Source organism: Streptomyces sp. NPDC048415 (genome assembly GCF_040651675.1).
Classification (GTDB): Bacteria; Actinomycetota; Actinomycetes; order Streptomycetales; family Streptomycetaceae; genus Streptomyces.
The window spans coordinates 1-54,253 of the sequence record NZ_JBEZKJ010000045.1; the positions used below are offsets into that span (position 1 = coordinate 1).

Annotated in this window: 57 protein-coding genes, 3 pseudogenes and 2 riboswitches (1 of these 62 cut by a window edge); of the genes and pseudogenes, 21 read left to right on the forward strand and 39 right to left on the reverse strand. The window is 69.8% G+C overall.

Going from position 1 to position 54,253, the window contains the following annotated elements; translation table 11 throughout:
- Positions 1-373: pseudogene (locus AB0D27_RS26245) on the forward strand (hypothetical protein); the annotation flags it as partial.
- Between the two features lie 89 nt (positions 374-462).
- On the opposite strand, the gene AB0D27_RS26250 reads toward AB0D27_RS26245, so the two are convergent.
- The 10 genes from AB0D27_RS26250 to AB0D27_RS26295 all read right to left on the reverse strand — a co-directional run bounded on the left by AB0D27_RS26250 (position 463) and on the right by AB0D27_RS26295 (position 9,749).
- Positions 463-681, reverse strand: a complete 219-nt coding sequence (locus tag AB0D27_RS26250) for a hypothetical protein (RefSeq protein ID WP_362513380.1) — start codon at positions 679-681, stop codon at positions 463-465.
- A 44-nt stretch (positions 682-725) separates the two neighbouring features.
- Positions 726-1,853, reverse strand: coding sequence for an LLM class flavin-dependent oxidoreductase (locus tag AB0D27_RS26255; RefSeq protein ID WP_362513382.1), 1,128 nt, complete (start codon positions 1,851-1,853; stop codon positions 726-728).
- A gap of 14 nt (positions 1,854-1,867) precedes the next feature.
- Positions 1,868-2,959 carry an LLM class flavin-dependent oxidoreductase gene (locus tag AB0D27_RS26260; protein ID WP_362513385.1) on the reverse strand — a complete coding sequence of 364 codons (1,092 nt, stop codon included), beginning with the start codon at positions 2,957-2,959 and terminating at the stop codon, positions 1,868-1,870.
- Complete coding sequence (locus tag AB0D27_RS26265; protein ID WP_362513388.1) at positions 2,956-4,368, reverse strand: NtaA/DmoA family FMN-dependent monooxygenase; 1,413 nt, start codon at positions 4,366-4,368, stop codon at positions 2,956-2,958. Before AB0D27_RS26265 ends, AB0D27_RS26260 begins: the two co-directional genes overlap by 4 nt.
- A 19-nt stretch (positions 4,369-4,387) precedes the next feature.
- Positions 4,388-5,620 (reverse strand): LLM class flavin-dependent oxidoreductase, encoded by a 1,233-nt coding sequence (locus AB0D27_RS26270; protein ID WP_362513391.1) that lies wholly within the window; start codon positions 5,618-5,620, stop codon positions 4,388-4,390.
- Positions 5,621-5,698: 78 nt separating this feature from the next.
- The gene (locus AB0D27_RS26275) at positions 5,699-5,815 is read right to left on the reverse strand and encodes a putative leader peptide (RefSeq protein ID WP_362513393.1); all 117 of its coding nucleotides are present in this window, start codon (positions 5,813-5,815) and stop codon (positions 5,699-5,701) included.
- Positions 5,816-5,924: 109 nt separating this feature from the next.
- Entirely contained in the window at positions 5,925-6,704 is a 780-nt protein-coding gene (locus AB0D27_RS26280) for a GNAT family N-acetyltransferase (protein ID WP_362513396.1), read from the reverse strand.
- Positions 6,705-6,829: 125 nt separating this feature from the next.
- On the reverse strand, positions 6,830-7,855 hold the full coding sequence (locus AB0D27_RS26285) for an ABC transporter substrate-binding protein (protein ID WP_362513398.1): 1,026 nt from the start codon (positions 7,853-7,855) through the stop codon (positions 6,830-6,832).
- A 107-nt stretch (positions 7,856-7,962) separates the two neighbouring features.
- The gene (locus AB0D27_RS26290) at positions 7,963-8,748 is read right to left on the reverse strand and encodes an amino acid ABC transporter ATP-binding protein (protein WP_362513401.1); all 786 of its coding nucleotides are present in this window, start codon (positions 8,746-8,748) and stop codon (positions 7,963-7,965) included.
- Positions 8,745-9,749 (reverse strand): amino acid ABC transporter permease, encoded by a 1,005-nt coding sequence (locus tag AB0D27_RS26295; RefSeq protein ID WP_362513404.1) that lies wholly within the window; start codon positions 9,747-9,749, stop codon positions 8,745-8,747. The genes AB0D27_RS26290 and AB0D27_RS26295 overlap by 4 nt, the downstream gene beginning before the upstream one ends.
- Positions 9,750-10,082: 333 nt before the next feature.
- A riboswitch (SAM riboswitch) is annotated at positions 10,083-10,191 on the reverse strand.
- Between the two features lie 127 nt (positions 10,192-10,318).
- A riboswitch (SAM riboswitch) is annotated at positions 10,319-10,464 on the forward strand.
- Positions 10,465-10,661: 197 nt separating this feature from the next.
- Here AB0D27_RS26295 and AB0D27_RS26300 point away from each other — a divergent pair.
- From AB0D27_RS26300 to AB0D27_RS26315, 4 genes and pseudogenes are all read left to right on the forward strand, one after another.
- The gene (locus AB0D27_RS26300; protein ID WP_362513406.1) at positions 10,662-11,441 is read left to right on the forward strand and encodes a glutathione S-transferase C-terminal domain-containing protein; all 780 of its coding nucleotides are present in this window, start codon (positions 10,662-10,664) and stop codon (positions 11,439-11,441) included.
- 57 nt (positions 11,442-11,498) lie between these two features.
- Positions 11,499-11,651 (forward strand): hypothetical protein, encoded by a 153-nt coding sequence (locus tag AB0D27_RS26305; RefSeq protein ID WP_362513409.1) that lies wholly within the window; start codon positions 11,499-11,501, stop codon positions 11,649-11,651.
- 57 nt (positions 11,652-11,708) lie between these two features.
- Positions 11,709-12,008 carry a hypothetical protein gene (locus AB0D27_RS26310; RefSeq protein ID WP_362513412.1) on the forward strand — a complete coding sequence of 100 codons (300 nt, stop codon included), beginning with the start codon at positions 11,709-11,711 and terminating at the stop codon, positions 12,006-12,008.
- 59 nt (positions 12,009-12,067) lie between these two features.
- Positions 12,068-12,283 (forward strand): annotated as a pseudogene (locus tag AB0D27_RS26315) (alpha/beta fold hydrolase); the annotation flags it as partial.
- Between the two features lie 39 nt (positions 12,284-12,322).
- Here the strand turns inward: AB0D27_RS26315 and AB0D27_RS26320 are convergent.
- The gene (locus AB0D27_RS26320) at positions 12,323-13,018 is read right to left on the reverse strand and encodes a peptidoglycan-binding domain-containing protein (protein WP_362513415.1); all 696 of its coding nucleotides are present in this window, start codon (positions 13,016-13,018) and stop codon (positions 12,323-12,325) included.
- A gap of 165 nt (positions 13,019-13,183) precedes the next feature.
- Here AB0D27_RS26320 and AB0D27_RS26325 point away from each other — a divergent pair, with 165 nt between their 5' ends.
- Entirely contained in the window at positions 13,184-15,658 is a 2,475-nt protein-coding gene (locus AB0D27_RS26325) for a polysaccharide lyase 8 family protein (protein WP_362513418.1), read from the forward strand.
- 198 nt (positions 15,659-15,856) lie between these two features.
- Here AB0D27_RS26325 and AB0D27_RS26330 read toward each other — a convergent pair.
- The 6 genes and pseudogenes from AB0D27_RS26330 to AB0D27_RS26355 all read right to left on the reverse strand — a co-directional run.
- Positions 15,857-16,504: pseudogene (locus AB0D27_RS26330) on the reverse strand (alkaline phosphatase family protein); the annotation flags it as partial.
- A gap of 57 nt (positions 16,505-16,561) precedes the next feature.
- Positions 16,562-17,617 carry a hydroxyacid dehydrogenase gene (locus AB0D27_RS26335; protein ID WP_362513421.1) on the reverse strand — a complete coding sequence of 352 codons (1,056 nt, stop codon included), beginning with the start codon at positions 17,615-17,617 and terminating at the stop codon, positions 16,562-16,564.
- 2 nt (positions 17,618-17,619) lie between these two features.
- The gene (locus AB0D27_RS26340; protein ID WP_362513424.1) at positions 17,620-18,540 is read right to left on the reverse strand and encodes a carbohydrate ABC transporter permease; all 921 of its coding nucleotides are present in this window, start codon (positions 18,538-18,540) and stop codon (positions 17,620-17,622) included.
- Complete coding sequence (locus AB0D27_RS26345) at positions 18,537-19,499, reverse strand: sugar ABC transporter permease (RefSeq protein ID WP_362513426.1); 963 nt, start codon at positions 19,497-19,499, stop codon at positions 18,537-18,539. The genes AB0D27_RS26340 and AB0D27_RS26345 overlap by 4 nt, the downstream gene beginning before the upstream one ends.
- A gap of 114 nt (positions 19,500-19,613) precedes the next feature.
- Positions 19,614-20,921, reverse strand: a complete 1,308-nt coding sequence (locus AB0D27_RS26350; RefSeq protein WP_362513429.1) for a sugar ABC transporter substrate-binding protein — start codon at positions 20,919-20,921, stop codon at positions 19,614-19,616.
- 115 nt (positions 20,922-21,036) lie between these two features.
- Entirely contained in the window at positions 21,037-22,125 is a 1,089-nt protein-coding gene (locus AB0D27_RS26355) for a substrate-binding domain-containing protein (protein WP_362513432.1), read from the reverse strand.
- Positions 22,126-22,328: 203 nt separating this feature from the next.
- Between AB0D27_RS26355 and AB0D27_RS26360 the strand changes: the two genes are divergently transcribed.
- Complete coding sequence (locus AB0D27_RS26360) at positions 22,329-24,791, forward strand: SpoIIE family protein phosphatase (protein ID WP_362513435.1); 2,463 nt, start codon at positions 22,329-22,331, stop codon at positions 24,789-24,791.
- A gap of 30 nt (positions 24,792-24,821) precedes the next feature.
- Here AB0D27_RS26360 and rpmF read toward each other — a convergent pair whose 3' ends face one another.
- Complete coding sequence (rpmF, locus tag AB0D27_RS26365) at positions 24,822-24,995, reverse strand: 50S ribosomal protein L32 (RefSeq protein ID WP_362513437.1); 174 nt, start codon at positions 24,993-24,995, stop codon at positions 24,822-24,824.
- 194 nt (positions 24,996-25,189) lie between these two features.
- Between rpmF and AB0D27_RS26370 the strand changes: the two genes are divergently transcribed.
- Together AB0D27_RS26370 and AB0D27_RS26375 are read left to right on the forward strand one after the other, a co-directional pair.
- Positions 25,190-25,870, forward strand: coding sequence for a DUF6445 family protein (locus AB0D27_RS26370; protein WP_362513440.1), 681 nt, complete (start codon positions 25,190-25,192; stop codon positions 25,868-25,870).
- 92 nt (positions 25,871-25,962) lie between these two features.
- Positions 25,963-26,319, forward strand: a complete 357-nt coding sequence (locus AB0D27_RS26375; protein WP_362513443.1) for a luciferase family protein — start codon at positions 25,963-25,965, stop codon at positions 26,317-26,319.
- 113 nt (positions 26,320-26,432) lie between these two features.
- Here the strand turns inward: AB0D27_RS26375 and AB0D27_RS26380 are convergent, their stop codons facing one another.
- Entirely contained in the window at positions 26,433-26,651 is a 219-nt protein-coding gene (locus AB0D27_RS26380) for a hypothetical protein (protein ID WP_362513446.1), read from the reverse strand.
- 258 nt (positions 26,652-26,909) lie between these two features.
- Between AB0D27_RS26380 and AB0D27_RS26385 the strand changes: the two genes are divergently transcribed.
- Both AB0D27_RS26385 and AB0D27_RS26390 read left to right on the forward strand, forming a co-directional pair.
- Complete coding sequence (locus AB0D27_RS26385) at positions 26,910-27,578, forward strand: TetR family transcriptional regulator (RefSeq protein WP_362513546.1); 669 nt, start codon at positions 26,910-26,912, stop codon at positions 27,576-27,578.
- Between the two features lie 176 nt (positions 27,579-27,754).
- Positions 27,755-28,141 carry a zinc ribbon domain-containing protein gene (locus AB0D27_RS26390; protein WP_362513548.1) on the forward strand — a complete coding sequence of 129 codons (387 nt, stop codon included), beginning with the start codon at positions 27,755-27,757 and terminating at the stop codon, positions 28,139-28,141.
- A gap of 79 nt (positions 28,142-28,220) precedes the next feature.
- On the opposite strand, the gene AB0D27_RS26395 is transcribed toward AB0D27_RS26390, so the two are convergent.
- The 5 genes from AB0D27_RS26395 to AB0D27_RS26415 form a co-directional block, all read right to left on the reverse strand.
- Positions 28,221-29,027, reverse strand: coding sequence for a pectate lyase (locus AB0D27_RS26395; protein ID WP_362513448.1), 807 nt, complete (start codon positions 29,025-29,027; stop codon positions 28,221-28,223).
- Between the two features lie 31 nt (positions 29,028-29,058).
- A complete protein-coding gene (locus AB0D27_RS26400; protein ID WP_362513450.1) occupies positions 29,059-30,039 on the reverse strand; it encodes a polysaccharide lyase family 1 protein in 981 nt (326 codons plus the stop codon).
- Between the two features lie 312 nt (positions 30,040-30,351).
- The gene (locus AB0D27_RS26405) at positions 30,352-30,876 is read right to left on the reverse strand and encodes a hypothetical protein (RefSeq protein ID WP_362513452.1); all 525 of its coding nucleotides are present in this window, start codon (positions 30,874-30,876) and stop codon (positions 30,352-30,354) included.
- Between the two features lie 552 nt (positions 30,877-31,428).
- Entirely contained in the window at positions 31,429-31,815 is a 387-nt protein-coding gene (locus AB0D27_RS26410) for a PPOX class F420-dependent oxidoreductase (protein ID WP_362513455.1), read from the reverse strand.
- A 79-nt stretch (positions 31,816-31,894) separates the two neighbouring features.
- Positions 31,895-32,533: an HAD family acid phosphatase gene (locus tag AB0D27_RS26415; protein WP_362513456.1), complete on the reverse strand. Its 639-nt coding sequence runs from the start codon at positions 32,531-32,533 to the stop codon at positions 31,895-31,897.
- Positions 32,534-32,753: 220 nt separating this feature from the next.
- Between AB0D27_RS26415 and AB0D27_RS26420 the strand changes: the two genes are divergently transcribed.
- Positions 32,754-34,106: an NAD(P)/FAD-dependent oxidoreductase gene (locus AB0D27_RS26420; RefSeq protein WP_362513459.1), complete on the forward strand. Its 1,353-nt coding sequence runs from the start codon at positions 32,754-32,756 to the stop codon at positions 34,104-34,106.
- On the opposite strand, the gene AB0D27_RS26425 is transcribed toward AB0D27_RS26420, so the two are convergent.
- Positions 34,103-34,855: a type 1 glutamine amidotransferase domain-containing protein gene (locus tag AB0D27_RS26425; protein ID WP_362513460.1), complete on the reverse strand. Its 753-nt coding sequence runs from the start codon at positions 34,853-34,855 to the stop codon at positions 34,103-34,105. The genes AB0D27_RS26420 and AB0D27_RS26425 overlap by 4 nt on opposite strands.
- 147 nt (positions 34,856-35,002) lie before the next feature.
- Here AB0D27_RS26425 and AB0D27_RS26430 point away from each other — a divergent pair, with 147 nt between their 5' ends.
- The gene (locus tag AB0D27_RS26430; RefSeq protein ID WP_362513463.1) at positions 35,003-36,403 is read left to right on the forward strand and encodes a S1 family peptidase; all 1,401 of its coding nucleotides are present in this window, start codon (positions 35,003-35,005) and stop codon (positions 36,401-36,403) included.
- A 55-nt stretch (positions 36,404-36,458) separates the two neighbouring features.
- Here the strand turns inward: AB0D27_RS26430 and AB0D27_RS26435 are convergent, their stop codons facing one another.
- The 4 genes from AB0D27_RS26435 to AB0D27_RS26450 form a co-directional block, all read right to left on the reverse strand.
- On the reverse strand, positions 36,459-36,647 hold the full coding sequence (locus AB0D27_RS26435) for a hypothetical protein (protein WP_362513466.1): 189 nt from the start codon (positions 36,645-36,647) through the stop codon (positions 36,459-36,461).
- A 183-nt stretch (positions 36,648-36,830) separates the two neighbouring features.
- Positions 36,831-37,526: a L,D-transpeptidase gene (locus AB0D27_RS26440; protein WP_362513468.1), complete on the reverse strand. Its 696-nt coding sequence runs from the start codon at positions 37,524-37,526 to the stop codon at positions 36,831-36,833.
- Positions 37,527-37,940: 414 nt separating this feature from the next.
- Entirely contained in the window at positions 37,941-38,102 is a 162-nt protein-coding gene (locus AB0D27_RS26445; RefSeq protein WP_362513471.1) for a hypothetical protein, read from the reverse strand.
- A complete protein-coding gene (locus AB0D27_RS26450) occupies positions 38,092-38,889 on the reverse strand; it encodes an SDR family NAD(P)-dependent oxidoreductase (RefSeq protein WP_362513474.1) in 798 nt (265 codons plus the stop codon). Before AB0D27_RS26450 ends, AB0D27_RS26445 begins: the two co-directional genes overlap by 11 nt.
- A 50-nt stretch (positions 38,890-38,939) precedes the next feature.
- Between AB0D27_RS26450 and AB0D27_RS26455 the strand changes: the two genes are divergently transcribed.
- Positions 38,940-39,479, forward strand: a complete 540-nt coding sequence (locus tag AB0D27_RS26455) for a hypothetical protein (protein WP_362513477.1) — start codon at positions 38,940-38,942, stop codon at positions 39,477-39,479.
- A gap of 10 nt (positions 39,480-39,489) precedes the next feature.
- On the opposite strand, the gene AB0D27_RS26460 is transcribed toward AB0D27_RS26455, so the two are convergent.
- From AB0D27_RS26460 to AB0D27_RS26475, 4 genes are all read right to left on the reverse strand, one after another.
- Positions 39,490-40,404, reverse strand: a complete 915-nt coding sequence (locus AB0D27_RS26460; RefSeq protein WP_362513480.1) for an SDR family oxidoreductase — start codon at positions 40,402-40,404, stop codon at positions 39,490-39,492.
- Positions 40,405-40,537: 133 nt separating this feature from the next.
- On the reverse strand, positions 40,538-41,167 hold the full coding sequence (locus tag AB0D27_RS26465; protein WP_362513483.1) for an MBL fold metallo-hydrolase: 630 nt from the start codon (positions 41,165-41,167) through the stop codon (positions 40,538-40,540).
- Entirely contained in the window at positions 41,167-42,252 is a 1,086-nt protein-coding gene (locus tag AB0D27_RS26470) for an S-(hydroxymethyl)mycothiol dehydrogenase (protein ID WP_362513485.1), read from the reverse strand. The genes AB0D27_RS26465 and AB0D27_RS26470 overlap by 1 nt, the downstream gene beginning before the upstream one ends.
- Before the next feature lie 32 nt (positions 42,253-42,284).
- On the reverse strand, positions 42,285-42,635 hold the full coding sequence (locus AB0D27_RS26475) for a hypothetical protein (RefSeq protein ID WP_362513487.1): 351 nt from the start codon (positions 42,633-42,635) through the stop codon (positions 42,285-42,287).
- 172 nt (positions 42,636-42,807) lie between these two features.
- On the opposite strand from AB0D27_RS26475, the gene AB0D27_RS26480 reads away from it, so the two are divergent.
- Positions 42,808-42,954 carry a hypothetical protein gene (locus AB0D27_RS26480; protein WP_362513490.1) on the forward strand — a complete coding sequence of 49 codons (147 nt, stop codon included), beginning with the start codon at positions 42,808-42,810 and terminating at the stop codon, positions 42,952-42,954.
- Positions 42,955-43,022: 68 nt separating this feature from the next.
- Complete coding sequence (locus AB0D27_RS26485; protein WP_362513492.1) at positions 43,023-44,777, forward strand: ABC transporter ATP-binding protein; 1,755 nt, start codon at positions 43,023-43,025, stop codon at positions 44,775-44,777.
- Positions 44,778-44,781: 4 nt separating this feature from the next.
- Here the strand turns inward: AB0D27_RS26485 and AB0D27_RS26490 are convergent, their stop codons facing one another.
- The gene (locus tag AB0D27_RS26490) at positions 44,782-45,654 is read right to left on the reverse strand and encodes an alpha/beta hydrolase (protein WP_362513495.1); all 873 of its coding nucleotides are present in this window, start codon (positions 45,652-45,654) and stop codon (positions 44,782-44,784) included.
- Between the two features lie 120 nt (positions 45,655-45,774).
- On the opposite strand from AB0D27_RS26490, the gene AB0D27_RS26495 reads away from it, so the two are divergent.
- Positions 45,775-46,683, forward strand: coding sequence for a helix-turn-helix transcriptional regulator (locus tag AB0D27_RS26495; RefSeq protein ID WP_362513497.1), 909 nt, complete (start codon positions 45,775-45,777; stop codon positions 46,681-46,683).
- Between the two features lie 97 nt (positions 46,684-46,780).
- Here the strand turns inward: AB0D27_RS26495 and AB0D27_RS26500 are convergent, their stop codons facing one another.
- The gene (locus AB0D27_RS26500) at positions 46,781-47,068 is read right to left on the reverse strand and encodes a hypothetical protein (protein ID WP_362513500.1); all 288 of its coding nucleotides are present in this window, start codon (positions 47,066-47,068) and stop codon (positions 46,781-46,783) included.
- Between the two features lie 171 nt (positions 47,069-47,239).
- On the opposite strand from AB0D27_RS26500, the gene AB0D27_RS26505 reads away from it, so the two are divergent.
- Positions 47,240-47,605 (forward strand): nuclear transport factor 2 family protein, encoded by a 366-nt coding sequence (locus AB0D27_RS26505; RefSeq protein ID WP_362513503.1) that lies wholly within the window; start codon positions 47,240-47,242, stop codon positions 47,603-47,605.
- A 24-nt stretch (positions 47,606-47,629) separates the two neighbouring features.
- Here the strand turns inward: AB0D27_RS26505 and AB0D27_RS26510 are convergent, their stop codons facing one another.
- The 3 genes from AB0D27_RS26510 to AB0D27_RS26520 all read right to left on the reverse strand — a co-directional run bounded on the left by AB0D27_RS26510 (position 47,630) and on the right by AB0D27_RS26520 (position 50,224).
- Positions 47,630-48,193 carry a MarR family transcriptional regulator gene (locus AB0D27_RS26510; protein WP_362513506.1) on the reverse strand — a complete coding sequence of 188 codons (564 nt, stop codon included), beginning with the start codon at positions 48,191-48,193 and terminating at the stop codon, positions 47,630-47,632.
- 503 nt (positions 48,194-48,696) lie between these two features.
- Positions 48,697-49,668 (reverse strand): CU044_5270 family protein, encoded by a 972-nt coding sequence (locus tag AB0D27_RS26515; protein ID WP_362513508.1) that lies wholly within the window; start codon positions 49,666-49,668, stop codon positions 48,697-48,699.
- Positions 49,661-50,224: an RNA polymerase sigma factor gene (locus AB0D27_RS26520; protein WP_362513511.1), complete on the reverse strand. Its 564-nt coding sequence runs from the start codon at positions 50,222-50,224 to the stop codon at positions 49,661-49,663. Before AB0D27_RS26520 ends, AB0D27_RS26515 begins: the two co-directional genes overlap by 8 nt.
- A gap of 105 nt (positions 50,225-50,329) precedes the next feature.
- Between AB0D27_RS26520 and ctaD the strand changes: the two genes are divergently transcribed.
- Positions 50,330-52,015, forward strand: a complete 1,686-nt coding sequence (gene ctaD / locus AB0D27_RS26525; protein WP_362513551.1) for a cytochrome c oxidase subunit I — start codon at positions 50,330-50,332, stop codon at positions 52,013-52,015.
- On the forward strand, positions 52,012-52,365 hold the full coding sequence (locus AB0D27_RS26530; RefSeq protein ID WP_362513514.1) for a hypothetical protein: 354 nt from the start codon (positions 52,012-52,014) through the stop codon (positions 52,363-52,365). Before ctaD ends, AB0D27_RS26530 begins: the two co-directional genes overlap by 4 nt.
- Before the next feature lie 33 nt (positions 52,366-52,398).
- Here AB0D27_RS26530 and AB0D27_RS26535 read toward each other — a convergent pair whose 3' ends face one another.
- Positions 52,399-53,277, reverse strand: coding sequence for a polyprenyl synthetase family protein (locus tag AB0D27_RS26535; RefSeq protein ID WP_362513517.1), 879 nt, complete (start codon positions 53,275-53,277; stop codon positions 52,399-52,401).
- 249 nt (positions 53,278-53,526) lie between these two features.
- Here AB0D27_RS26535 and AB0D27_RS26540 point away from each other — a divergent pair, with 249 nt between their 5' ends.
- Positions 53,527-54,253: the 5' portion of a glycosyltransferase gene (locus AB0D27_RS26540; RefSeq protein ID WP_362513554.1), read on the forward strand. Its footprint extends 506 nt past the window's final position; the window shows 727 of its 1,233 coding nt (coding positions 1-727); it begins with the start codon at positions 53,527-53,529; its stop codon lies off the right edge, out of view.

The following is a 54,253-nucleotide window of genomic DNA, read 5'->3' on the forward strand; positions in this document are numbered from 1 at the left end:
CCCGACATACGCATGCGCTCGCGCGCCCCCGTCGGCCAAGCTGGTTGAGAAGCCCAGGGGGCCGGGAGTCACCTCGGCGCCCGCAGCCGGAGGTTCGTACACGCAGTCCTCCGACGCGACCTTGGAGCTGACGCTCCGCGCGGGGCGCGTCCCCGCGCTGACGGTGGACCGGCGCGTACTGCTCGGCCGCGACAGCGCGCTGTCCCTGCGGTTGGCCACCGACCGGCCGCCGACGGCGGGAGCCGCCCTTCCGGTGATCGCAACGCGCGCGCTGCGCGGCCAGTTCGGCGCCATCACCGTACTGGCGGACGGCTACCGGGCGGTGCCCGTGTACACGGCCGAGGGGCTGTCCGTACGGCTGTTCAGACGGTAGCCCCGTGGGGTGAAGGACCGGCGCCGCCGACCCTTCACCCGTGCCGTGCCGTGCCGGGTCAGGTCGGGTCGGGTCGGGTCGGGTCGGTGTCAGCGTCGACGCTTGTCGAGTACGGGACCGACACCGACGACGTCACCGGCCTCGCGGACGCCCTCGCGGACGTGCTGGAACCGCAGGGCGGCTGGTACGCCGACTTCACCGTCGATGACGAACGCGTCCTCGTCTTGGAGCGGCAAGGTCTTCCGCTGTCGGCGCGGCGACGAGGCGAGCCGCGCCGAAGCGATCGCGTACGGCCGGTCGGTCGGCACTCCCGAGCATCAGCTCGACTGGCAGGAGTGACACCGGCGCCGGATCACCTCTTGCGCCACTCCTCGGCCAGCAGCTCGTAGGAGCGCACCCGGTCCGCGTGGCCGTGCGTGATGGTCGTGATCAGCAACTCGTCGGCGCCGGTGGCCTCCTGGAGCTGTTCCAGCTGGTCGGCGACCCGGCCCGGGGAGCCGACGAACTGGGTGTCGAGCCGGTCCTGGACCAGCGCCCGGTCCGCGTCGGTCCAGACATGGGCGCGCGCCTCGTCCGGTGTGGGGAACTCGATCGCGCCCTCGGCCGTGCGGATGCTGCGGACCCACACGCCGTAACCGGTGGCGAGTTCGCGGGCGGTGTTGTCGTCCTCGGCGACGACGACATCGGCGGAGACACTGACATACGGCTTGTCGAGCACGTCGGAGGGCTGGAACGCGGCACGGTAGCCGTCCGCCGCCTCGAGCACCGTCCCCGGGCTGACGTGGTAGTTCGCCGCGAACCGCAGGCCGTTGCGGCCCGCGACCTCGGCGCTCTGGCCGCCGCTGCTGCCCAGGATCCACACCTCCACGTCGGCGCCCTCGCCCGGCACGGCGCGCGCCTCGACGCCCTCCGGGGAGCGGTACGTACCCGCCAGCAACGCCAGGATGTCGTCGATCTGCTCGCCGTAGTCCTGTGACTCGGCGTTCGGCAGCAGGAGCAGCCTGCGCTGGAGGGCGATGCGCGGTGAGCCGAGCAGGTGCTCGAAGGAGAAGCGCGGTGGGATGAGGAGACCATTGGGAGCACGACCGTCGACGACGGGCGTCGCGGTCGGGAGCGCGGCGGCCGGGCCGCCGGGCGGGCGGCCACCGGAGCGGCCGAGTCCCAGGTCGAGGCGCCCGGGGTGCAGCGCGTCGATCAGGCCGAACTCCTCGACCGTGGACAGGGCGGTGCGGTGACCGAGCTGTACGGCCCCGGAGCCGAGCCGGATCGTCGAGGTCGCGGAGGCGGTCAGGGCGAGGACGACCGCGGGTGAGGTGCCCGCCACGCCGGGGTTGAGGTGGTGTTCGGCGAACCAGTAGCGGGCGTACCCGAAGCGCTCGGCCTGCTGGGCCAGGTCGATGGAGTTGCGCAGCGCGTCGGCCGCCGTCGAGCCGGAGGAGACCGGGACCAGGTCGAGGACGCCGAGGGGGATGTCGGACATGTGCGGAGGGCTCCTCAGTGGTCGGCGGACACGGGCTCGGGTACGGGCGACGGGAGCACCGGTCCCCACGCGAACGGCGGGTCCGGAATCTCGCGCCGCAGCACCGGAGCGACGTCGGACTGGAAGAGTTCCAGGGATACACGGTGCTGACGCTCCGTCAATCCACCGGCGTCTGCGTGCAGATGCAGCACACTGTGCCCGAACTGCTCGTGGTAACGGTGCACCTTGTCGATGATCTGCTGCGGTGTGCCGATCAGTGCCGAACTGCGCTCGACGAAGTCCTCGACGGTCGTGAAGACCGGCTCCAGGCCGAGCCGCTTCTGGAAGGCGAGGTTGCCCTCGAAGATCGGCCGGTACGTGGCCAGGGCCTCTTGCGACGTCCGGGCCACGTACAGGCCCGCCGTGCCCGCGCCGACCGCGATGTCGGCCGGGTCGTGGCCGTAGTACTCCCAGCGGTCCCGGTAGTAGCGGATCAACTCGGCATATGGCTCTATGGGGTTGGTGACGTTCGCCGAGAAGAGCGGGTCGCCGTAGCGGGCGGCGAGGTCCACCGACTCCTTGCTCGTCGCACTGCCGTGCCAGACCCGGACCGGCTGCTGCAGGGGCCTGGGCCACACCTCCGCGTCCACCAGCTCGGGGCGGAAGCGCGTCGCCGCGGTCACCTTGTCCTGTCGCCACAGCTGCCGGAACACCTCGTAGCTCTCGGCGTTGCGGTCCCACTGGTCTTCGGGCGTGACGTGGAACAGCTCGCGCTGCGCGGCGCCGTTGCCCTTGCCGATGATGAGGTCAAGGCGGCCACCGGACAGCTGGTCCAGGGTCGCGTAGTCCTCGTACGCGCGCACCGGGTCGAGGAGGCTGAGCGTGGTGACGGCGGTGAACAGCCGGATCCGGGAGGTGAGCGCGGCGATGTGGCTGAGCACGACGGGCGGCGAGGAGGAGATGAACGGCCGCTCGTGCCGCTCCCCCACGCCGAAGCCGTCGAAGCCCAACTCCTCGGCCAGCAGCGCGCTGTCGAGCACCTCGCGGAAGCGCTCGTTGGTGGGCTTGTGCACCCCCGTCACGGGGTGCGGGGCGTGCACGATCAGGGTGATCGCGAGGAACTTCATGATGCGACCCGCTCGCCCGCGGCCTCGGCGTCGATGGGGGTCCCCCCGCTCGAGCGAAGCCGAGAGTGGGGGAGGGCGAGGCCGAGGTGGTCGCGCAGGGTGGTGCCCTCGTACTCCGTGCGGAACACGCCGCGCTCCTGAAGCAGCGGGACCACGGTGTCGGCGAAGCCGTCGAGACCGCCCGGAGTGATGTGCGGGACGAGGATGAACCCGTCGCTCGCGTCCGCCTGGACGAAGTCGTTGATGGTCTCGGCGACGGTGGTCGGGGAGCCGACGAAGGCCTGCCGGTTGCCGGTCTCGATGACCAGGTCGCGGATGGACCACTTGTTCGCCGCGGCGAGCTCTCGCCACTCCCGCGCGGTGGCCAGCGGGTCGCGGTACATCCGCACCTGGGCACGGCCGCGGGCGATGGTGTGCTCGCCGAGGTCCGGGTCGATCTCCGGGAGCGGGCCGTCCGGGTCGTAGGAGGACAGGTCACGGTTCCAGACGAACTCCAGGTGCTTGATCGCGGTCGCTCCGCTGACCTGCTGGCGGCGCACCTCACGGGACAGCTCCTCCGCCTCCGCGTCCGTGTCGCCGAGGACGAAGGTCGCGGCGGGCAGGATCAGCAGCTGGTCGCGGCCGCGGCCGTACTTGGCCAGGCGGCCCTTGACGTCCGTGTAGAAGGCCTGGCCTTCCTTGAGCGTGCTGTAGCGGCTGAAGATCGCGTCCGCGCTGGATGCGGCGAACTCGCGTCCCTCGTCGGAGTCGCCGGCCTGGAAGATGACCGGTCGGCCCTGGGGACTGCGCGGGACGTTGAACTGCCCCTCGATGTCGAAGTGCTGGCCCTGGTGCACGAAGGCCCCGGCCGTCGCGTCACGCAGGAAGGTGCCGCTCTCCTGGTCGGCGACGATCTCGTCCCCGTGCCAGGAGTCGAACAGCTCGTTGGCGGTGGACAGGAACTCCTTGGCCCGGGAGTAGCGCTCCTCCTGCGGGAGGAAGCCGCCGCGGCGGAAGTTCTCGCCGGTGAAGGCGTCCCAGGAGGTGACGACGTTCCAGGCGGCGCGCCCCGCGGAGAGATGGTCGAGGCTGGCGAACTGGCGAGCCACCTCGTAGGGCTCGTTGAAGGTGGAGTTGATGGTGCCGGTCAGACCGAGGTGTTCGGTGACGGCGGCGAGTGCGGTGAGGATCGTGAAGGTGTCGGGGCGACCGACCACGTCCAAGTCGTAGATCTTACCGCCCTGTTCGCGCAGGCGAAGCCCCTCGGCGAGGAAGAGGAAGTCGAACTTGGCGCGTTCGGCGGTCCGCGCGAAGTGTGCGAAGGAGCTGAACTCGATGTGACTGCCGGCCTCGGGGTCGCTCCACACGGTGGTGTTGTTGACGCCGGGGAAATGGGCGGCCAGATGGATCTGCTTGAGCGGCTTGCTCATGGTCGTGGGTCCTTCCGGCTCAGACAGTGGTGGTGGCGTAGCGGTTCACGGGGCGGGCGAGCCCCAGCAGCCCGCGCAGGGTGTCGGCCTCGTACTCCCGGCGGAAGGCGCCGCGGCGCTGGAGTTCGGGCACCAGGCCCCGGGTGATCGCCGGGAGGTCGTGGCCGGCGACGGCGGGACGCAGCCGGAAGCCGGACAGCCCTTCACCCGCCAACTCCTGGAGAAGGTCGGCCAGTTGGACGGGAGTGCCGGTGAAGATCCGCGCGTCGCTGGTGTACGGGTCACCGGCGAGGGAGTCGAGACGCTCCCGGCGGGCGGCGGCGGCGCCCGGATCGTCGTCCAGGAAGACGACCAGATCGCCGAAGAGGTGCAGCGGCTCCTCGGCACGCCCGGCCGCGTCCTGTTCGGCGCGGACGGCGCCGACGATGGCCCGTGCCTGCTCGGCGTCGTGCGGAGTGACGTATCCGATGTCGGCGGAGCGTCCCACCAGCCGGAACGGCGCGCCCGTGCCGGTCTCGTGGGCGAGGGCGCTGACCAGCGGCTGGCCCTGCGGCGGGCGGGGTGTGATGGAGGGGCCCTTGACGCTGAAGTGCTTGCCCTCGAAGTCGATGTAGTGCAGCTTGTCGCGGTCGATGAACCGGCCGGTGGCGACGTCCCGGATCTCGGCGTCGTCCTCCCAGCTGTCCCACAGCCGGCGCACGACCTCGATGGAGTCGGCGGCCTCGTCGAAGAGGTCGCGGGTCACATCCCGGACGTCCGGACTCTCCAGGTCCTCGATACGGAACGCGGGAAACTCGCGGCGGCCGAAGTGAGCGGCCTCGTTCCGGCGTGCCGACACCTGGACCCGCAGGCCCGCACGGCCGGCGCTCACATAGTCGAGGGTGGCGATCGCCTTCGATATGTGGAAGGGCTCCGTGTGGGTGGCCACCACGGTCGGTATCAGTCCTATGTGGCGGGTCAGCGGTGCGACGCGGGCGGCGATCAGGACGGCGTCGAGCTGTCCGCGCACCTGGTCCGTCCGCCCGTCCGGCTCGAGGAAGCGCGACGACTGGAGCCCGAGGGCGTCCTCGATGGTCACGAAGTCGAGGAGGCCGCGTTCGGCTTCCGTGATCAGGTCGGTCCAGTAGGAGGCGGTAAGCAGATCGCGGGGCCGAGCCACCGGCTCGCGCCATGCGGCCGGGTGCCAGCCCGCGCCGTCGAGGGCGACGGCGAGATGCAGGGAAGAGGGCAGGGAAGAGGGTGCTGAGGACACGAGGGGGTGCCTTCCTGATCGACCGTATGAGGAGCCGGCCCGTGAAGGAAAGGAGGGTACGGCTGCGAGGGCAACAGGTCAGGAGCAACAGAGCGCGCCGGCCACGCGCTGCAGGTCGATGTGCGGCCGGGAGTACAGGTGCACGCGGCGGCGAGGGGCGAGCTTCGCGACACGGAGGCGGGAAACCTGTCGCACGTGCGTCACCTCCGCCCTTCCGGCTCGGTGGACCAGAGGTCTCACCGGCCTCGTGCTCGCGAATCCCCGTACGGGCTTCGCATCGTCCTTGACGTTCACAACGGTACGGCTATGCCGTTTCTTCCTGGTGACCGCCCGGAGTCCGGACCAGCAGGAAATTCGAGCGGCGGCGCAGGGTGAAGCCGATCGACTCGTAGAGGCGGATCGCGCCGGTGTTGGCCGCGGAGGCGTGCAGGAAAGGCGTGTCTTGGCGGCCTCTGATGCCTGCCGCGACCGCGCGCACAAGTCGGGTGGCCAGGCCCCGGCCGCGGTGGTCCGGGTGGGTGCAGACGGCGCTGATCTCGGTCCAGCCGGGCGGCCGGAGCCGTTCACCGGCCATGGCGATCAGTTGTCCGCGGTGCCGGATGCCGAGGTAGGTGCCGAGCTCGATCGTGCGGGGCAGGAAGGGGCCGGGCTGGGTCAGGGCGATCAGCTCGAGGATCTCGGGGACGTCTTCGGGGCCGAGCCGCACCGCTTCCGGGTCGGGTTCGGCGCGCAGCGCGGTGTCGACGAGTTGTACGCCCTGGCCGCGTTCCACGGTTTCCCAGCCGTCGGGAGCGTTCTGCACCCCCGTCACGGGGGTGACGGTTCCCGGTCCGACGAGTGCGGCCAGGTCGTCCCAGGCGCGGGGGTCGGCCGGGTCGGCGAGGGCCGTGAACGGGGAGACGTCCAGGGGATAGCGGGCGGCGCTGCCGACGCGCTCGGCGAGCGGGGCGTGCGGACCGGTCAGCGCGGCCCAGGCGGCGTTGTCCAGGATGTGCGGTGCCGCCGGACTCTGCGGCGCGACGGCCCGCGGCAGTGGTGGGTGAGGCGGCCCGGGTGGTGAAGCCGGATGGACGCTGGTGGACATGGCGGTGTCGGATCTCCGTAACTCGTGGGTGGCCGAGGGCCCATGACCCCGCCCCCGGCGAGAGCCGTGGTGGCCTGTCGCGGCGGCGGAGTCCCCCGTATGGGCAGCCTGCCCGGGGCAGCTGATCAGGAGTTGTCGAGCGGCAGCCCGGGCGGGTTGATCCGGGAGGTGCTGACGGCCTCGTTGGAGAGGTTCCAGGCGGCGAGCCACTTGGCGTACTGGCCGTTCTCGATCAGGTAGTTGATCGCGTCGGCGACCGGCTTGGCCAACCCGCTGTCCTTCTTCGAGGTCGCCGCGATCAGACCCTGGAGGGTTTCGCCGGCGCCGGAGAACTTGCCCGCGTTACGGGTCGGGTTGGGGGTCTTCGCGACTTGGGTGATGTGGTAGGCGATGCCGGGGTTGGGCCCGAAGTAGGCGTCGATCTTCCCGCTGGACAGCGCCAGATGGACGCTGTTGTTGTCCTGGAAGTACTTGACGGTGAACTTCTTGCCTTCCTTCGCCAGCTTCGCCTTCCACTCCAGCAGGATCTTCTCCTGGTTGGTGCCCGCGCTCACCGAGACGGTCTTGCCGACCAGGTTCTTGTAGTCGCCGTCGAAGTTCCAGGTGCTCTTCTTCGGCACCTCGAAGGCGAGGTTGTCCTGCCGGTAGGAGGCGAACTCGTACTTCTTCTTGCGCTCCTCGGTGTCGGTGACGTTGGAGAAGGCGACATCGACCTTGCCGCTGTCGATGCCGACGAACAGGTTCTCCCAGGTCGAGTTCTTCACCTCGGGCTTGAGTCCGAGGACGGCGGCCACCAGCCGGCCGAGGTCGGGTTCGGCGCCGGTGAGGGTCTTCTGGTCCTGGCCCACGTACGCCAGTGGCGGGAATCCCGCGGGCAGGGCGCCGACGCCGACGACCAGCTTGCCGCTCTTGGTCACCGTCTTGGGCAGCTCGGCGCTGATGGACTTCACCTCGGAGACCTTGAGGCCGGTCTGCTGCGCGGCTCCGTTGGACAGCGCGCCCACGGTGACCGTTCCGGACGCCGCGCTGTCGGACTTGGTGGCCGCGTCGCTGTCGCCGCCGCACGCGGCGAGCCCGGTGGCGAGGGCGGCCACGGCGGCGGACGCGGTGAGGCCGCGAAGGAGTCTGCTGGGCTGACGGAGGGTGCGCATGGTTGTCCTTGTTCGGTGAGCGGTGAGGGTGTGGGGGACGCGATCCCGGGCGGGTCGCGGGCTGAGGGGGTAACCGGCCGGATCGGAGCACGGGGTGAGCGGCGGGATCAGAGCACCTTGCTCAGGAAGTCCCTGGTCCGTTCGTGTTCCGGGTGCTCCAACACCCGGGCGGGCGCCCCCTGTTCGACGATCCGGCCGCCGTCCATGAAGACGATCCGGTCCGCGACCTCGCGGGCGAAGCCGATCTCATGGGTGACGATGACGAGGGTTGCGCCGCTGGTGGCCAGGTCCTTGATGACGGCCAGCACCTCGCCGACCAGTTCGGGGTCGAGCGCGGAGGTGGGTTCGTCGAAGAGGATGACTCCGGGCCGAAGGGCGAGGGCACGTGCGATGGCCACCCGCTGCTGCTGGCCGCCCGACAACTGCCGTGGATAGGCGGCGGTCCTGTCGCCCAGGCCGACCCGGGCGAGCAGTTCGCGCGCCAGCTCCTGGGCCTCGGGCTTTTTCAGCCGGCCGGTCGCCACCGGGGCAGCGGCCACGTTGTCCAGCACGGTCAGGTGCGGGAAGAGGTTGAAGTTCTGGAAGACGAAGCCGATCCGGCTGCGCTGGGCCAGGATCGCCCGCTCGCTCAGCTCCTTGAGCCGCTCGCCGTGCCGGCGTACGCCGATCAGCTCGCCGTTCAGGCTGACATGACCGATCTCGGGCTTCTCCAGGTGGTTGATCACCCGCAAAAGCGTGGACTTGCCGGAACCGGACGGCCCGATGATCACTGTGACCTCTCCGGGCTGCACCTCCAACTCCACGCCGTCCAGCACCCGTTGGGTGCCGTACCACTTGTGTACCTCATGGACCTCGACCGCGGCCGGACGGATCCCGAGCGTCTCGGTGGTCATATCGCCGTCTCCCTTCGGACACGGGCCCGCAGGTCACGCAGCCCGGTGCGTACTTGTTGCCAGGGGGTCGGCGGCAGGGTGCGCAGCGCGCCCCGCGAGAAGTACCGCTCGACGTAGAACTGGGCGACGGACACGACGCTGGTGAGGATCAGGTACCAGACGGTGGCGACCAGCAGCAGCGGCACGATGTCGCCGGGGTAGGTACTGCCCATGCTCTGCACCGAGCCGAACAGGTCGAGCAGTGACACGTAGAAGACCAGCGAGGTGCCCTTGATCAGACCGATCAGCTGGTTGACGTAGTTCGGAGTGATGGACCGCAGGGCCTGCGGGAAGACGATCTTCGTGAACTGGTAACCCTTGGGCAGACCGAGCGCGGAGGCGGCCTCGTGCTGGCCCTGGTCGACGGAGAGGATGCCGCCGCGCACCACCTCGGAGGCGTACGCCGCCTCGTTCAGGCTCAGGCCGACGACCGCGACGACCATGTCGGTGGCGAGGCGGGACTCGTCGAAGCTGAAGAAGGCGGGGCCGAACGGCACTCCGAGGCTCAGCGTCTTGTAGAGCGCGCTGAAGTTGTAGAGGAACAGCAGGACCACGATCAGCGGCACCGAGCGGAACAGCCAGGTGTAGACCCAGCTGACGGCACGCAGCACCGGGCTGCGGGAGAGTCTGCCCAGCGCGAGCAGGATGCCGCCGAGCAGTCCCAACACGGCGCTGTACAAGGCCACTTCGAGGGTGATGAGCAGTCCGTCGAGGATCGTCGGCCGAAGGAACCAGTACCCGAAGCGATCCCACTGGTAGAACGGGTTGGACACGAGTCCGTGCCCGACCTGCGCGACCAGCACCAGCACGACGGCCGTGATGATCCAGCGACCGGGGCGCCGCAGCGGAAGAACGCGCTGCGCCGCCAACGGACGTGGTTCGGCGGGGGATTCGGAGCCAGGGCTCGCCTCCGCAGGGGGCGCTGATCCGGAGGACACAGCGATGCCGGGATGTTGACTCATGAAGGGGCTCCAGCGAATTCGGACACCCCGGACCGGGCAGGCGGCGGGACGGCACCGCTGAGCGCAAACGGCTCGGCGGGACGAGGCGCACGGCGGCGCACGGCGCGGGGGCTGGCGGGGAGGGTGAGCGAACACCGCGAAGCGGTGCACGTCAGGGATTCAGAGAACCGTCAGCCTTGACAGTGGGCGCGGCACGAGGCGGTACACAGCGCGCTGTTGACGCGGAGCAGGTCGACGCTGCGGTTCGCGCACAGCAGTACGCAGCGGGGCCGCCGTGCGGCCGTCCCCTGTGCTGCGTACATCGCCGTCACCGTCACTTTTCCGGCCGCTGGGGCCTCGCGCTTACCGAACATCATCCGGTCCGGTCGTCACCTGGGGCACCCCACCGCGATGCGAGGGTTGCCGGCCAGCGAGCCAGGGCTTGTCGCTGACACTCATGACCGATCTGCGGCGTAAGTTAGGCAGGTACCCAAAAGAATGTCAACGCTCAACGGCCCGGATGACCACCTGGTGAGACTGCGTCTCGCCGTCTTGACGGCCTCACCGGGCGCACCGACACTGGCGGGGACGGTCACGATTGTCAGCGCCGCTCGGGCGGGGTTCCCCTGCTCGTGCGGTCATCGGCCCCGGCCCGCTGGCAGGCAACCCTTCCACCGCGACGGGGTGCCCCGGGTGACGACCGGGTTCCGCCGGTGCGGCGGGACAAGCGTGGTCTCGCGTCTCGCGAGCCCCGAGTGTGAGACCGGTGGGAAGTTTGCCCAGGAACGGCTTGACGAGGCGCCTGCACATCGATCTGTCGCGTGTCTCCAGCGCCTACTAGTCCGCTCGACCCGGACCGGTACGAAGCGCAGTCACTCCGTTCCGCCGCGGTGCCCACAAGGCGGCCGTGGCCTTCGCATCCCCTGGAGAGTCATGCCCGAGACAATGTCGCACGCCTCGAACGCCGGCAGTTCCAGCACATGTACCCCAACTCCGTGCGCTTCCGGCTCACTTGACGCGATCCCCCGTCCGCGGGTCGCCGCGCCGTCCCTCCGCCCGCACCGTTTCCGCAGCCGTATCGGTATCGGTCTCGCCGGTGGCTTCTATCCGGCACCGCACCGCTATCAGCTGTACCTGTCCGCGGGCTGTCCGCTCTCGCTGCGCGTCTCGATCACTCTCGATCTGCTGGGCCTGAGGGACTCGGTCGCCACGAGCACCCTGGTGTGTCCCGCCGACACACCCGACACGCTCGCCTCCCTGCGCAGGGCCTACGAGGCCACGTGGCACCACTACGACGGTCCGCTGACGGCGCCCGCGCTGTGCGACCGGTGGAGCGGACGCGTCGTCAGCAATCACACGCCCGACATCCTGCGCGACCTCGCGGGTCTGCTGTCCGGCCGCGACGAGTCCTGCGTCCATTCGCTGCGTGCACCGGCCCTCGCCGCGGACATCGACGCCCTGCGTGACCTCCTCGAGCAGGACCTCGCCCCGACCGCTCGACCCGAGGACCGGTCGGCGGCGCTGGACCTGCTCGAGCGTCAACTTGCCTCAGCTCCCTATGTGTTGGGCAATGAACTGACCGCCGCGGACGTAGATCTGTGGGTGGCGCTCCTCCACCTCGACCCGGCCGACGCGCTGGCCCCGTACGCGAACCTCAGCCAGTACGTACGACGCCTCGACGCCCACCCGGCCTTCGCCCCGCATCGTGGATGAGCCGGCCGGGCATCCCTGACTGATGGAGCCGAGGGACGCCGGCCCGGCACAGGGGCCATGACCCTGTGCCGGTCGCCCGGCTTCGAACCCGGCGTCCGCTTCGAGTCCACCGATCTGCTGCCGCACACCCGGCTCATCGAACAGGGCCATGCCACCGCCCCCGCTTCCGGGGACTTCGGTTTGAATAAGAAGTCCGATGTCCTGAAGTGATGTCACACTCCAGTCCGCCGGCGCCCTCCTGGACACAGACATCACAGGAGGCCTCGTATGGACCGAGAGAAGGTTCGTTTCGCCAGCGGTGGCACGGAGTGTGCCGCCTGGCACTATCCGGGGACCAACGGCGTGTGCGTGATCATGGCCGGGGGCTTCACGGTGGCCAAGGAGCCGGGTACGGATCTGTTCGCGAGACGGTTCCATGATGCCGGGTTCGGCGTCCTCGCCTTCGACTACCGCGGTCTCGGGGAGAGCGGCGGGCTGCCGCGCCAAGTCCTCACTGTCAGGGGGCAATTGGATGACTGGCAGGCCGCGATCGCGTTCGCGGCGACCCTCCGGGGAGGCCGGTCCTGAGGCAGTCGGACATCCGCCGCGACGCCGTTCGCATGCTGCGCGCGGCAGGCGCCGACACCGATCTCCTGCTGGCCACGGCCGAGCGTCTGCCCGGCTTCACGCGCCCCACCCTCGTGGTCTGGGCCCGCGAGGACCGCGTCATGCCACCCGAGCACGGCCGACGCCTCGCCGAACTCCTCCCCCACGGACGACTGGTCGAGATCGCGGACAGCTACACGCTCATTCCCCTGGACCAGCCGAAGGAACTGGCCCGAGTCGTCCGCGAGTTCACATAGAGCGTCGGAGCGCACAGAGTGCACAGGGTGCACAGAACGTCAGAGCGCGGTGCGTGATTCGAGGTCGGCGCGGGTGTCGTCGCCGTAGACGCCCGTCTCGTCGCCCCGGATGCCGTACCAGAGTTGGAAGCGGGCCACGGCCTCGGACAGGGTGGCGTCGTAAGTGCCGCTGGTGCTGCCGTTGTCGTACACGTTCGGGATGCGCAGGAGCCGTTCCTGCAGTTCCGTCACCGCGGGGCCGCTGTCTCCCTCCCGGAGGGTGCCCGCGCGGTCCGGATCGGCGGCCCGGGAAGGGGCTTGCGCGGCGGGGGTTGTGGTCGGGCGAGCACCGCTCTGCGGTACGTCGCCCTTGTCGCCGCCGGGGAGCAGGAGCGCGAGTGCGAAGCCGACCAGTGCCGCCGCCGTCACCGCGACGACCACCGCGGCGCGCCGCAGACCGGCGCCACGACCGAATCCAGGCCCATGCCCCGGCCCCGGCCCCGAGCCGGGTCCGTGCCCGGGTATGGGCGGAAGCTCCTGGGTCTCGTCCTCCTCCGGCGGCGGCAGAAGCCGTGTCGTGGTCGCCGGGACCGCGACCGACTCATACCCGTCGTCGGGGTCGGCGGCTCCCCTCTCGTTCTCGCGTACCTGGCTCAGCAGTTCCGCCAGCGTCTCCGAGCGGCGGCGGCGCTGGACATGAGTGGGTTCGAGGGCCGGGCGCCTCTCGGGCTGCCCAGGGCCGTGCGGTATTGACACACCGCTCTCCTTCCGTGCGCGCGGTCTCCCGCCATCCCCGTGGAGTGATACGAGGGCGGGGGCCCGCGAGTTCAGTGATGCACGGCACTCCAGCAAACGATCGATATGCTCAATTCGGTAAGAGTAGTTGAGCGTTTGAGCGTCACCGTGCTAGAAACCGCCGTCATGACGACTCGTTGGTCACGCCGTGGCCTCCTGGCAGCGAGCAGCGGCGCCGCGCTCGCGCTCGGGGCGCACACCACCGCCGATGCCACTTCCCTCCCCTCCACCGAGATCACCGAGATCACCGAGGCCTCCGAGAGCTCCGAGGCCGCGGACGAGTTCGCGACCCTGCGGGCCACGTGGCGCACCCTGATCCTGGGCGAGGGATTCAGCCCCACCGCCGACCCCTTCAAGACCCGGCTCAGCGAACTGGGCACGACCGCCGCCCAGTTGCGGTCCGTGATGGCACCGGTGTCCGGCTCACTCTGGCCGGACCTGGTGTACGCCGACCCCGAGCCCGACACCGACCAGGAGTCGTACGGCTACTCGGCCAACATGAGCTCCAGCTTCAGCAGGCTCAGCACACTCGCCCAGGCCTACTCCCAGCAGGGCACCGGACTCACCGGCGACAGCGGACTGCGCGACGACATCCTCACCGGCCTCGATCACCTCTACTCCGAGGTCTACAACGAGAACCAGACCCGCTACGGCAACTGGTACAGCTGGCAGATCGGCGCGCCGCAGGCGCTGCTCGACGTGTGCGTGCTGATGTACGACCAGCTGGCCGCCACGCACATCACCAACTACCTCAACGCCGTCGACCATTTCGTACCCGACTCGGCGGTGTCCGCCTACAGCGGGACGAGCACGGGCGCCAACAGAGTCGACCTGTGCCGGGTGCTGGCGCTGCGCGGCGTCGTCGGGGCGAGCTCCGCGAAGCTCGCCCTGGCCCGCGACGCGCTCTCGCCGGTCTTCCCGTATGTCAGCAGCGGGGACGGGCTGTACACCGACGGCTCGTTCATCCAGCACACCACCGTCCCCTACACCGGTTCCTACGGTTCGGTGATGCTGGGCGGGCTCGGGATGCTCTTCGCGCTGCTCGCCGGGTCCAGCTGGGAAGTCACCGACGCCAACCGCCAGATCGTCTTCGACGCGGTGGAGAACGCCTGGGCGCCCTTCCTCCACAACGGTCTCGTCATGGACGGCGTGTCCGGGCGGGCGATCAGCCGGGGCCTGTCCGCGTCCGACGCCAAGCAGATCCAGCAGGACGACCATCTGCGCGGTCATCCGATCCTCGCCTCGATCGTGCTGCTCGGACAGGGGGCGAGCAGCACCGAGAACGCCCGGTGGCGCGGGCTGGTGAAGGGCTGGATACAGCGCGACTACTACAGCCCGCCCATGAGCGATCCCGCGCTGGGCCTGACAAGTCTGGCCCGGCTCCAGGGAGTTGTCGACGACACCAGCGTCTCCGCGATCGCCGAACCGACCGGGCACCGGCTGTTCACCAACATGTCCCGGGCCACGCATCGCCGCCCCGGCTGGGCCGCGTCCCTCAGCATGGCCGACCGGCGGATCACGTACTACGAGACGGGCAACGGCGAGAACCTGCACGGCTGGCACACCGGTTCCGGGATGCTCTACTGGTGGGGCGACACCTTCTGCAACGGCCAGTACAGCGACGCCTTCTGGCCCACCGTCGACCCGTACCGGCTGCCCGGCATCACCGCATCCCGCAAGGTGCTCGCGGACGCGGCGGGCGGCGACTGGGGCGCGTCCCTGCCGGACGTGAACTGGGTGGGCGGCGCGACGGACGGGCAGCGCGCCACGATCGGCCAGTACCTCAAGGGTTTGCAGAGCACGCTGCTGGCGAAGAAGGCGTGGTTCTGCCTGGACGACGCGATCGTGTGTCTCGGCGCGGGAATCAAGTGCACGGACGGTTCGGCCGTGGAGTCGACGGTGGAGAACCGCAACCTCGGGCCCACGGGCACCACGACCTTCACGGTGGACGGCACGGCGAAGCCCACCAGCTACCCCTGGTACGAGACGCTCACCGCCGCCAAGTGGGCGCACATCGGCGGCCACGGCGGCTACGTCTTCCCGGGTGGGGCGACCGTCAAGGCGCTGCGCGAGGCCCGTGACGGCAAGTGGAGCGACATCAACAAGGGCGGCGCCACGACCGTCCTGAACCGCAAGTACCTCACGATGTACGTCGATCACGGCACCGACCCGACGAACGCCTCGTACGCCTATCTGCTCATGCCCGGCGCGACGGCCGCCCAGACGCAGGCCCGTGCCGCCGCCACGAGCTGGCTGTCCGTCCTCGCCAACACGGACAGCCAGCAGGGCGTCAGCGTCCCGTCACTCGGCTTCACCGGGGTCACCTTCTGGTTCGGCGGCACCGTCGGCGATCTCACCGCGAGCAATCCGTGCTCCGTGATGATCAGCGAGAAGAGCGACGGCACCGCGGTCATCTGTGTCAGCGACCCGATGCGCATGCAGACCAGCCTCACCCTCACCTGGAACAAGGCGGTCTCCTGGGTGACTTCCAAGCCGTCCACCGTCACCTCCGCGACCACCGGCTCGTCCCTCACCCTCACGTTCGGCGACCTCAGCACCACCGCGGGCGTCACCCAGAAGATCACCGTCAAGCTCGGCTGAACAGGAAGGACGCATGAACGGCCGCCCGTCGAGTGTCCAGTGACGGTCGGCGGCACAGCCCAGCGACGCGAACACCTGTGCGGCGACGTCGACATGGCGGACCACCGAGGGCGCCACGCGGATGCCCGGGCCGGCAGCGATCAGCCAGGCGGTGCGCTCCCGCACGGAGCGGCCTCCGTGGCCGCCGGCGTCGACGTGGCCGTGGTCGGTGGCGACGAGGAACGTCCACTGTTCGTCGTCGTACGAGAGCCGGGAGCGTACGGCGTCCAGCAGGCGGCCCACGCGTGCGTCGGCCCGCAGCACCGCGGCGTCGTACGCGTCCCCGCAGCCGAGGACGTGCGCGGTCTCGTCGGGAGCGCCGAGGTAGACGAAGGACGCGTCCAGGTCGTCGCGGGCGAGGACGCCTGCCGCCTCCTCGGTGATCCGTTCGTCGCAGGTCTCCCAGGCCTCGGGGTTGTCCGCGGCCGGGGAGACATAGGCGGTCCTGGACGGCGCGCGGAAGAGGGGGCCGCCGTCGCGTACCTGCATGAGCGGCTGCCAGCCCGCCGCGACGAAGCTGCGGCGGCCGTCCCGCTGGGCGAGCCGGGTGGCGAAGTCGGGGAAGACATCGAGGCGGTGGCCGGTGAAGTCGTTGCTCCACACCCCGTGCTTGTCGACGCCCACTCCGGTGACGATCGTCGCCCAGCACGGGCCGGACATGGTGGGGGTGCGCTCGTCGACCTCGACCGGTGCGAGGAAGCCGTCGGCCGCCAGGGCGTCCAGGCGCGGGGTGGGCAGACGGCGCAGCGTGTCGAGGCGTACGCCGTCGATGCCGACGACCAGGACACGGTGGACGGCGTCGGACATGGGCGATCCCTTCGGCAGGACGGTCACGGAGGCTCCATACGGCGGTCGGGCTCCTGTTCAGGCCGAGCGGGTCAGCTCGTCGGGGCCGACTCCGTACGCGAAGGGGAGTCCGCGCGCGTAGCGCCGCACCTCGTCGACCGCCCAGTGCGTCATGCGGCCCAGCTCGTTGCCGAGGGAACCCGCGATATGCGGGGTGAGCAGCACGTTGGGCAGGCTGTAGAGCGGCGACGTGGCCGGTGGTACGTCCGGTTCGGTCACGTCTAGTACGGCGTGAATACGTCCGGAGACGAGACGCTCGGTCAGCGCGTCGGTGTCGACGAGCGAGCCGCGCGCCGTGTTGATGAGCGTGGCGCCGTCCCGCAGGAGCGCGAGCCTGCGCTTGTCGAACATGTGGCGCGTCTCAGGGAGTTGGGGGGCGTGGATGGACACCACATGGCTGCCTCCGGCGAGTGTGTCGAGGTCGACGAGTTCCACGCCCAGGGCTCGGGCCTCATCCCGGTCCACGTACGGGTCGTGGAGCAGGACATCGAGGTCGAGTGGGCGGAGCAGCTCCAGGACGCGGCGTCCGATGCGGGAGGCGCCGACGATGCCGACGGTGCGGTGGTAGTTGCCGTATCCCGTGAAGTACGGCAGCAGGGCCGGCTGTTCGCGTGAGTGGGCGTAGGCGCGGGCGATGTCCAGGACGCGCTTGTTCGCGAACAGGATCGCGGCGAGCGTGAACTCGGCGACCGGCAGTGCGTTGGCGGCGGCCGCGGAGGAGACGGCGATGCCGCGCTTCCACACGGACTCGGTGACGTGGTGCTTGATGGAACCGGCCGCGTGCACGACAGCGCGCAGGCGCGGCATACGACGCAGCGCCTCCTCCGTCAGCATCGGTGCGCCCCAGTGGGTGAACAGGACCTCGACGGCGGCCAGTTGGGCGGGCTCGACGGCGGCGAAGTCGGTGATGTGGGCCGAGATGTCCACGGTGGCGACGGACTGGAGGGGGTCGAGTGCGCCCTCGGCGATCAGTGAGCTGTGGACCTCGCAGCCCATGGCGAGGGCGGTCCGCGGGCGCAGGGACCCGGCCGACCGGTCGGAGCTGTTCAGGAGGGTGCCTTCCGGTACGAGCATGATCACTTCACCGCGCCGGCGGTCAGGCCCGAGCGCCAGAAACGCTGGAGACAGACGAACGCGACGATCAGCGGGACGACGGCGATGAGGGATCCGGTGATGACGAGCGAGTAGTACTCGGGCTGCTGCTGCGTGACGCTGTTCCACATGAACAGGCCGAGATTGACCGGATAGAGCTTCTCGTCGTTCAGCATCACGAGGGCGCCGAAGAAGTTGTTCCAGCTGGCGGTGAACGAGAAAAGGAAGATGGTCATGAAGCCGGGCGCGAGCATCGGCAGCGCTATCACGGCGAAGGTGCGCAGCTCACTGGCGCCGTCGACGCGGGCCGCCTCGAGGATCTCGTTCGGCACGTACCCCTCGGAGAAGACGCGGGCGAGGTAGACGCCGAACGGATTGACCAGGGCGGGCAGCAGCAGGGCCCAGTAGGTGTTGACCACACCGGCCTTGGTGGCGAGCAGGTACATCGGCAGCTGGATCACCGTGGTGGGGACGAGGACCCCGCCGAGGACCAGGCCGAACAGCTTCTCCTTGCCCTTGAATGCGTACTTGTCGAAGGCGTAACCGGTGGCGACGCACAGGAACGTCGAGGCGGCCGAGCCGACCACCGAGTACAGGATGCTGTTGCCGAACCAGCGCAGATAGATGCCGTCGTTGAAGGTGAGGACGTGGCCCAGGTTGTCGAAGAGGTTGAAGTCGCCGAGGGAGAACCCCGAGGTGGCGAAGAGGTCCCGGTCGTTCTTGGTGGCGGCGAAGAGCAGCCAGCTGACCGGCATCAGGGTGTAGCAGGCGGCGACGATCAGCAGTCCGTTGACGACTGCCTTGGAGAGCAACGCGTGGGATGAGGTACGAGGGTGGGTCGCCGGTGCGGCCTTGCGCGGCGTCGGTGTCCGCGCCGGGCTGGTGGTGGGGGTGAGGGTGCTCATGACGCCGCCTTCCACCGGTTGCCGAGCCGGGTGACGAGAGAGGAGAGGAGGATGCCGAGCAGCGCGAGCAGCAGCGACGCGGCGGCGGCGAGGCCGTAGTTGTGCTGGACGAAGCCGGCCTTCCAGATGAACAGGGTCGGCGACCACGCGGTGTCGATGGAGGGCGCTCCCCGCTGGTTGAGCAGCTTCGGCTCGGTGAAGATCTGCATGGCGCCGACGCAGGTGAACAGAACGGTCATGACGACCGCGGAGGCGATCAGCGGCACTTTGATCTGCAGGGCAGTACGAAGGGCGCCCGCGCCGTCGACGACGGCCGCTTCGATCACTTCGCGCGGAACGGCCTGCAGGGCGGCGTAGAAGATCACCGTGTTGTAGCCGATCCACTGCCAGGCGCACAGATTGACCATGGACGAGAGCACATGGTCGTTGCTGTAGAAGTCCCAGGAGCCGCCGAGAGCGCCGATCCCGTCGAGGACGGGGCTGAGGCCAGGGGTGTAGAGGTAGATCCAGATGATCGAGGCGATCAGTCCCGGGATCGCGTGCGGCAGGAACAGCGCGAGCTGGAAGAACCGCTTGGCGCGGGCCATCGCGGAGTCGACCAGCAGGGCGAGCAGGAGTGAGCCGCCGATCATCACCGGTATGTACAGTGCGCAGTAGAGGGCGATGTGCGCGAAGGAGTCCCGGAAGCCTCCGTCGGCGAGGGCCCTGGTGTAGTTGTCGATTCCGGAGAACACCCGCTCGGTGCCGCCGAAGCCGAGTCCCGAGGAGTGCTCCTGGAAGAGACTCATCCACACGGCGTAGCCGATGGGCGCGGCCATGACCGCGGCGAACAGGACGAAGAAGGGGGTGACGAGGAGGGCCGCGGCCCGGCGTTGATCGCGCCGCAGCTTCGAGGTGCCCGGGGGCTTCGTCTGGGGTTGGCGCCGGGCCTTCACGGCCGGGGCGGGAGGTGCTGCCACGGGGGCTCCTTGGCGGGCTGGACGCTTCGGGGAGTCGGATCGGTGACGGGCCCGGCCGCGGCCCGTGTCCGAGTCGGGCTCGGGCAGGGGCCGCGGTGGGCCGGAACCGTCAGGTCACTTGGCGAGCTTCAGCCCGCGCTGAGTGATCCCCGTCTCGGCCTTCCGCTGGCCGGCCTCGACGCCGCCGCTGAAGCCGGACTTGGCCGTGGCGTCCTGGACCGCGGTGTAGACGTCCAGCTGGTCGGGTCCCCACGTCCAGCCGGGGACGATCGTGTCGACCTGCGCGGAGGCGAGCTGGTAGAGGTCCTGGCCGTTGAGGTACGAGGTGTCGAACTTCGCCGCCGCGACGGCACGCATCTCCTGGTTGGCCGGCAGGGCGCTGCTGGGCGATTCCAGGTCGGCGAGCCGGGCCTCGACGCCGGCCTTGTTCGTGGTGAGCCACTTGATGAACTCGGTCGCCGCCTCGGCGTGTTCGCTGCCCTTGAGGACGCCGTAGGAGGTGCCGCCGTAGTTGCCGGTGGCCGCGGTGCCCCAGTTCGGCATGGGGGCGGCGGCCCACTTGCCGTTGAGGTCGGGCATGGCGGTCTTCATGCCGCCCGCGGACCAGGAGGCGCCGAGGAAGGAAAGCGTCTTGCCGGAGGTGCGGGCCTTGGTCTCCTCGGGGCTGTACGCGGTGTACGACTGCACCAGGCCGTCCTTGATCAGGCCGTCCCAGTAGGCGGCGACCTTCCTGCTGGGCGCGTCGTCGACGGCGGGCTTCCAGGCGTCGCCCTCGGTGGTGAACCACTTGCCCCCGGCCTGCCAGGAAAGGGCGGCCAGCAAGGCCGGGTCGGACTTCGGCATGGAGGCCAGCCGGACGTTCTTGTCCTTCTTCTTGACCGCCGCGGCGGCGGTCTTGAACTCGTCCCAGGTCTTGGGGACTTCGATGCCGTACTTCTTGAACAGGTCGGTGCGGTAGTAGTACAGCTGCGGCGCGACGTCGTACGGGACGGTCCGGGTCTTGCCGCCGAATGTCACCAGGCTCTGCACCGCAGCCGGGAACCTCGACTTGACCGTTTCACCGGCGTACTTGGTCAGATCGATCAGGTTTCCCTGGCTCGCGAACTCCGGGACCATCTGGTACTCGATGGTCGCCACATCCGGCGCGTTGCCGCCCTTCACCGCGTTGGACAGCTTGCTGTAGCCCTCGGTCCCGCTGGGGATCTCCGTGAACTTGACCTTGATGTCCTTGTGCGTCCTGTTGAACGCCTCGACGGTCGACTTGGCCCCCAGCGTCCAGGTCCAGTAGTTGATGGTGACCGCCTTGCCGTGCGACTCGGAGTCGGTCGAGCCGCCGTCGCTGCCGCATGCGGTGGCGAGCATGCCCAGGGCGGCGAGGGTGGCGACGGCGGCTGTGCGGAACGAACGGGAAGTGCGCGACATGGCACGGCTCCTACGAGACCTCGTACGGGAAGAGGCGGATGCAGGACATCTTTTGTGCGCACACGATCAGAGTCAAGAGCGTTCGACCAATACAATCAAAACGATCGCACAACGCTCAGGCGGGCGGCTCGCCACCGCAGGAGGAGCGGATCTTCAACTCGGGGAGAAGTTCGAGATGTTGACGGGGCGCGGGGCTGCGCCCGTCGGCGCGTTCGGCGAGCCGCTGGAGCAGCAGCTTCGCGGCCAGCTCGCCGACCGACCGCTTGGGCGGCGCGACGGCCGTGAGGGGGACGTCCGCGAGGCCGGCGACCTCGTCGTCGTACGCGATCAGCGCGAGGTCCCCGGGCACGCCGATGCCGCGGGCCTGAAGCTTGGGCACCAGCACGATCGCGTCCTCGTCGCTGTGCACGAGTGCCGCCGTCACCCCGCGCTTGCGCACGGCCTCGACGAGGTAGTCGATACTGGCCTCGTAGTCCCCGTGCTCGCGGACCGACGGCGCGCCGGAGTCGATGTCCAGGCCCAGGGACTGCACGGCCGCCAGATAGCCGGCCGAGATCTGTGCGGCGTGCGGGCCCTCCTGGAGCAACGCGGTGATCCGGCGATGGCCCATAGACGCGAAGTGCCCGACCGCGACGGCGGCCCCGTGTGCCCGGTCCGTGCGCACCCGGTCGAGACCGGCCGCGGGGTTCCCGGCCGGCGCCGATCGCTCGACCAGCACGGTCGGCACCGCGCACTCCAGGAGCCACTTCTCCTGTCCGTCCAGGGGGACGCCGCCGAACCAGCTGGGCGCGACGAGAAGCCCCTGAGCACCGGCCGAGATGAGGTGGTCGGCCTGTACGGCGTCCTCGGAGTCGACGTATCCGGTCATGCCGAGGACCATGCGACCGCCCTGCGCCCCGATGGCCTCGCGCGCCCCGCGCACGATGTCCGCGAAGATGTAGTTGGTGGTCGGGACGATCATCCCGATCAGCACCCCCTCGGCCGTCTGCCGCTGGGGCTGCGCCTCGGCGGCCGGGTCGCCGGGCCACACCACCGCGCCGTGCAGCCGCTGCACCCGGCCCTGTGCGGCGAGTGCCTCCACGTCACGGCGCAAGGTCACCGCGGAGACGCCGAGTTCGGCCGCCAGATCCGCGACCCGGAGGCTGCCGCGCTGCCGGACGAGTTCGAGTACCCGCTCATGACGCTGGTCGACGTGCAGTCGCATGGGCTCCCCCTGGAGCAAGGCCGGACGGACGAACCACGGGCGAACGCGGAGCGTGATCCCGTGTGCTCACTGTACGCCCACAATCGTATCGATCATTCCGATCAATACGATCAGCACTGCTCGAACAACCGCGCTCCGGTCGTACAACGTGAAGAATGGGCACAACGGGGTAAGACCACCTTCGGGGAGCGGAGAGGGTCGCAGTGGGTGCGAGCGAGGAACGAGACGTGCTGGCCCGTCGGCGCTTCGACATGGCGGACGCCGCGCCACTGCTGCTCGATGCCCGTATGGCCGTGACCAGCTGGACCGCGGACGCCGAGCGGCTGCTGGGATATCCGGCAGGCGAAGTGCTGGGACGACGCGTGGCCGATCTGCTGCTCCCCCAGGACGCTGCGAGGATCCCGGAGCTGGTCGAGCGGTGCCACCCGGGTGCCGGCTGGGCCGGGCTGATGACCGCCCTCCACCGGGACGGGCACCCCGTCACGGTGATGGTGCGGGTCGTTCCGGTTCAGCAGAGCACGGGTCCGTCGCGCTGGGTGGTGCTACTCGCGGATCTGGCCGGCGGTCCCGGCTGGGACATGAGCCGCTCCGTGCTGGAGCGCATGAACGCCCGTTCACCGGTGGGCAGCGCGATCGTCGACACGGACCTGCGGTATGTGTGGTCGAACGTCGCGCTGGAGCAGTTCGGCGGGGGCCCGCCCCAGCAGCGGCTGGGGCGGCGGCTCGCCGATGTGCAGCCCGGCCTGGACGCCGAGCGGCTCGAGGCGCAGATGCGCCGGACGCTGGAGACCGGCGAGCCCGTGATCGGATACGAGCACGTGGGCCGGATACGGTCGGCGCCGAACCGAGAGACCGCACACTCCATGTCGTTCGTCCGGCTGGAGGACGACCATGGTCACCCGATCGGCGTGTACTACACCGTCGTCGACGTCACGGAGCGCTACCGGGCCCGCAGGCGGCTCGCTCTCCTCGACCGGGCCGGTGAGCACATCGGCCGCAGCCTGGACGTTCTGCAGACCGCTCAGGAGCTGGCCGACGTCGCGGTGCCGGGGCTCGCCGACTTCGTCACCGTGGATCTGCTGGAATCCGTCATCAAGGGAGCCGAACCGGCGCCGGGTCCGCACGGCGAAGCGGACGCGGTGCCGCTGCGGCGCGCCGGGCACCAGTCGGTACGGTCCGGGGTGCCGGAAACCGTCGTGCGGGTGGGCGAGGTGGCCACCTACCTGGCCGGGTCTCCCCCGGTCCGGTGTCTGGCCGAGGGCGCGTCCTGGCGCGAGGAGCGACTGGATCCGCTGGCCGAGGAGTGGGCCGCGGGCATTCCGGGGGAACGGCCCTCCTCGTTCCTCGACCTCGGGCTGCACAGCGTGATGATCGTGCCGGTCCGCGCCCGCGGCATCACCCTCGGCATCGCCACGTTCTTCCGGCGCAGCCGCCAGGACCCGTTCGACGAGGAAGACTTGGGCCTCGCCGAGGAGTTCGTCGGCCGGGCGGCCCTGTGTGTGGACAACGCCCGCCGCTACACCCGCGAGCGTGACGCGGCCCTCGTACTGCAGCGCAATCTGCTCCCGCACAGCTTCCCCGAGCAGGACGCGGTGGTGGTCGCCGCCTGCTACCGCCCCGCTGACGAGCTGACGGGGCTGGCCGGCGACTGGTTCGACGTCATTCCGCTGTCCGGAGCCCGGGTGGCCCTGGTGGTGGGCGAGGTCGCCGGGCACGGCATCGACGGCGCCGCCGCGATGGGGCGGCTGCGGGCCGCCGTACAGACCCTGGCGGACCTGGACCTGCCCCCGGAGGAAGTACTCGCCCACCTGGACGATCTGGTCAGTCGCGCCGCCCGGGAGGAGGGCACGGGCGCGGACACCCGGACGAGCGGCATGCAAGCGGTGGGCGCCAGCTGTCTGTACGTGGTGTACGACCCGGTGAGCGGGCATTGCTCCATGGCGGGCGCGGGGCATCCCGCACCCGCGATCGTCAGCCCCCAGGGCACCGTGACGTTCGCCGAACTTCCCCGCGGTCCCGCCCTGGGCGTGGGCGGGCTGCCTTTCGAGTCGGTCGAGTTCGACCTCCCGGAGGGCAGCGTCCTCGCTCTGCATACCGACGGTCTCATCGCCACGCCTCGCACGGGGCGGGATCCGGAGGCGGGCCGGGAGCGGCTGCGCCGCGCGCTGGAGGCCCACGGGCAGCCGCTGGACGGGCTGTGCCGCACCATCGTGGACGACCTCGTGCCGACACGTCCGTACGACGACGTGGCACTGTTGATGGCCCGCACCCGGCGGCTGGGCGCGGAACAGGTCGCGACCTGGGAGCTGCCGAACGATCCGGCGGTCGTCGCCGACGCGCGGAAGGCGACGACCCAGCAGCTGAACGCGTGGGGCCTGGACGAGCTGGCGTTCACCACCGAACTCGTCGTGAGTGAACTCGTCACCAACGCCATTCGCCACGCGTCCGGCCCGATCCGGTTGCGGCTGATCACCGAACAGGCCCTGATCTGCGAGGTGTTCGACGGCGGGACCACCGCCCCGCACCTGCGTCATCCGAAGACGACCGACGAGGGCGGCCGCGGCCTGTTCCTGATCTCCCAGTTCACCCAACGCTGGGGCACCCGCTACACACCCGAGGGAAAGATCATCTGGGCCGAGCAGTCCCTGACGGAGCCACCGGTGTGACGGGCGGCGAGGACCCGGCCGGTGCGGCGCCTAGGAATTGTCCGGGCGCAAGAACCCGCGTTCGTACGCCTTGGCCAGCCGCTGCGGCACAAGGTACGACGAGCCGTCCACGGTGACCGGCACGAGTTGCGGCGTGGCGGCCTTCCACTGGGCGCGGCGGTGACGGGTGTTGCTGCGGGACATCTTCCGCTTGGGAACGGCCATGGGTGCCTCCTGGATGGATGACCGGGACGGCCGGACGCTATATGAAAACGGATCCCATTATCAAGTTAGCCAGGGCGCCCCGTGCTTCCCCAGTCATCGCCCCGTAGCCGACGGCCTTGAGAACACGCCGAGTTGACGGAAGATTGACCAAATCCGTGGAGATCACTGACGCACACGTCTATATGGTCTGCCGCATGCCCCCGCAACCTCCGAGAACACCGGCACTCCCGGTCCTCCCCTACAGGAAGCCCACCCGCGACCGGGACTACTGGGTCTTCGACAACGTGCTGCCCGATGTGGATGCCGTCCGGGCCCGGTGCGTCGCCAAGGACGACTGGGTCAAGGGCTACCCGTACACATCGGAGAGCTGGCCCGGCCTGCGGACGATGCCCGGTCTCGAACCCGAGGAATTGACGCGCGTAGAACGACTGGTCAGGAAGGCCACCGGCGCCCAGAAGCTGTGGCAGCAGACGACGCCGTCCGGCGCCACCCTCAACCACAACTGCATCCAGGTGGTCGGCAAGGACGAGGGTGAGCCGCGCCCCCACACGGATTCCCGCGCGCTGTGCCGCTACGCCGCGGTGCTCTACCTGAATCCGAACGTCCCCAAGGACTGCGGGACCAGCTTCTTCCGGCAGAACCTCCCCGGCGGCCGGCTGGGCGGGAACGTCGTCGCCGCGCCGCACAACAACCTGGTCGAGGCGCTGGGCACCCGCTTCGTCCCGCCGGACTCCTTCGTCGAGGACATCCGCGTACCGCACCGGTACAACCGGCTGCTGCTCTACAACGCCAACCTGATGCACAGCGCGACCGACTACTGCGGCACCACCATCGAGGACAAGCGGATGACCGCGGTCTTCTTCTGGATGGCGTGACAGCAGAGGTTTGCCGGACATTCTGGGCTACGGCCCGGTTACGTCTTCCTCAAGTCTTGGTGGCCGGGCGGTGATCCGGTCATGATGACGGCATGACGTTGGCCTTGAGAGCCATGACGCGACTGGCGAACTGGCCGGACCTCGCGGAGGCCCGGCCCAGCTGCGGCACGGGACGGGCGCTGCGCTCGGCCCAGGGCGAGATCGTCCACTTCCATTCGGACCACGATGTCGACCTGCACCTCACGGACCGGGCCATCCGGCGCTTCGAGGACCATCTCAAGGGCGCGACCGCCGTCCGGATGGTGCCCGGCTCGCGCTGGGTGACCCTCCACCTCGAGGTCGACGCGGACATCGATCTGCTCCTGACCCTGGTGAGCGTCGCCCTCCAGGCCCATCTGACATCGCCGGTCGCGGACGACGCCGTGCCGGCGAGCTGCAACGATCGCTGAACTCGGCTCAGAAGCGGGCGCCGATCTTCGTGCCGTCGCGCGGGACGAGGAAGGCCGGGGCGGCGGGAAGGGAACCGTCGGACCTGGGCCGGTGAGCGCGCTCGGGTCCGTGCTCAGGACGGATGCTTCGTTCCAACCGCCACCGTGGCGAGGCGCGCGAAGACGTTGCTGTCGCAGCCGTCGCAGTAGACGCCGTACGGGCCATGGACGATCTCCAGGTCGGAGATCCGCCAGTACGGGGCCTCCTGGTGAACGGCCCCGCGTTCGGCGCGCGGGATGCTCCCGCCGACGGGTGTGTGACTGGCCGGCAGCGCCTCGCCGTCGACGGCCACGTGCTCGCCCGGGTACGCGCCCAGGGAGATCGGCTGGGACGAGGTGCCCGAGGTGGTGATGGTGATGGTGTCGATGAGGCACGGAGCCCCTCAGCATCCGAACGTGGCGCGACACAGGGTTTGCCAGCGCCATAAGGAACTCAGTTCCCTCTAGATGTGCACTGAGTGCCATTCCACCCGCTTCGATGCTAGTTTCCGTCCATGAACGACGGACCCCGGCGCCACGAGCCCGCCGACACGACGGCCGTGAAGCCGCCGATGCGGGACGCGCTGGTCGCGGCGGCGTTCCAGCTCTTCCTGGAGCGCGGATACGAGCAGACCACGGTCGACGACATCGTGGCGCTCGCCGGGGTCGGCCGCCGGTCGTTCTTCCGTTACTTCCCGTCCAAGGAGGACGTGGTCTTCCCGGACCACGAGCGCTGTCTGGCCGACATGACGGCGTTCCTGAGCGCCGGGACCGACGCGGACGACCCGGTGCGGCGGGTCTGCGACGCCGCGCGGCTCGTCCTGCGCATGTACGCCGAGAACCCGACGTTCTCCGTGCAGCGCTACCGCCTCACCAAGAAGGTCCCCGGCCTGCGCGCGTACGAGTTGTCGGTCGTGTGGCGTTACGAGCGCGCCCTCGCCGAGTATCTGCGCGGGCGCTTCGCCGGCCGGCGGGACGGCACACTGCGGGCCGAGGTCATCGCCACCTCCGTGGTCGCCGCGCACAACAACGGCCTGCGCTCGTGGCTGCGGTCGGACGGACAGGGGGACGCGACCGCGGCGGTTGATCACGCGCTGGGGTACGTGCGGGACACGTTCGGCAACCCGCCCGGTGACGCCCCGGACGAGGAGCGGGACGACGTGGTCGTCGTCGTCTCCCGGCGCGGGGCCCCGATGTGGCGTGTGGTCCAGGAGATCGAGTCCGCACTCGGCCGGAACTGACCCTGTTCGGCCTCGCCGATTGAGGGTACGGAGTGCCTTTACTGGTGGCACTCAGTGCCATACGCTGAGGCCGTGCACGGTGATCCGCGCACCTCTCATTCCGGCGAGCGCAGGGAGATGACATCGTGTACCACCCAGGAATCGCCCTTCACCCGGGGATCGGTGCCGCGCAGGACATCCTCGACGCGGCACCGGACGCGCTCGACGCGGCCCCCGCGGAGCACGTCGCGGATGCCCTCCTCTTCCAGCGGTGCCACTGGTGCGGCACCGCGATGTATCACCGTCTGCTCTGCCCGGTCTGCGCGGGCAGCGACCTGCGGACGGAGGCGAGCACGGGGCGGGGCATCGTGCGCCACTCCACCGTCATCCACCGCAACACCCCGGCGGCCCGCAACGTCTCCCTCATCGAGATGACAGAGGGGTTCACCGTCCGGGGCCGCGTCATGGGCTCGCCCGCCACCGTCCACAGCGGTGACCGCGTTCAACTCGCCACCGCCCAGGACCCGATACGCCGACAGCCGGTGTTCCAGCTCGTCGACGGCCCCTACGGCGCCTGGATGTGACACCCGGCGCCGGACGGTCCACGACGACTGGGCGAACCGGCGTGCGGGGCCGGTTCGCCCAGTCAGCGGGGAAGGTCCGTCAGCCGTAGGTGATGTCGGACGTCGCGTACCTGCAGTACGTACTGTCGGGGCCGGTTCCGTTCTTGGTCGGCTCCGCCCCCGTGTTGTTGCCGATGTACTTCTGGCACGGGATGATCTTCTTGCTGGTGTCCCCGACGACCTTGATGGCCTTCAGGGTCGCGCTGTCGCCGTAGTTGGTGTTGATGCCGACAAGCCGGCTTCCCTTGTAGGTCGCCTCGATGGTGTTGAGGTTGATCGTCCGCTTGTACTGCGTCTTGCAGTTGCCGCAGGACCGGACGAAGGTGCCGAAGTTCTGCACCGCGAAGTTCGAGACGTTCAGCGTTCCGGCGCCGTTGAACTGGAACACCTTGTCGCTGGCTTCCTTCGCGCCACCGCCGGAAACGGTGTAGACGTTCGACGACGAGGAGCCCAGGAACGTCGCCGCGTCCTCGCCGACGTCCTCCCACCAGACGTTCTGCAGCGTGCAGCTGCCCAGGCAGTGGATGCCGTCCGCGGCGGGGGCGCCGATGATGACGTTCTTCAGGACGGTGCCGGCGGCCAGTTCCAGGATCGGCCCCTGGTCCTCGTCCTGGCTGCCGGAACCCAGGTCACCGGAGCCGTAGAGGCGCTTCATCCCGTAGTCCTTGGTGCCGGAGACCGAGATGGTGGAGGAGACCGCCTGGCTGCCGTTCGCGGTGGGCCAGGTGGCGGCGCTCGCGGGAGACAGGGCGCCGTCTGTCATGATCATGGCAATCGAGAGGCCGAGTGCGGCCAGGGTGCCGGTGAGTGCGCGCTGCCGGGCGCGCGAGCGTGCGGCTGAAGTCATGTCCCGATCCCTTCTTCCGAACATGGGGGGTTCAGAGCTTCCCGGCGCCCGCGCCGGACGTGACCGACGCGACGACGGTCGAGGCGGGCTCGGCGGTGTAGCTGTAGGGCGGGGTGGTGAAGGTGCCCACCTGCGACACCTCGGTGGCGGCTCCGCCGAGGTCGTTGCCGGTCAGATTGGCGTAGCCGTCCACATCGCTGTCGCGGTTGGTGGTGACGGCGACCTGGGTGTCGCGGAAGACGTTGTTCTGGACGAGCATTTGGGCGCCCATGCGCGAGTGCACCGCGGTCTCGGCCCCGACGACGTAGTTGTCGTAGAAGTGTCCGGTGCCGAAACGCAGGCTGGGGATACGGGAGTTGACGTTGTTGAACCAGTTGTGGTGGTACGTCACCCGCAGATGCCCGGTGTCCTCGCTCGCGTTGTTGTCGCTGTGGCCGACGAGCGAGCCCTTGTAGTGGTCCTTGAAGGTGTTCCAGGACACGCTGACGTAGTCGGAGCCGTGGTTGATGTCGACCAGACCGTCGTAGTAGTCCTTGCCATGGTCGCGGTCGGAGGAGAAGGAGTTGTGGTCGATCCACACCTTCGTCGACGCCTGCACGGTGATGCCGTCGGCGGGCGCGACCGGCTTGCTCAGGTTCAGATTGCGGACGACGACGTTGGTCACCTTCTTCAGGCGCAGACCGCCGCCGGTGAACCCGGACGCCGAACCGACGCCGAGGACCGTGGTGTTGGAGCCGATGTCGACCTGGCCGCTGAGCGAGATCAGACCGTTGACCTTGACCACCTTGGCCGTGTTGCCGGTGACGGCCGTCTTGAACGCGTCGAGCGTGGAGACGGTGACGGCAGTGGCGCTGCCGCCGCCGGTGGTCCCGGCGCCGAAGCCGACGGGCGAGCTCTCGGCGGCTCCCGCGGACTGGGGGAGCACGAGCGCGGTGGTGACGGCCAGGGCGGCGGCCCCGGCCGTCGCCAGGGCCAGGCGCCGAGAGGGCCTGCGTGGGGGGCGAGTAGGCATGCGGGTGTGTCCCTTCGGAAGTGACCGTGGTTCATATGAGCGAACGACGTACTTCATGCTGAACATCGTGGAGCGCACGGCATTACGCGTACGGGACTGATGAGGGCGTGGAGACCTTGACTTGCCCTGCTGGTGCGGCTCGGAGATCTGATGTCTCGTATAACGAGATGTCACACGCGGGTCACGCTGCTGAACGGGAAACGTAAGGGGCAAGCGCTTTCTAGTCAACGCTTCACACAGAACACATCCGGCCAACTCGCGTACAGCACAAGGGCCCGGCCCCCGAAGGGGCCGGGCCCGGGCGTACGCGCTTCAGCTGAGGCCGAGGCTGGTGAGGGCGGTCGTCCAGTCGGTGATGATCGCGTTCTGAGCGTCATCGAGGGTGACGGTGCCGGCGCAGACGGCCTTCTTGAGCTTGTTCTCGACCGTGTCCTTGTTCGCGGCGGTCTTCGTGCCGTACTGGGGCTCGGGCCAGAGGTTGAGCTCGCTCTTGGGTGAACCGCCGAGTTCGAGGGGGACGAAGTGGTCCTCCTCGTAGTCGGAGGTGGAGGTGTCGGTGTAGCCGTACTCGACGATCTGCTTCTTCTTCAGAGCGGTGGTGTACGAGCTGGAGGGCCGTACGGTCGCGGTCCAGCCGGAGACGCAGATCGTGGAGCCGATGGTGTCCTGGGTGACGTCCGCGTTGAGGTCGCCGGGCTGGCAGCCGGGGTCCGGCAGCGGAAGGTAGCCCTGGCTGCAGGTGGCCGCGTGCGCGGTGCCCGCGGTGACGGTGAGCCCGGCGGCGGCGAGAGCGAGCGCCGACAGACTCGTGACGAGAGGACGGGATATGCGGGACATCGTGGAGGTCTCCCGGGGTGGTGCCCGGCAGGATTCCGGGCGGTCGTGGGCATGACAGCACCGGGGCCTTCTATGCGGGTAGACCCTTTGACTCGACCGGGAGACGCTTGGTTGAAGATTTGTCCACGCCCTGGTTGCCGTAGGCGAACTCATGGCCCGGGCTTGGTTGTTGGGGCCCGACTGCCTCACATCAGCCAGACAGGCACCTCGCACGCGCTGGCGGCAGGGGAGCCGGCGCGCGAGCTTCGCGGGAGTCGCTGGCGGCGCCCTCGCAGGCGGCGGCGTGGCGCAGGCCGCGGCGGCTCCCGCGACCGCCGCGAGCGGCGCGGACGTCACGAGCGGCGCGGACGTCACGAGCGGCGCGGACATCGCGAGCGGCGCGGACGTCACTTCCTCCGCCGTCACCGTCTCCGGACGCAGTGAGACAGTGAGTTGGCATGCACCTGTCACCCGTGAGGCGAGGGTGTGCACCGCGATCAGAGGCTTACGGTCGCCGAAATAGGCGGTGAGGGCGGGTTTGTCGGGCGTCGCTCAGGTCATGTGTACGGCGCGTCAGGGAGTCAGCGAGATGCGGATCCCCACCGTGCCGCGCTCGCCGCGTCGCAGGCGGCTGCCGAAGAGGGTGAGGCGGCCGATGAGACCGTACTTGCGGGCGACGAGCTGCCGGTAGCGGGCAGTCTCGGCGGCATCGAGGATCTCGGCCGTGGCGGGGATCTGACCGCCGGTCGGCCTGCCCCGCACGTCGCAGGGGCCGACCAGGATCTCGGGCCGGTCGCGGATCCGCTTCACCTTCCAGGAGTCCGCGGCGGTCCAGGCGCCGAGCGCCGCACCGTCGCGGACCACCCATACCGGCGTCGCGACCCCACTGCCGTTCTTGCGATAGCTGGTGATCAGCAGGTACTTGCCCGAACCGAGCGTGTCCAGCGAGGCCTCGTCCATGGCGGAAGTCTAGGCGCCCCGGTCGGGGAGCCGCAGGGCGCCCGGCCTCTCCGGATCAGGACAGCCGACGGTGCCAGGCTCAGGACAACTGACCGTCGTAGTCGGGCAGCTTGAAGGTGCGCTCGGCGTGGCCTCCGGCCAGGTCGGAGGTGTTGTTGCCGACGTTGGCGATGATCGTGTAGCCCAGGGACTCGATCTGCGCCCGCTTGCTGGTCTTGTAGGCGCTGACCTCGTCGAAGAGGTCCGGCAGGTCACGCACGTACAGCCCGGAAACCGGGTAGCCAACGGACTTCAGATTCCACTTCGTCTCGCTGGCGATGATGCCGGGGCGTGCGGTGACGAAGAAGATGTCGACGCCGCGGGAGTGCGCGTAGCGGGCGAGTTCCAGGGAGGGGCTGACCGCCGGGGTGGGCAGTTCGTACCAGGGATGGAAGTCCGTCTCCAGCGTGGTGTTGTCGATGTCGAAGACCAGGGCGAGTTTCTGCCCGGCGGCATGGGCGGTGCGCTGCTCGATGTAGGGCTGGGCCTGGTCGATGACGGCCTGGACGTCACGCTGCCAGGTGGCGTAGTCGACGCCGGACTGTGCCGCTGTCGTGCTCGCCGCCGCCTGGACCGGGGCCGCCGCGGCGGAACCGGCCGCGGTGACCGTCCCAGCGATCCCCAGCGCCACGACCGCCGAGACCGCGCCCATCCGGCGTCCCACACCGCGTCCTGTCATACCCGTCCCCTTGTTCGTGTCGGAACGGCGAGGGTGCCTCGATCCTCGCCGCGGCAGACATGATCGCGCCTCGGGATGTACGAACGAAGAAGGAAGAGTTACTGCTCGGTAGAGAATCGTGCGCCCGTGATCCCCCGCCCCTTTCGCGGGGTGGCAGTCGCGGGCGTCCCGTGTGAGCCTTGGCTCGCGGCGTCGCAACCAAGGTAGAGAGGCTGCTCTGATGGACGCACCGAACATCGTCATCGTCGGCGGGGGTTTCGCCGGCGTCGAGGCCGCGCGGGGGCTCGAGCGGGCGCTCGCTCCCGGCGACGCCCGGATCACCCTGGTCAGCCCGACCGACTACCAGCTCTATCTGCCACTGCTCCCGCATGTCGCCGCCGGTGTCGTCACCCCCCAGTCCGTGGCGCCTTCGCTGCGCCGGATCCTGCGCCGCACGTCGCTGGTGCCGGGTGGGGTGATCGGCGTCGATCCGGCGGCCAAGGTGTGCGTCGTCCGCAAGATCACCGGGGACCTCGTCGACCTGTCGTACGACTACTTGCTGCTCACTCCGGGCAGTGTGACCCGCACCTTCGACATCCCGGGCCTGCTGGACGAGGCGCGCGGTATGAAGACACTCGCCCAGGCCGTGTATCTGCGCGACCACGTCATCGCCCAACTCGACCTGGCGGCGGCCACGTCGGACGAGAACGAGCGGGCGGCGCGGCTGCAGTTCGTGGTGGTCGGCGGCGGCTACGCGGGTACCGAGACCGCGGCCTGTCTGCAGCGCCTGACCACCGCGGCGGCGAAGCGCTACCACCCGCGCCTCGATCCCCGGCTCATCCAGTGGCATCTGGTCGATGTCGCCCCCAAGCTGCTGCCGGAGCTGGGCGACAAGCTGGGCGCGAGCGCCCTGCGCATGCTCAGCGACCGCGGGGTGCGGATTTCCCTGGGGACGTCCGTCGCCGCCGTCACCGAGGACAAGGTCACCCTCACCGACGGCCGGGTGCTGCCTTCGCGGACACTGGTGTGGACGGCCGGTGTCGCGGCGAGCCCGCTGGTCGACTCGCTGGGCGCGGAGACCGCGCGCGGCCGGATCGTCACCGAGACCGACTTCAGGGTGCCCGGCCTGGATGGGGTGTTCGCACTGGGCGACGCCGCGGCCGTGCCCGATGTCGCCAAGGGCGACGGCTCGTACTGCGCGCCGACCGCTCAGCACGCCGCCCGGCAGGGGCGGCACGCGGCCAGGAACCTGACGGCGCTGCTGCGCGGGCAGTCCACGACGCCGTACCGGCACAAGGACCTCGGTCTGGTCGTCGACCTCGGTGGCCACGACGCGGTGTCGAAACCGCTCGGCATCGGCCTCAAGGGGGTGCCCGCGCAGGTCGTGGCCCGCGGATACCACCTCTACGCGCTGCGCACGGGCGCCGCGCGCTTCCGTACCAGCGCCAACTGGCTCCTCCACGCGGTCGCGGGCGACGACTTCGTCCGCACCGGTTTCCTCGCCGACCGGAAGGGAACCCTCCGGGACTTCGAGCACACCGACGTGTATCTGACTCCGAACGAGGTGGCCGCCCGCACCCGCGCCGCACGCTAGGCGGCGCCGCCCAGCAGGGCCAGGTAGCGGCGGGCGAAGAGGTAGGCGTCTCCCGGCCAGCGGGCCGAGAGGTAGTGGCCGTCCTGGACGACGAACGCGTGGGTGTCGTCGGCGGCGGTGCCGCGCTGGGTCAGTGTGCGGGGGCCGCGTGCGAACTGGGTGCCCGGGTCGGCGAGGGCGGACCTGACCTCGTCCTCGACGTAGGCGGGGTAGGTGCGGTAGTAGCGGCCGAGCCGCCAGGCGGTGGTGAAGTAGGCCGTGCGCTCCATGTATGCGGGCAGGCAGGTCGTCCTGCGGTCGGCCAGAACGCTGCGGCCGGTCGCGGTGTCGCGGGCGCGGGCCAGGACGAGGACGCCGTGGCAGATCGCGCCGACGGGCCGCTTCAGGGTCCAGAAGTCGGCGATCCGCCGCTGCAACTCCGCTGAGCCGAGGTACTGCCGCATGCCGGGTGCGTGTCCGCCGGGCAGGAGCAGTCCGTCGTACTCCTCGACGTCCACGTCCGCCCACGAGACGGTGGTGCGCAACTCCGGCGCCTCGGTGAGCTCCTGGTAGAACCGGCGGGGTTCCGCCTCGGCGCCGAGCCGTCCGAAGAGCACGCCGGTCAGCAGCCGCGGGTCCGCTTCGGGCCGGGTACCCGCCCGTTCGGTCGCGAAGACGACCTCGTGCCCCGCTTCCGTCAGGATCCGCCAGGGTACGGCCACTTCGGTGACGTCGAAGTCGCGGTCGGGGACCGGAATCAGCACGCGCATTGGCCCATCATGGCAGGGGCCTTTCTCCGGCCGGGCTTCGCGTGCCGTGGTGAACGCGCGGGCCTGGGCGCACGTATGAGGGGAGGGCTCTCGACCGGGGCCCTCGGCGGCGGTGACGCCGTGCCGTTCGGCTTCGGGAGCCCATGGATGAGGCACGCACGACGACGGATCGTCCGACGGGGGGCGCGACTGGCGGCCGTCGGCGGACTGCTCTGCGGGGGGCTGATGGTGACGCACGCGATGGCGAGCGAACCGTCCAACACGTCGCGTGCCACGGGAAGTTCGGCGACGGCCGCCGCCGGCACGGGGGCCGAGCTGGTGTCGCGCCTCGGCACCTCGCGTACCGCCGGCAGTTGGATCGCCTCCGACGGGCGCCCGGTCGTCGCGGTGACCGACTCGGGCGCGGCGGCCCAGGTGAAGGCGGCGGGTGCGCGTGCGAAGGTCGTGCGTCACAGCATGCGGGATCTCAAGTCCGCTTCCGGGACGCTGAGTTCGGCGCCGCATGTGACGGGGACGGCCTGGGCCGTGGACTACACGAAGAACGAGGTGGTGGTGCAGGCCGACAGCACGGTCTCCGCCTCCGACTGGTCGCGCATGACGAAGCTGGCCGACGGCATCGGGGACGCCGTGCGCATGCGGCGGACCCAGGGCACGTTCACCACGCGGCTGAGCGGCGCGCAGCCGATCTTCTCGACCGGTGGTCGCTGTTCGGCGGGCTTCAATGTGACGAATGGCCAGAGCGAGTTCATCCTCACGGCCGGGCACTGCGGTCCCGCCGGGTCCGTCTGGTTCGCCGACAACTCGGGCGCGCAGCAGGTGGGCCGTACGGTCACCACGGCGTTCCCGGGCAACGACTTCTCGCTCGTGCAGTACGACAACGGCTCGCAGACGTCGGCGGGGACCAATGTCGTCGCCATCGGCGGCGGAAACGGCGTACGGATCACGGGTGCCGCCGATCCGACCGTGGGCCAGCGGGTTTTCCGCAGCGGCAGCACGAGCGGTCTGCACGACGGGAAGGTGACCGCGCTCAACGCGACGGTCAACTATCCGGAGGGAACGGTCACCGGACTGGTCGAGACGACTGTCTGTGCCGAACCGGGCGACAGTGGCGGCCCGTTGTTCTCGGAGGGCATCGCGCTCGGGGTGACCTCGGGAGGCAACGGGGACTGCACGACCGGGGGTACGACGTTCTTCCAGCCGGTTACCAAGGCGCTGACGGCGCTGGGTGTGAAGCTCGCGGGAGTGCCGGGGGGCTCCGCCGGTTCGGCGACCCAGGCCTCCCCCGCGCCTTCGACCCCGACTGCGGCGGCTCCGGCCTCGCAGGGTGCGGCGGTCGCGCCGGGAGCCGCCGCGCCGGGCGCTGTTGAGCCGGTGGGGGGCACCGGCGACGCCCAGACGCTCGTCACCCGGCTCACGGATCCGAGGAACATCGGCCCGGGCCTGCTCGTCATTGCGGGCAGCATCATCGCGCTGGTGGCGACTCGCTATATCCGCACGGAGCAGGACCGCAAGGCCTATCGGCGGCAGTATGCGCGGAGTTGGGGCTGAGGTCCGAGGGGGTGGCTGCCCCGCATGCGGGGAGCCCGGGGCGGGACGGGGATCGTCACGCTGCCCGTGTGGGCGAGGGCGGGGCGGCTTCCGCCCATTCCAGGACGAGCCGCTGGTACTCCCGCCGCTCGTCCATGCTCAGCGTCCCGCCCGTCCGGAACCAGAGGGCCCGGATCTCCTCGTTGACCTCGGCGGCGGAGCGCTGAGAGTCGGTTTCAGGAGTGGTGGACATGGTGTGAAGCATACGGGCCCTGACGTGAAGACGATGTGAGTAAAGGTACAGCGGACGACATTACGGACCGTGAAGCTCATCACTCGGACAACAGGCCGTGAAGCGGGTCACGCGGACGACGGACCGTGAAGCACGTGACGCGGATCACCGGCCGTAAAGCACGTGACGTAGACCACCGGCTATGAAGCGCGTCACTCAGGTGCCGGGCTTGCGGCCGTAGACGAACACGTCGTCGCCGGTCTTCAGCAGCGACCAGTACTTTTGGGCGGTGGCCGTGGTCATGTTCACACAGCCGTGCGAGCCCGGCGGGTTCCACATGCTGACGCCGACCGAGTGGAATGCCTGACCGCCGTCGAAGAACTGACTGTAGGGCATGGGCACGTTGTAGAGGCTCGAGACGTGGTCGATGTCCCGCCAGTAGATCTTCTTCAGCCCGGTGCGGGTCTCGTATCCGTCGCGGCCCGTGCGGACCGGCACGGGCCCGTAGACGAGCCTGTCGCCGTCCTGGATCCAGCTGAGCTGGAGCGTCAGGTTGACACAGGCGATACGGCCCTTGTTGACCGGGCACTTGCCGTCCTTGTTGGGGTTGTTCCCGACGGCCTTCTGCTTGTTCATGAGGTCCATCACGCCCCAGGTGATGGATCCCGCGTACCCGATGTTCGGGGTGATGCCATGCTTGGTCTGGAAGGCCTGGATCGCCTCGCAGTCGGCGGTGGACTGCACGCCGTCGACCGGCCGGCCGAGGAACTTCTCCACCTGCTTCTGGTACGGCCCGGTCTGCGTCGTACAGCTCGCGGCCTGCGCGGGCGCCGCGCCCAGCGCGAGGGTCAGCGGTGCGACCAGCCCGGTGATCCCGAGTGCGACGGCTCCCCGTCTGCGTATGTCTCCCATGGCAGGCCTTCCCTTTTGTGTTCCCTCATGTTGTCTGCCTGCTAGACCCACACCGGGGGCCGTGCGTTGTAGGGCCGGCCGGGCTGCGACCAAACGGTGACATTTGCTCGCTGTGGAGCAGGCTGCCGGGCACGGTAACGTAAGCAGCTCGACCTCCCGCATGAGGGCCTCCGGCACCGCCGTGAACGGCAGCCGCAGGTGGCGGCCCAAGGTCGCCCCGTCCGCGGCGCACAGCGGGCCGGGCGAGACCGCCAGGCCCCGCTGCACGGCGTGTGCCGCGAGCTCGGCTGCCGTGGTCGTCGCGCCGAGGTGCAGCCAGAGCGACAGTCCGCCGTCCCGGGACGGTGGACCAGGACCTCGAGGTCCGCGTCTTCCACAACGCGTCGTCGTATCTCGGGCTCCCCAAAATCCGAGTCAGGAGCGGGTCCACGCGCCGGCCCGCGAGATCGCCGCGTCGGGCGAGGCCTTCATGACGCCGACGGTCTGCGCCGGGCGCACTCGCTGCGCGTCGCGTTCGGCAACTGGCGTACGTCCGAGCCGGATACGGACCGGGTGTTCGAGGCCGTCAAACGCCACTGTCCTGTCGGTTCTCCCGACGAAAACGGGCGTTGACCGACAGCAGTCCACCGTCGACGCACAGAGTCGTGCCGGTGATCCACGCCGCGTCCCGCGAGGCGAGGAAGGCGACGGCGGCCGCGATGTCGTCCGGCTCGCCCACCCGGCCCAGGGGATACAACTCCCGCAGCGCCTCGAGATCGGCCTCCCGCCCCTCCCACGCCGTGGTGCGGACCGTGCCCGGCGCCACCAGGTTGACGCGTACGCCCCGCTCCGCGGCGTGTCCGGCCAGGGTGCGGGTCAGCGACATGAGACCCGCCTTGGCGGCGCTGTAGGCGTGGTTGCCGAAGTCCTGGAGGCCGTTGACGGAGCCGATGTTGACGATGGCGCCGCGGCCGGAAGCCACGAGGTGCGCAAGCGCGGCCCGGGAGCAGCGGTAGGCGCCGGTCAGGGTGAGGTCGAGGTCGCGGGCCCACACCTCGTCCGGCTCGTCCTCGAAGAGCGGGGCGTCGGGGGTGCAGCCGTAGGCGTTGTTGACCAGGACGTCGAGCGAACCGAAGGCATGCACGGCGTGCGCGACGGCCGCCTCGACCGACGTCCGGTCCGCCACATCGCAGATGAACGCCTCGGCGCTCCCACCGAGTTCACGGATCGACGAAGCCGTCTTCTCCGCCTCACCCAAGTCCACGTCGGTGACGAGTACGTGGGCGCCTTCCTGGGCCAGCCTGCGGGCGGTGGCCGCGCCGATGCCGCGGGCCGCGCCCGTGATCAGAATCCCGTGTGCCTCGAAGCGCCTCATCGCAGTCATGGCAGGGAAAGTACTGCCATGATCGTCGCGGCGACAGATACCGTGCGCCCATGTCCGCGTTCATCCAACAACTCCCGGCGCTGATCGGCGTGGTCATCGGTGCCCTCGGCTCGTACCTGGCGATCGTGCGGGGCGATCGGGCTCGCTTCCACCGCGAGCAGACGGCCCGGTGGGAGGAACGGCGGCTGGCCGTGTACGGCGACTACGCGCGGTGCCTGAAGAAGACGATCACGCTGACGTACCGGGTCGCGGCCCATCTCGGCAACGACCCGCACCCGCACCCCTTGTCGCCGGACGAGGCGGCGCCCCTGCTGGCCGAGGCCGCGGACGCCGGGGACCCGGCCGGCGAGGCTCTGCTGCTCCTGGGCACCCCGGAGGTGGTGGAGAAGGCGCGGGCCTGGGTCGTCATCGTGATGGAGATGGAGCGGTTCCTCAACGAAGGGACACGCGATCCCGAGGCATGGCAGGCCCTGCTCGAACGCCAGCGCGTCGGACGCCAGGGGTACTACGCCGCGGTCCGCGACGATTTGGCCCTGCCGACCGGGCATCCGGCGACGTGGCAGGTTCCACCACTCCGGATCCGCACGTGACTTCTTTCGCTCAGCGATAGCCCGTCGGGTCGGCCGGCTTGCCCGCGTCCTGGACCTCCACGAGGTAGCGCCAGGCGTCCGGGCGACTGCCGTCGCGGTCGGTGAAGCCGTACACCTGGGCGAGCTGCCCGCTGGAGAGCGACTCCCCGTTCCAGCGCGCCACGTCCGGATCGGCGGCCAGGGCGGCGACGGCGCGGCCGACGTAGTACGGCGTCTCGGAGATCCCGAAGTGCGGGACGCGTTCCAGGGCGTCCCGCCAGTTCTCCTCGGTCACGCCGAAGGTGTCGAGCATCATCTCCGAGCGCAGCCACCCGGGGGTGAGGGCCACGGCGGTGGCGCCGCGCGGTCCCAGTTCCTGGCCCAGGGCGAACGCCATGCGCAGGACGGACGACTTGGCGAGGTCGTAGAAGAAGGAGACCCGGTAGGTGTCCCGGTTGTACTCGGCGGTGCCGTCGGTCATTTCGACGACGAGGCCGCCGGGGTGGCGCAGCAGCAGGGGCAGCGCGTGGTGGTTGGTGATCGCGTGCGTCTCGACGGCGAGGCGCAGCAGCCTCAGGCCGTTGTCGAGGTCGTGCTCCCAGACCGGGGTGTCCCACTCGAAGTACTTCTCGCCGCCCCAGATGTCGTTGACGAGGACGTCGAGGCGGCCCTGTTCATCCGCGATGCGGGTGACCAGGGCCCGTACCTCGGAGGGATCGAGGTGGTCGGTGGGGACCGCGATGCCCCGGCCGCCCGCCGCCGTGACGAGGTCCGCGGTGTCCTCGATCGTCTCCGGGCGGTCGTATTCGGAACGGCGCTCGCGCGTGCTGCGCCCGGTGACGTAGACGGTGGCGCCGGCCGCGCCGAGTTCGACGGCGATCCCGCGCCCCGCTCCGCGGGTGGCTCCGGCGACCAGGGCGACCTTGCCTGCCAACGGTCCTGCCATGTCCGACCTCCGTGTTCGTGGCGCTCACGGGCTGCCTTCGCCCATGTGTCCCTACGAGCGTGCCCCGGAAGTCGGACACCTTCTGTCAGGATTCGCTGAGCCGTCGCGTCGTGTCCCGGCCCGTCGGCGTACGTCAGTGACCGCGCGCGATCCACTCCTCCAGGTGCGGGGCCTCCGCGCCGATCGTGGTCGTCTCGCCGTGTCCGGTGCGCACGACCGTGTCCGCCGGCAGGACGAGCAGCCGGTCCCTGATCGACTCGATGATCGTCGGGAAGTGGGAGAAGGAGCGGCCGGTGGCCCCCGGGCCGCCGTGGAAGAGCGTGTCGCCGGTGAAGACGGTGCCCAGGCCCGGGTCGTACAGGCAGACCGCGCCCGGGGCGTGGCCCGGAGTGTGCAGCACGGTCAGGTCGGCGCCGGCCGACTCGATCACCTGGCCGTCCTGCAGCCAGGCGTCGGGGAGGCGGTCGGGATGGGTCTGCTTCCACAGCGGAAGGTCGTCCGGGTGCAGCCAGATGGTGGCACCGGTGCGTTCCGCGAGGGCAGGGGCGGCGTCGATGTGATCGTTGTGAGCGTGTGTGCACACGATCGCCAGCAGTCGCCGCTCCCCCACCGCCTCGGCGATGGCGTCGGCGTCATGCGCGGCGTCGATGACGATCGCCTCGTGATCGTTTCCTACGATCCAGACGTTGTTGTCGACGTCCCAGGTGCCGCCGTCGAGCGAGAACGTGCCCGAGGTGACGAGGTGTTCGATGCGCGTGGTCATCACAGCACCACCACCGAACGCAGCACGTCGCCGTGGTGCATCCGCTCGAAGGCGGGCTCCACCTCGTCCAAAGCGATCGTCTCGCTCACGAACGCGCCCAGATCCAGGCGGCCCTGAAGGTGCAGGTCGATCAGCATCGGGAAGTCGCGGGAGGGCAGACAGTCTCCGTACCAGGACGACTTGAGGGCGCCGCCGCGTCCGAAGACGTCGATCAGCGGCAGTTCGAGCTTCATGTCCGGGGTGGGTACGCCGACGAGGACGACCGTGCCCGCGAGGTCACGGGCGTAGAAGGCCTGCTTGTACGTCTCCGGGTGGCCCACGGCCTCGATGACGACGTCGGCGCCGAATCCGCCGGTGAGTTCGCGGATCGCCTCGACAGGGTCGGTCTCACGGGAGTTGACGGTGTGCGTCGCGCCGATCTTCTCGGCGGTCGTCAGCTTGCGGTCGTCGATGTCCACGGCGATGATCTTCGCCGCGCCCGCGAGCCGGGACCCGGCGATCGCCGCGTCGCCGACGCCTCCGCAGCCGATGACCGCGACCGTGTCGCCCCGGCCGACGTTGCCGGTGTTGATGGCGGCCCCGATCCCGGCCATCACTCCACAGCCGAGCAGCCCGGCCACCGCCGGCGAGACGGCCGGGTCGACCTTGGTGCACTGTCCGGCGGCGACGAGGGTCTTCTCGGCGAAGGCGCCGATGCCGAGGGCCGGGGACAGTTCGGTGCCGTCCGTCAGGGTCATCCTCTGCTGGGCGTTGTGCGTGTTGAAGCAGTACCAGGGCCGCCCGCGCCGACAGGCCCGACACTGTCCGCACACCGCCCGCCAGTTGAGGATGACGAAGTCACCGGGCGCGACGTCCGTGACGCCGTCGCCGACCGACTCCACGATCCCGGCCGCCTCGTGGCCGAGCAGGAACGGGAAGTCGTCGTTGATGCCGCCCTGCTTGTAGTGCAGGTCGGTGTGGCAGACCCCGCACGCCTGGACCTTCACCACGGCCTCTCCCGGGCCCGGATCCGGCACGACGATGGTCTCGACACGCACCGGCTCGTTCTTGCCCGGTGCGATCACGCCCCGTACTTCCTGCGCCATGTCAGTGAGCCCTTCCGTAGATCGACGTTCCCTCAACCGACCCTACGGTGTGACCGACCGGTAGCAGACCAGGGAAGGTCCTGGGAGGTGATCACACGGCCGAGCACGCCGGCGTGACGGTTGCCTCGATGAGGAGCCCCCACGGCATCGGTGATGCGGAAGCCGTCGAGTAACTGGTCCTCGTCCGACCCGACACCGAGCGCGAGCAGTCGGTGCGGCACCTGGGCCAGGGCCTCGGTGACGTGATGGGCGCGCTCGGCGCGGAAGCCGTCGAGCAGCAGACACAGGTGGCGTCTCCAGGCGGGCGGGGCGACGTCGCGGGTGGCCGGATCGATGCGGCTCCGCGACGCCTGGACCTGGGCGACCTCGAGGACACCCGGCACCGCTACCGCAGCCGGCGCGCCTACGAGGCGGCCAACCTCGCCGCCGTCATGTTCAGCCGGGGAGCGCCTCGCCCTCCTCCGCTGCGGGACAAAGCCAGCGCCGAGGCCGCCGCACCGGAGTTCCGAGTGCGGGGGCCCCGAGCCGGTGTGTTTCGCGGACACGGTCGCCCGGATGCGCCGCGACGGTGTCATGACGTATCTCGAACTGGGCCCGGGCGAGGCACTGGCCCCTCTGCTCGACGGCTGCCCGCCGGACGGAAGCGACAGCCCGCGGGTCCTCTCGACGGCACGCGACCGGCCAACCCTGCACGGGAGTTGACCCGTTGTCGTTGCGCGCCCGCTGCGACGTAGCCTGAATGCTCCGCACCGACTCCCGCAAGGAGCGCCGTGAGCCTGACCGACGCCCAGTCCGATGTGCCCGCGTGGCGCCTGCTGCTCGGGTACGTACGACCCCATCGATGGGCGCTGTTCGCGGGCGCGCTGCTGGCGCTGGCGACCGGGGGCACCGGCCTGGTACTGCCGCTGGTGGCGCGGGGGCTCATCGACGACCTGTCGCACGACCGGCCCATCGGCCGGGCACTGATCGGCATGGCGGCACTGGTGGTCACCAACGCGGCGGTGGGCGCGCTGGGTTCGTATGTGCTGCGGCGGACCGCGGAGTCGGTGGTCCTGGGAGCGCGGCGCACCCTGTCGTCGTATCTGCTGCGGCTGCGCATACCGGCCGTGGACCGCAGCGAGCCGGGCGACCTGATGGCCCGCATCACCTCCGACACGACCCTGCTGCGCGAGGTGACGACCGACTCCCTCGTCGGCCTGGGCACCGGGGGCCTCACCCTCGTCGGGACGGTGGTGATGATGGGCCTGGTCGACGTGGTGCTGCTCGGCGTCACGCTGGGCGTGATCCTGTGCGCGGGGACGGTACTCGGGGTGATCGTGCCGCGCATCAACCGGGCCAGCAAGCAGGCGCAGGACGCCGTCGGCGTGATGGGCGCCGCGCTGGAACGGATCCTCGGCGCGCTGCGCACGGTCAAGGCGTCCGGCGCGGAGCACCGCGAGGAGGAGACCATCCACGCGGCCGCTGAGGAGTCGTGGCGGCAGAGCGTGCGGGCGGCCAAGTGGTCGGCGGCCGCGGGCAATACGGCCGGTCTGGCGATGCAGATCGCCTTCATCACGGTGCTCGCGGTGGGCGGCGCGCGCGTCGCGACGGGCGCCATCGACGTGGGCACGCTGGTCGCGTTCCTCTTGTACGTGTTCTATCTGATGTCGCCGATCCAGCAGGTGGTCGGCGCGATCACGCAGTACCAGACGGGCGCCGCCGCGCTCGCCCGGATCCAGGAGGCGCTGCGGCTGCCCGCCGAACCGGCCGCCCTGCCCGCCCCTTTGCCCACGCCGGGCGCCGAGCCCGCCGTGCTCACCTTCGACGACGTCCGCTTCCGGTACGCCGACGACCTGCCCTACGTCCACCATGGTGTGACGTTCGCCGTCCCGGCTCGCGGCATGACCGCGTTCGTCGGGCCTTCCGGCGCGGGCAAGACCACCGTCTTCTCGCTGATCGAGCGGTTCTACGACCCCGAGGCGGGCGTCATCACCCTGGACGGCCGTGAGCTGGAGCACTGGGATCTGTCCCAACTCCGGTCGGCCATCGGGTATGTCGAGCAGGATGCCCCGGTGCTGTCGGGCTCGCTGCGAGACAATCTACTGCTCGGTAATCCGGCGGCCGACGACGCCGACGTGACGCGTGTGCTGAAAACGACACGGCTCGACGGCCTGATCGCCCGTCTGCCGCGCGGCCTTGACACCCTGGTCGGCCACCGCGGCACCAAGCTGTCCGGCGGTGAGCGCCAGCGCGTCGCCATCGCCCGCGCCCTGCTGCGCCGACCCCGGCTGCTGCTCCTCGACGAGGCCACCTCGCAGCTCGACGCCGTCAACGAAGCGGCGCTGCGGGACACGGTCGCCGATGTGTCCCGCACGACCACGGTGCTGGTGGTCGCGCACCGGCTGTCCACCGTCACGATGGCCGACCGCATCGTCGTCATGGACGCCGGTCGCGTCCGCGCCGTCGGCACCCACCGCGAACTCGTGGCCGCGGACCCGCTGTACGCGGAGCTCGCCGCCACGCAGTTCCTCGCGACCGCCGGCTGAGCGGCTACATCAGGTGCCGGTGGAAGAAGTCGGCGACGGTGTCCCACGTGGGGTCGCACGGCCGCGGTTCGGTCTTCTTTCCGTCGAGGGAAACTACGCTCACCGCGTCCCGCTTCACTCGCGGATCGGTCAGAAAGTCGTTCCACGGGCCGTGGTCGGCGTACGGCAGGGTGATCAGTTCGACGTCGGCGCCCGCCTGGGCGAGGGCGTCGTAGAAGAGTTCGCCCTGCCTGTACGGGACGATCCGGTCGGCCTTTCCGTGCAGGATCAGGAAGGGCGGGGCGTCCGGGCGGACGTACGTCAACGGGCTGGCGCGGCGGGCGAGTTCGGGCCGGTCCTGGAGGGGGCTGCCCAAGAGGCGGGACTCCGCTGACTCCGGGTCGTCGTGCCCGTAGGGACTTCCGGGAAACCGGGTGAACTCCTGGAGGGTGCCGGGGAGCATCTGGGCGTCCATGCTCAGCAGGTCGGTCGGCGGGTAGACGGGGACGGCGGCGCGGATGCCGTCGACGGTGAGCGCGGCCAGCGCCGCGGCCCAGCCTCCGGAGGACTCGCCGAACATCCCCACGCGCTCGGGGTCGAGGGCGTACGCGGCGGCGTTGGTGCGCAGATGGCGGATCGCCTCTTCTATGTCGTGCAGCTGCCCGGGGAAACGGGTCTGCGCGCTGGAGCGGATGGCGAGTCCGGCAACGGCGAAGCCGCGCGGGTTGAGCCGCCGGGCGACCACCTCGGCGTCGTCGCGCCCGGTGTCGGCGAGCCAGCCCGAGCCACGGCTCCAGATCACCAGCGGCCAGGAGCCCGCGCCGTCCGGGACGTACAGGTCGATCAGCCGGCCGTCGAGTCCGCCGCCGTAGGCGATGTCCTTGAGTTCCTTGGCCATGGACCAGCTCTCCTTCTATGGTGATGTTCTCTTTCCGTCACTACGGGCGGCCGCCTGCTCGGCGACCACTCCAAACTAGGCGGGAAGACCCGTCCCACCCGGATACACAGGCGACTGATCATGGTCAAAAACCGACACACGGCCGGGCAGGCCATCCCCGAGGTCGCCTTCGCGGCGCCCGTCGGCACACCCGTGGGCCTGGAAGTGATCACACTGGCCGACCTGCGCGCCAGGGCCCGTGCCCGAGGGACGGACCTCGGCGCGCCGCAGCGCCCGGGCTTCCACCACGTGCTCACGCTGACCTCCGGCGCGCTGCGGCAGACGGTGGACTTCGCCGGATACGTCCTCGAGCCGGGCTCATGGCTGTGGGTGCGCCCCGGTCAGGTGCTGCAGTGGGGCCCTCTCGAGGAGGCCGAGGGAACACTGATCGTCTTCGAACGGGACTTCCCGGACGCGGCCACCGTCGGTGCGGCCCGGCTCGACGATCCGCACGCGCGTGTGCTGCACACCCCTGCCACCGAGGACGCCGAGGCGCTGTGGGTGGCCACGGCTCACCTGGAGCGCGAGTTCCGGGCCCGGGGGCGGCTGCCGCTCGACACGCACATCGCCGTGGTGCGCCATCTCCTCGACGCCCTGATCCTGCGGGTGGCCCATCTGGAGGCTTCCGGCAGCCGGGCCGCAGAGCCCGGCGAAACGTTCCTGCGTTTCCGGGAGGCGGTCGAGCGGGACTTCGCCCGAACACGCCGGGTGGACGACTACGCCGCCGCTCTCGGCTACTCCGCCCGCACGCTGTCCCGGGCTGCCCTGGACTCGGCGGGCGTCGGCGCCAAGGAGTTCATCGACCGCCGGGTCGTCCTGGAGGCGAAGCGGTTGCTCGCCCACACCGACCACGCCGCCGCCCGCATCGCCGCCCAGCTGGGCTTTTCCAGCGCCACGAACTTCGCCAAGTACTTCCACCAGCGCGCCGGACAGGCCCCGATCGCGTTCCGCGTCGCCGTACGGGGCCGGACACAGACGCTCTCCGAGTGAAGGAGACTCCACCAGGCGCACAACGACAGCGAGCCCCGGCAGAACGTCGAGGTTCCGCCGGGGCTTGCTCGCGATACCGACCCGTGCCGGTACGGGCCTAGCCCTCGACGGCCGAGAGCAGCCCCGTGACGGGCGCTGCCAGGTCGGTCAGCTGACGCAACTCGTTCAGCTGGTTGAGCCGCGAGAGCTGACTGGAGGGCCGCGGGAATTCGTCCCGTCGCTCCGCGGGGATGCCGGTCAGCGCGAGCGAGTCGAGCTGGGCGATGGGGTTCAGCGTCCCCGCGTCCGGGGCCTCTGAGCCCGCCGCGTTCGCCATCGGCGCGGCGAAGCCCGTGACGCCGACGGCGAGACCAACGGCGGCGACCATACGTCGTGTTGAGATCATGCATTCAGCAACGGTCGCCGCGCCCGGGCGGACACGGCCGTGCCCCGTCGCTCACCCGGGAGGCTCATCGGCCCGCTGCGCTTGCCGAGGAACCCGCGGCGGAGGACGCTCAAAGGAGAGGCCCTTCGCGGCCCGCTCCTCGCCGGGCCGCGGCCTTCCAAGGAGGTCACCATGGGCACCGCGGCAGCCCCCGCTTTCGACACCGAAGCGCTACGTCGGGGCATTGAAGGACACAGTGCGGCAGATCTCCTGTCGCTCTACGCGGACGACGCGGAACTGCGCGTCGTCGACCGCAACACCCAGCCGAGCCACCCGATGGTCAAACACGGTCGCGGCGAGATCGCCGACATGCTCAACGACGTCTACGGCCGGGACATGACGCACAGGTTGGAGCAGTGCGTGGTCCAGGACGACCACGTCGCCTTCTCCGAGTCCTGCCAGTACCCGGACGGGGTGAAGGTACTGAGCACGTCGATGATGTCGTTGCGCGACGGAAAGATCGTCGAACAGACGCTGCTCCAGGCGTGGGACGAGTAGGAAGGAACTGGCCGAAGGTCCAGGTCACGTCATGTCTGAACTGGACCTTCTCGGCGAGTGCGGCCATGGGCCGGTCGCGGGCGCAGCGTTCTCGGCTGCCACGACCAGTTTCCGCAGCAGGTCGGACAGGGTTCGCCTCCGTGCTGCGGTGAGCGCTGCGAGCAACGCTTTCTCACCCTCGTCCTCCGACACCGCGTGCCGCTCCAACGCGTCATATCCGGCTTCGGTGAGCCGTACCTCCACGCGCCGGCGGTCGGCCGCGTCGTGCGAACGGGTGATCAGCCCGGCGTCCTCCAGCGGGCCGAGCCGGGCCGACAGGGCTCCCCGGGTCAGGCCGAACATGTCGGCGAGTTGCGACGGGCTCGCCGAGTAGGGCGGGCCGAGCCGACGCAGCATCAGCGGCATCCTGAACTGCCAGTGCTGGAGCACGTCCGAGACGAGGGTGTCACGGCGGCCCTGCGCCTCGTGCCGGGCCAGGATCGCGAGCCGGGCGAAGATCGCCTCCTTGACCGGGTCCATCCAGTCGACCTCCTTCGACCGGAGCGCGACATGCCGGTCGGCCGAATCCGTCCTCGTGCCGTCGGACATCGCACGGCCGGACGTCGTCCCGTCGGACGGTTCTGTCGCAGGGAACCGCCCCGGCTTCCCCGCGGTTCGGACACCTTGCGGCCGCGGCCGTCCGGGTAGAGGTCGATCACGACGCGCCCCGCCTGCGTCGCGCACTGACGAACACCGCAAGCACCACCCCGACGGCCGTACCGCTGGAGGAACTGTCCGCCGCCATACGTGAGTTGCGGATCCAAGGACGCTGGGAGCGGGCGACGAGGCTGCTGACACCGCCGACGCGACCGATCCTCAGGCCCGCGCCGTGTTCGCCGCGGTTGCCGCCGAACTCGCCCTGGACAGCGGCTGGTTCGGCGGGACCAGTCTGGCCGGGGGCCCGACTCGACGCCGCGGAGAAGGTCTTCGAGGGGGCTCGCCCCGACGGCCGCTGGGACCTCGAGACCTCGATCTCGTTCGGCTGCGCCACGGCAGGCGTGTGACACGCGAGCCTCCGAAAGGGCCCGCTCAATTGGAAAGGCGGGCCCCGCTCAGCGCATCCACGCGCGGTACGACATCACGTCCCCGGCCTTGAGGCCGTACTCGGGATCCGCCTTGGTGACGGTGTCCTCCATCCCGAGTACGGCGCCGGTCGCCGGATCCAGGATCAGCATCAGGCGGCCGGAGCGGGCCGTGTCGTCGTACACGTAGGCCTGCCCCTGCCTGCCCAGCCGGTCGGTGACCGCTCCGGCCGGGCGCAGCCCCTTCGCGTCGGCGAGGACGCGGGCGAGCGCCGCGTTCTCGCGGCTGCCGAGCGTCCAGTTGTCCAGCAACTCGGCCACAGCGTCGAGGAGTTCGGACGTGTCCATCGCATCGAGGCGGTCGATCTCGTCGAGGTAGGCGCGCAGCCGCTCGGCGTCGTGCGGGGGCCGGGCCCACGGCGGGGCGTCGCTCCAACTCGGCGGATACGTCTGCCGGCTGAGGACATGGCCGTCCTCGACCGTGCGCGGGACGGGGTCGGCGTCGGTGATGACCGGCTTGCCGGGATGGTTCGGGTCGGTCGCCACGACGAGTTCCGTGTGGCTGCCGTCGGCCTTCCAGCGCACGACGCGTTCCTCGGGGAGGGTGATCGGCGGCCGGGCCTCGGCCCCGGAGGTCAAGCTCATGCTCCACGTCTGGACGTGCGTGCCCTGGCGCAGCGGGAGCGAGCCGTCGGATGCCGCGCGGTCGGCGATCCGGTCCAGGGGTACGGGGGTGGAGCCGGCCTCGACGACCAGCGGGCGCGGGGCGGCCGCGGCGGGCATGGTGGTCGATCCCGACAGCGTGAGGGTCAGGACGACGACGCCGACCACGCCGGCGGTGCCCAGGCTCCAGGCCCAGCGGCCCAGTCGACGGGGGCGCCCGCTGTGGAGCAGCTGGTTGAGGCGGCGCTCCGCGTGCTGGTTCAGCGGGCGGTCCTGGAAGCGGGGGTCGCCGGACGGCACGGGGTTGGCGCGGCGCAGCAGTTCGAGTTCGTCAGCCATGGCCGTGCTCCTTCGGGGTGTCGCGGCGGGGCGTTCCGATGCCGGGGGCCACGGTCATCTGCAGGCGGTCGATCTCGGCTCTGAGGCGGCGACGGGCGCGGTGCAGCCGCATCGCCGCGGCCCGGTTGCCGCAGCCGAGGGCGACGGCGACCTCGTCGATGCCGAGTTCCTCCCAGGCCGTCAGGCGCAGTACTTCCCGGTCGGCCGCGGAGAGCCGGGCCAGGGCCTCGTGCACCCAGTCGCCCGGCGACTCGGAGTCGGGGCCCGCGACGACCTGGTTGCCCTGCGCGCTTTCGTCGTTGCCGAGCCGGTCGACGAGCCTGCGGCGGCGCCCGTAGCCGCGTACGGCATTGGCCAGACAGTGGCGTGCCACGCCGTACAACCAAGGCAGGGGCGACGGCGGGAGATCGGACCGGCGCCGCCAGGCGACGGTGAAGACCTCCGCCACCACCTCCTCCACATCACTGCTCCGGCCGTCCAGTCGCCGCGCAACATAGCGGCTGACCGCCCAGTAGTGCTCGCGATAGGCAGCGGCGAAGGTCTCGTCGTTGCTCATAATCCGTAGGTGTCCGGCAGGTTCGCGAGCGTCACACCCGCCGATGTGACGCTCGTCGCTTCGCTCCAGTGTGACGGCGAGGCGGGCGCCGGACACAGGCGGAGCATGGAGAGCAACACTGTTACGGCGCTGCCCGCACCCGTCCCCGTGCGTGCGCGGCGTCCTGGACTCGCCGCGGTGAAGTGGCTGACCACCACCGACCACAAGACGATCGGCACGCTCTATCTGGTCACGGCGTTCGGGTTCTTCTGCGTCGGCGGGGTGATGGCGCTGCTGATGCGCGCGGAGCTGGCCCGGCCGGGACTGCAGATCATGTCGAACGAGCAGTTCAATCAGGCGTTCACGATGCACGGCACCGTGATGCTCCTGATGTTCGCCACCCCGTTGTTCGCCGGATTCGCGAACTGGATCATGCCGTTGCAGATCGGTGCGCCCGATGTGGCGTTTCCGCGGCTGAACATGCTGGCCTACTGGCTCTATCTCTTCGGCTCGCTGATCGCCGTCGGCGGGTTTCTGACGCCGCAGGGCGCCGCCGACTTCGGCTGGTTCGCGTACGCGCCCCTGTCGGACGCGGTGCATTCGCCGGGCATCGGGTCCGACATGTGGATCATGGGGCTGGCCTTCTCGGGCTTCGGCACGATTCTCGGCTCGGTCAACTTCATCACGACGATCATCTGTATGCGTGCGCCCGGCATGACGATGTTCCGCATGCCGATCTTCGTGTGGAACGTGCTGCTGACCGGTGTGCTCGTCCTGCTGGCTTTCCCGGTTCTCGCGGCGGCGCTGTTCGCCCTGGAGGCTGACCGCAAGTTCGGCGCTCACGTCTTCGACGCGGCGAACGGCGGCGCGCTGCTGTGGCAGCACCTCTTCTGGTTCTTCGGCCATCCGGAGGTGTACATCATCGCGCTGCCGTTCTTCGGAATCATCAGCGAGGTCATTCCGGTCTTCTCCCGCAAGCCGATGTTCGGTTACATGGGCTTGATCGGCGCGACGATCGCCATCGCGGGACTGTCCGTGACCGTATGGGCGCACCACATGTACGTCACGGGTGGGGTGCTGCTGCCGTTCTTCTCCTTCATGACGTTCCTGATCGCCGTCCCGACGGGAGTGAAGTTCTTCAACTGGATCGGCACCATGTGGCAGGGGTCCCTGTCCTTCGAGACGCCGATGTTGTGGGCCACCGGATTCCTGGTCACGTTCGTCTTCGGTGGTCTGACCGGTGTGATGCTCGCTTCACCCCCGATGGACTTCCCCGTCTCGGACACGTATTTCGTGGTGGCGCACTTCCATTACGTGATCTTCGGTACGGTCGTGTTCGCGATGTTCTCCGGATTCCACTTCTGGTGGCCGAAGTTCACCGGAAGGATGCTCGACGAGCGCCTGGGAAAGATCACCTTCTGGACGCTGTTCATCGGCTTCCACGGCACGTTCCTCGTCCAGCACTGGCTGGGCGCCAATGGGATGCAGCGCCGGATTCCCGACTACCTGGCCGTGGAGGGCCTCACGACGCTCAACACGGTGTCGACCATTTCGTCCTTCCTGCTCGGCCTGTCCTTCCTGCCGTTCTTCTACAACATCTGGAAGACCGCCAAGTACGGCGAGAAGATCGAGGTCGACGATCCATGGGGATACGGCCGTTCGCTGGAGTGGGCCACGTCCTGCCCCCCGCCGCGGCACAACTTCCTCACCCTGCCGCGTATCAGCTCCGAATCCCCCGCCTTCGACATGCACCACCCCGAAATCTCCGTTGCGGGAGCCCAGTTGGAGACGGTGCGGAAGGAACTGCGATGACCGCGATGGACAACCGCCCGCTCGAGACGGGTGCCCTGATCAAGGAGCTCGAGGGCCACCTCCTCATCGAGGCCACCCGCGCCGAGGGACGCGTCGAAGCCGCTCGTTTCACGCGCGGGCTGATGTGGCTGACGGACACTCAGCGGGAGGAGGTGGAGGCTCGCTTCCAGGACACCTACCTCGCGCTCACCCGGCGTTCCTGGGAGCGCACCGCGCGACGCGGCGGAGAATTGCGGGACGAGTACGAGGAGAGGTACCGCTCGCTGCGTCGGCGGCTGTGCGGTGGATTTCTGCTCGGCGCCGCGGTCGCACTGGGGGCGGTCGTCCTGCTGACCGTGCCGAGCGGCTGAGGTCACGCCGAAAGCGCTCCGGCGCTGACGGGATCACCGGCCTTGGAGGAGCATCTGCGAGGCCTGGTCCAGGAGGTCACGCAGGACGGACAAGTAGGTCTCGTCGCCGCCGAGTTCTTCCAGCAGGCGGTGGCCCTCGCCGCGGAGCTCGTCGATGTCCTTCGCGTACTGCCGTAGAACAGCGGGCGCGAGAAGGATGTCGGTGAGTTCCGCGCGGGCGTGCGGCGATTTCCGCGCCGCGGCGTGCAACCCGAGTACGTACTCCGTGGAATGGGGCGCCGTCTCGCCCAGGGCGCACGCGAGCAGATAGGTCACCGTGCCGTTCAGGAGGTCCTCGTTGCGGCCGGACAGGATGTCTTCCTGGTCATTGAATATCTGCCACAGGATCCCGAAGACATCGCCGAACTCGCGCCACAGTTGCACCCTCTCCTTCGCCGCACCCGCCAGTTCCGCGGCCATGGCCGTGACCATGCTGAAGGGAGCGCCGGATTTCCCCAGGTACGCCGCGACGACCGAATCGCGCGTGGCGGCACCCACGTCCCCGCGCAGATCTCTCAGCTGGCCTTCAGTCGCGGTGATCCAGCACTGCACGATCTCGGCCGACAGAGTGCCGCGCACCGACTCCGGAATCCGCTGCGACTGGACGACGAGAAGGGGCAGCGGATTTCCGCTGATGACCGCGGCGAGCAGCGCCTCACTCTCGCTGAGGTCGCCGGCGGCGAACGCTCCCTGGCCATCGGCCAGATCGTCGAGACAGCACGCCGAAGTCCACCACAGCTCATGGACGACGGCCAGCGGAACAGCCGGTTCAGGCGCTCCGGTCTCGACGGCATGCACGATCATCGGCAACACCGACAGGGGATACGTGAACGTGCGCTGCTCCAGGAGTTCGGCGACTGCCGTCCGCACCACGCGGCCGATGGGCCGAGAAGTTCGAGTGCTGCTTCCCTCTCCGCCTCGATATCGGTGGATACCTCGCGATGCAGATCCACATACGACAACGCATTCACGTGAGCCGCCCCCATGGCTGAGATCAATCGAGCATCGATTCGATCATTGCGGTAGGAGGAGATCCAGAGCGATTTTCCGCCGTGGCCGGTTCACGGCTGCGCGACGTCGGCCGCGAATCCCGTCATACTGACCGTCGTGCGAGTAGCGATCATGACCGCGGGGTCGCGGGGCGAGGTGGCACCGTACACCGGACTCGGGCACGGCCTCGCGTGCGCCGGGCACGAGGTCACTCTGGTGACGCATGGGTGTTTCGAGCGCTTGGTGACCGGTTCCGGGGTGGGGTTCCACCCGCTGCCCGTCGATCCGCGGGCCGAGCTGGAGTCCGCGCGAGGGCAGGGCCTGCATCGCAGTACCACCGGGGCCGGGAAGCTCATCCGGGTCGTCGAGATGGCGCGGGCGCTCGTCGGGCAGATGACCGACGACCTGATCGCGGCCGCCCGCTCCAGTGACGTACTCCTGCTGTCCAGTTCCCTGGGACCGCTCGGGCACGCCGTCGCCGAGGGGCTGTCGCTGCCCAGCATGGGCGTCTACCTCCAACCGCTCGCTCCCACAAGGGAGTTCGCGCCTCCGGTGACCGGCGTCCGCTCGTGGGGCCCCGCCGTGAACCGGGCGGCCGGACATGGAGTGAATCTGGCCGTCGAGCGGGTCTTCGCGGGCGGCGTACGCACCCTGCGGGCCCGGCTCGGGCTGCCCCGTATCGGCCCCGGTGCCGCGCGACGCGCCCGCGAGCGGCAGGGCTGGTCCGTGCAGCACGGCTTCAGCCCGCTGGTGGTGCGCAGGCCGCGCGACTGGCGCGCCGGGCTCGATGTGGCCGGCTACTGGTGGCCGTACGACGGTAGGGACGCCCAGCTTCCCTCGGCGCTCAGGGACTTCCTCG

Bases quoted from the DNA above. Each gene is read 5' to 3' on its own strand.
- AB0D27_RS26355 (WP_362513432.1), bottom strand. From the start codon at position 22,125: ATGCGACTGCACGTCGACCAGCGTCATGAGCGGGTACTCGAACTCGTC.
- AB0D27_RS26500 (WP_362513500.1), bottom strand. From the start codon at position 47,068: ATGATCTCAACACGACGTATGGTCGCCGCCGTTGGTCTCGCCGTCGGC.
- AB0D27_RS26480 (WP_362513490.1), top strand. From the start codon at position 42,808: ATGCGCCGCGACGGTGTCATGACGTATCTCGAACTGGGCCCGGGCGAG.
- AB0D27_RS26465 (WP_362513483.1), bottom strand. From the start codon at position 41,167: ATGACCACGCGCATCGAACACCTCGTCACCTCGGGCACGTTCTCGCTC.
- rpmF (WP_362513437.1), bottom strand. From the start codon at position 24,995: ATGGCCGTTCCCAAGCGGAAGATGTCCCGCAGCAACACCCGTCACCGC.
- AB0D27_RS26325 (WP_362513418.1), top strand. From the start codon at position 13,184: ATGACGACTCGTTGGTCACGCCGTGGCCTCCTGGCAGCGAGCAGCGGC.
- AB0D27_RS26530 (WP_362513514.1), top strand. From the start codon at position 52,012: ATGACCGCGATGGACAACCGCCCGCTCGAGACGGGTGCCCTGATCAAG.
- AB0D27_RS26495 (WP_362513497.1), top strand. From the start codon at position 45,775: ATGGTCAAAAACCGACACACGGCCGGGCAGGCCATCCCCGAGGTCGCC.
- AB0D27_RS26520 (WP_362513511.1), bottom strand. From the start codon at position 50,224: ATGAGCAACGACGAGACCTTCGCCGCTGCCTATCGCGAGCACTACTGG.
- AB0D27_RS26255 (WP_362513382.1), bottom strand. From the start codon at position 1,853: ATGTCCGACATCCCCCTCGGCGTCCTCGACCTGGTCCCGGTCTCCTCC.
- AB0D27_RS26415 (WP_362513456.1), bottom strand. From the start codon at position 32,533: ATGACAGGACGCGGTGTGGGACGCCGGATGGGCGCGGTCTCGGCGGTC.
- AB0D27_RS26350 (WP_362513429.1), bottom strand. From the start codon at position 20,921: ATGTCGCGCACTTCCCGTTCGTTCCGCACAGCCGCCGTCGCCACCCTC.
- AB0D27_RS26370 (WP_362513440.1), top strand. From the start codon at position 25,190: ATGCCCCCGCAACCTCCGAGAACACCGGCACTCCCGGTCCTCCCCTAC.
- AB0D27_RS26470 (WP_362513485.1), bottom strand. From the start codon at position 42,252: ATGGCGCAGGAAGTACGGGGCGTGATCGCACCGGGCAAGAACGAGCCG.
- AB0D27_RS26425 (WP_362513460.1), bottom strand. From the start codon at position 34,855: ATGCGCGTGCTGATTCCGGTCCCCGACCGCGACTTCGACGTCACCGAA.
- AB0D27_RS26265 (WP_362513388.1), bottom strand. From the start codon at position 4,368: ATGAGCAAGCCGCTCAAGCAGATCCATCTGGCCGCCCATTTCCCCGGC.
- AB0D27_RS26410 (WP_362513455.1), bottom strand. From the start codon at position 31,815: ATGGACGAGGCCTCGCTGGACACGCTCGGTTCGGGCAAGTACCTGCTG.
- AB0D27_RS26420 (WP_362513459.1), top strand. From the start codon at position 32,754: ATGGACGCACCGAACATCGTCATCGTCGGCGGGGGTTTCGCCGGCGTC.
- AB0D27_RS26340 (WP_362513424.1), bottom strand. From the start codon at position 18,540: ATGAGCACCCTCACCCCCACCACCAGCCCGGCGCGGACACCGACGCCG.
- AB0D27_RS26460 (WP_362513480.1), bottom strand. From the start codon at position 40,404: ATGGCAGGACCGTTGGCAGGCAAGGTCGCCCTGGTCGCCGGAGCCACC.
- AB0D27_RS26280 (WP_362513396.1), bottom strand. From the start codon at position 6,704: ATGTCCACCAGCGTCCATCCGGCTTCACCACCCGGGCCGCCTCACCCA.
- AB0D27_RS26450 (WP_362513474.1), bottom strand. From the start codon at position 38,889: ATGACTGCGATGAGGCGCTTCGAGGCACACGGGATTCTGATCACGGGC.
- AB0D27_RS26300 (WP_362513406.1), top strand. From the start codon at position 10,662: ATGCCCGAGACAATGTCGCACGCCTCGAACGCCGGCAGTTCCAGCACA.
- AB0D27_RS26510 (WP_362513506.1), bottom strand. From the start codon at position 48,193: ATGTCCGACGGCACGAGGACGGATTCGGCCGACCGGCATGTCGCGCTC.
- AB0D27_RS26385 (WP_362513546.1), top strand. From the start codon at position 26,910: ATGCGGGACGCGCTGGTCGCGGCGGCGTTCCAGCTCTTCCTGGAGCGC.
- AB0D27_RS26285 (WP_362513398.1), bottom strand. From the start codon at position 7,855: ATGCGCACCCTCCGTCAGCCCAGCAGACTCCTTCGCGGCCTCACCGCG.
- AB0D27_RS26295 (WP_362513404.1), bottom strand. From the start codon at position 9,749: ATGAGTCAACATCCCGGCATCGCTGTGTCCTCCGGATCAGCGCCCCCT.
- AB0D27_RS26505 (WP_362513503.1), top strand. From the start codon at position 47,240: ATGGGCACCGCGGCAGCCCCCGCTTTCGACACCGAAGCGCTACGTCGG.
- AB0D27_RS26435 (WP_362513466.1), bottom strand. From the start codon at position 36,647: ATGCTTCACACCATGTCCACCACTCCTGAAACCGACTCTCAGCGCTCC.
- AB0D27_RS26405 (WP_362513452.1), bottom strand. From the start codon at position 30,876: ATGTCCCGCATATCCCGTCCTCTCGTCACGAGTCTGTCGGCGCTCGCT.
- AB0D27_RS26455 (WP_362513477.1), top strand. From the start codon at position 38,940: ATGTCCGCGTTCATCCAACAACTCCCGGCGCTGATCGGCGTGGTCATC.
- AB0D27_RS26290 (WP_362513401.1), bottom strand. From the start codon at position 8,748: ATGACCACCGAGACGCTCGGGATCCGTCCGGCCGCGGTCGAGGTCCAT.
- AB0D27_RS26515 (WP_362513508.1), bottom strand. From the start codon at position 49,668: ATGGCTGACGAACTCGAACTGCTGCGCCGCGCCAACCCCGTGCCGTCC.
- AB0D27_RS26440 (WP_362513468.1), bottom strand. From the start codon at position 37,526: ATGGGAGACATACGCAGACGGGGAGCCGTCGCACTCGGGATCACCGGG.
- AB0D27_RS26395 (WP_362513448.1), bottom strand. From the start codon at position 29,027: ATGACTTCAGCCGCACGCTCGCGCGCCCGGCAGCGCGCACTCACCGGC.
- AB0D27_RS26260 (WP_362513385.1), bottom strand. From the start codon at position 2,959: ATGAAGTTCCTCGCGATCACCCTGATCGTGCACGCCCCGCACCCCGTG.
- ctaD (WP_362513551.1), top strand. From the start codon at position 50,330: ATGGAGAGCAACACTGTTACGGCGCTGCCCGCACCCGTCCCCGTGCGT.
- AB0D27_RS26310 (WP_362513412.1), top strand. From the start codon at position 11,709: ATGGACCGAGAGAAGGTTCGTTTCGCCAGCGGTGGCACGGAGTGTGCC.
- AB0D27_RS26430 (WP_362513463.1), top strand. From the start codon at position 35,003: ATGAGGCACGCACGACGACGGATCGTCCGACGGGGGGCGCGACTGGCG.
- AB0D27_RS26305 (WP_362513409.1), top strand. From the start codon at position 11,499: ATGACCCTGTGCCGGTCGCCCGGCTTCGAACCCGGCGTCCGCTTCGAG.
- AB0D27_RS26335 (WP_362513421.1), bottom strand. From the start codon at position 17,617: ATGCTCGTACCGGAAGGCACCCTCCTGAACAGCTCCGACCGGTCGGCC.
- AB0D27_RS26490 (WP_362513495.1), bottom strand. From the start codon at position 45,654: ATGGCCAAGGAACTCAAGGACATCGCCTACGGCGGCGGACTCGACGGC.
- AB0D27_RS26400 (WP_362513450.1), bottom strand. From the start codon at position 30,039: ATGCCTACTCGCCCCCCACGCAGGCCCTCTCGGCGCCTGGCCCTGGCG.
- AB0D27_RS26375 (WP_362513443.1), top strand. From the start codon at position 25,963: ATGACGTTGGCCTTGAGAGCCATGACGCGACTGGCGAACTGGCCGGAC.